Source organism: Exiguobacterium sp. BMC-KP, from assembly GCF_001275385.1.
Lineage (GTDB): Bacteria > Bacillota > Bacilli > Exiguobacteriales > Exiguobacteriaceae > Exiguobacterium_A.
This window is the reverse complement of sequence record NZ_LGIW01000012.1, coordinates 1-57671: the sequence shown is the minus strand read 5'-3', so window position 1 is coordinate 57671 and position 57671 is coordinate 1. Positions and strand designations below refer to the sequence as shown.

Annotated in this window: 54 protein-coding genes and 1 riboswitch (1 of these 55 running past the window's edge); of the genes, 15 read left to right on the top strand and 39 right to left on the bottom strand. The window is 46.7% G+C overall.

What is annotated here, in order from left to right; genetic code table 11:
• Positions 1 to 1299, top strand: partial view of a cryptochrome/photolyase family protein gene (locus tag ADM98_RS01845; RefSeq protein ID WP_053451996.1) — the 3' portion only. The gene continues 231 nt to the left of window position 1, outside the view; the window shows 1299 of its 1530 coding nt (coding positions 232–1530); the start codon falls outside the window, past its left edge; the stop codon is at positions 1297 to 1299.
• 40 nt (positions 1300 to 1339) lie between these two features.
• Here ADM98_RS01845 and ADM98_RS01840 read toward each other — a convergent pair whose 3' ends face one another.
• Positions 1340 to 2707 carry an amino acid permease gene (locus ADM98_RS01840; RefSeq protein ID WP_053451995.1) on the bottom strand — a complete coding sequence of 456 codons (1368 nt, stop codon included), beginning with the start codon at positions 2705 to 2707 and terminating at the stop codon, positions 1340 to 1342.
• A gap of 160 nt (positions 2708 to 2867) precedes the next feature.
• Positions 2868 to 2945: riboswitch (glycine riboswitch) on the bottom strand.
• 209 nt (positions 2946 to 3154) lie between these two features.
• On the opposite strand from ADM98_RS01840, the gene ADM98_RS01835 reads away from it, so the two are divergent.
• Positions 3155 to 3694 (top strand): histidine phosphatase family protein, encoded by a 540-nt coding sequence (locus tag ADM98_RS01835; RefSeq protein WP_053451994.1) that lies wholly within the window; start codon positions 3155 to 3157, stop codon positions 3692 to 3694.
• Here the strand turns inward: ADM98_RS01835 and ADM98_RS01830 are convergent.
• A complete protein-coding gene (locus ADM98_RS01830) occupies positions 3686 to 4657 on the bottom strand; it encodes a PD-(D/E)XK nuclease family protein (protein WP_053451993.1) in 972 nt (323 codons plus the stop codon). The genes ADM98_RS01835 and ADM98_RS01830 overlap by 9 nt on opposite strands.
• 221 nt (positions 4658 to 4878) lie before the next feature.
• On the opposite strand from ADM98_RS01830, the gene ADM98_RS01825 reads away from it, so the two are divergent.
• Positions 4879 to 6102: an MFS transporter gene (locus tag ADM98_RS01825; RefSeq protein WP_053451992.1), complete on the top strand. Its 1224-nt coding sequence runs from the start codon at positions 4879 to 4881 to the stop codon at positions 6100 to 6102.
• A 42-nt stretch (positions 6103 to 6144) separates the two neighbouring features.
• On the opposite strand, the gene ADM98_RS01820 is transcribed toward ADM98_RS01825, so the two are convergent.
• Both ADM98_RS01820 and ADM98_RS01815 read right to left on the bottom strand, forming a co-directional pair.
• Entirely contained in the window at positions 6145 to 6666 is a 522-nt protein-coding gene (locus ADM98_RS01820) for an NUDIX hydrolase (RefSeq protein WP_053451991.1), read from the bottom strand.
• 18 nt (positions 6667 to 6684) lie between these two features.
• On the bottom strand, positions 6685 to 7179 hold the full coding sequence (locus tag ADM98_RS01815) for an LURP-one-related/scramblase family protein (protein ID WP_053451990.1): 495 nt from the start codon (positions 7177 to 7179) through the stop codon (positions 6685 to 6687).
• Positions 7180 to 7321: 142 nt separating this feature from the next.
• On the opposite strand from ADM98_RS01815, the gene ADM98_RS01810 reads away from it, so the two are divergent.
• Positions 7322 to 8929 (top strand): FMN-binding glutamate synthase family protein, encoded by a 1608-nt coding sequence (locus tag ADM98_RS01810; protein WP_053451989.1) that lies wholly within the window; start codon positions 7322 to 7324, stop codon positions 8927 to 8929.
• Between the two features lie 107 nt (positions 8930 to 9036).
• Entirely contained in the window at positions 9037 to 10032 is a 996-nt protein-coding gene (locus ADM98_RS01805; RefSeq protein ID WP_053451988.1) for a tRNA dihydrouridine synthase, read from the top strand.
• Between the two features lie 45 nt (positions 10033 to 10077).
• Here the strand turns inward: ADM98_RS01805 and ADM98_RS01800 are convergent, their stop codons facing one another.
• The 5 genes from ADM98_RS01800 to ADM98_RS01780 all read right to left on the bottom strand — a co-directional run bounded on the left by ADM98_RS01800 (position 10078) and on the right by ADM98_RS01780 (position 16129).
• Positions 10078 to 10599, bottom strand: coding sequence for an SF0329 family protein (locus tag ADM98_RS01800; RefSeq protein ID WP_053451987.1), 522 nt, complete (start codon positions 10597 to 10599; stop codon positions 10078 to 10080).
• Positions 10600 to 10630: 31 nt separating this feature from the next.
• Positions 10631 to 13390 carry a glycoside hydrolase family 3 protein gene (locus ADM98_RS01795; protein ID WP_053451986.1) on the bottom strand — a complete coding sequence of 920 codons (2760 nt, stop codon included), beginning with the start codon at positions 13388 to 13390 and terminating at the stop codon, positions 10631 to 10633.
• 15 nt (positions 13391 to 13405) lie between these two features.
• Positions 13406 to 14470 carry an alpha/beta hydrolase gene (locus ADM98_RS01790; RefSeq protein WP_053452171.1) on the bottom strand — a complete coding sequence of 355 codons (1065 nt, stop codon included), beginning with the start codon at positions 14468 to 14470 and terminating at the stop codon, positions 13406 to 13408.
• Between the two features lie 191 nt (positions 14471 to 14661).
• On the bottom strand, positions 14662 to 15849 hold the full coding sequence (locus ADM98_RS01785) for a DUF4317 domain-containing protein (RefSeq protein WP_053451985.1): 1188 nt from the start codon (positions 15847 to 15849) through the stop codon (positions 14662 to 14664).
• Between the two features lie 82 nt (positions 15850 to 15931).
• Positions 15932 to 16129 carry a hypothetical protein gene (locus ADM98_RS01780; protein WP_053451984.1) on the bottom strand — a complete coding sequence of 66 codons (198 nt, stop codon included), beginning with the start codon at positions 16127 to 16129 and terminating at the stop codon, positions 15932 to 15934.
• Between the two features lie 192 nt (positions 16130 to 16321).
• Here ADM98_RS01780 and ADM98_RS01775 point away from each other — a divergent pair, with 192 nt between their 5' ends.
• Together ADM98_RS01775 and ADM98_RS01770 are read left to right on the top strand one after the other, a co-directional pair.
• Complete coding sequence (locus ADM98_RS01775) at positions 16322 to 16942, top strand: HNH endonuclease family protein (RefSeq protein WP_442855411.1); 621 nt, start codon at positions 16322 to 16324, stop codon at positions 16940 to 16942.
• 15 nt (positions 16943 to 16957) lie between these two features.
• The gene (locus tag ADM98_RS01770; RefSeq protein ID WP_053451982.1) at positions 16958 to 17197 is read left to right on the top strand and encodes a hypothetical protein; all 240 of its coding nucleotides are present in this window, start codon (positions 16958 to 16960) and stop codon (positions 17195 to 17197) included.
• A gap of 119 nt (positions 17198 to 17316) precedes the next feature.
• Here ADM98_RS01770 and ADM98_RS01765 read toward each other — a convergent pair whose 3' ends face one another.
• From ADM98_RS01765 to ADM98_RS01665, 22 genes are all read right to left on the bottom strand, one after another.
• On the bottom strand, positions 17317 to 19263 hold the full coding sequence (locus ADM98_RS01765; protein WP_053451981.1) for an AAA family ATPase: 1947 nt from the start codon (positions 19261 to 19263) through the stop codon (positions 17317 to 17319).
• A 64-nt stretch (positions 19264 to 19327) separates the two neighbouring features.
• Positions 19328 to 19774, bottom strand: coding sequence for a hypothetical protein (locus ADM98_RS01760; protein WP_053451980.1), 447 nt, complete (start codon positions 19772 to 19774; stop codon positions 19328 to 19330).
• A gap of 25 nt (positions 19775 to 19799) precedes the next feature.
• Positions 19800 to 20084, bottom strand: a complete 285-nt coding sequence (locus ADM98_RS01755; RefSeq protein WP_053451979.1) for a hypothetical protein — start codon at positions 20082 to 20084, stop codon at positions 19800 to 19802.
• Positions 20074 to 21237, bottom strand: a complete 1164-nt coding sequence (locus tag ADM98_RS01750; protein WP_053451978.1) for a hypothetical protein — start codon at positions 21235 to 21237, stop codon at positions 20074 to 20076. Before ADM98_RS01750 ends, ADM98_RS01755 begins: the two co-directional genes overlap by 11 nt.
• A gap of 52 nt (positions 21238 to 21289) precedes the next feature.
• Positions 21290 to 21769, bottom strand: coding sequence for a 23S rRNA (pseudouridine(1915)-N(3))-methyltransferase RlmH (rlmH, locus tag ADM98_RS01745; RefSeq protein ID WP_023469837.1), 480 nt, complete (start codon positions 21767 to 21769; stop codon positions 21290 to 21292).
• A gap of 72 nt (positions 21770 to 21841) precedes the next feature.
• Complete coding sequence (locus ADM98_RS17090) at positions 21842 to 22003, bottom strand: CxxH/CxxC protein (protein ID WP_082318468.1); 162 nt, start codon at positions 22001 to 22003, stop codon at positions 21842 to 21844.
• 145 nt (positions 22004 to 22148) lie between these two features.
• Positions 22149 to 23438 carry a S1C family serine protease gene (locus tag ADM98_RS01740; RefSeq protein ID WP_053451977.1) on the bottom strand — a complete coding sequence of 430 codons (1290 nt, stop codon included), beginning with the start codon at positions 23436 to 23438 and terminating at the stop codon, positions 22149 to 22151.
• Positions 23439 to 23544: 106 nt separating this feature from the next.
• The gene (locus tag ADM98_RS01735) at positions 23545 to 24336 is read right to left on the bottom strand and encodes an MBL fold metallo-hydrolase (RefSeq protein WP_053451976.1); all 792 of its coding nucleotides are present in this window, start codon (positions 24334 to 24336) and stop codon (positions 23545 to 23547) included.
• A 10-nt stretch (positions 24337 to 24346) separates the two neighbouring features.
• Positions 24347 to 25183 carry a two-component system regulatory protein YycI gene (locus ADM98_RS01730; protein ID WP_053451975.1) on the bottom strand — a complete coding sequence of 279 codons (837 nt, stop codon included), beginning with the start codon at positions 25181 to 25183 and terminating at the stop codon, positions 24347 to 24349.
• 6 nt (positions 25184 to 25189) lie between these two features.
• Positions 25190 to 26506, bottom strand: a complete 1317-nt coding sequence (gene yycH / locus ADM98_RS01725) for a two-component system activity regulator YycH (RefSeq protein ID WP_053451974.1) — start codon at positions 26504 to 26506, stop codon at positions 25190 to 25192.
• Positions 26503 to 28353 carry a cell wall metabolism sensor histidine kinase WalK gene (walK, locus tag ADM98_RS01720; RefSeq protein ID WP_029343019.1) on the bottom strand — a complete coding sequence of 617 codons (1851 nt, stop codon included), beginning with the start codon at positions 28351 to 28353 and terminating at the stop codon, positions 26503 to 26505. Before walK ends, yycH begins: the two co-directional genes overlap by 4 nt.
• A 2-nt stretch (positions 28354 to 28355) precedes the next feature.
• Positions 28356 to 29063 (bottom strand): response regulator YycF, encoded by a 708-nt coding sequence (yycF, locus tag ADM98_RS01715; RefSeq protein ID WP_053451973.1) that lies wholly within the window; start codon positions 29061 to 29063, stop codon positions 28356 to 28358.
• A 228-nt stretch (positions 29064 to 29291) separates the two neighbouring features.
• On the bottom strand, positions 29292 to 30584 hold the full coding sequence (locus ADM98_RS01710; protein ID WP_053451972.1) for an adenylosuccinate synthase: 1293 nt from the start codon (positions 30582 to 30584) through the stop codon (positions 29292 to 29294).
• Between the two features lie 211 nt (positions 30585 to 30795).
• Positions 30796 to 32148, bottom strand: a complete 1353-nt coding sequence (dnaB, locus tag ADM98_RS01705; RefSeq protein ID WP_023469846.1) for a replicative DNA helicase — start codon at positions 32146 to 32148, stop codon at positions 30796 to 30798.
• A 19-nt stretch (positions 32149 to 32167) separates the two neighbouring features.
• Complete coding sequence (gene rplI / locus ADM98_RS01700; RefSeq protein WP_023469847.1) at positions 32168 to 32611, bottom strand: 50S ribosomal protein L9; 444 nt, start codon at positions 32609 to 32611, stop codon at positions 32168 to 32170.
• A complete protein-coding gene (locus ADM98_RS01695; protein ID WP_053451971.1) occupies positions 32608 to 34593 on the bottom strand; it encodes a DHH family phosphoesterase in 1986 nt (661 codons plus the stop codon). The genes rplI and ADM98_RS01695 overlap by 4 nt, the downstream gene beginning before the upstream one ends.
• Before the next feature lie 134 nt (positions 34594 to 34727).
• Positions 34728 to 34958, bottom strand: coding sequence for a 30S ribosomal protein S18 (gene rpsR, locus ADM98_RS01690; protein WP_023469849.1), 231 nt, complete (start codon positions 34956 to 34958; stop codon positions 34728 to 34730).
• Between the two features lie 44 nt (positions 34959 to 35002).
• On the bottom strand, positions 35003 to 35521 hold the full coding sequence (gene ssb, locus ADM98_RS01685) for a single-stranded DNA-binding protein (RefSeq protein ID WP_023469850.1): 519 nt from the start codon (positions 35519 to 35521) through the stop codon (positions 35003 to 35005).
• 23 nt (positions 35522 to 35544) lie between these two features.
• Positions 35545 to 35832 (bottom strand): 30S ribosomal protein S6, encoded by a 288-nt coding sequence (gene rpsF, locus ADM98_RS01680; protein WP_023469851.1) that lies wholly within the window; start codon positions 35830 to 35832, stop codon positions 35545 to 35547.
• Between the two features lie 120 nt (positions 35833 to 35952).
• A complete protein-coding gene (ychF, locus tag ADM98_RS01675) occupies positions 35953 to 37053 on the bottom strand; it encodes a redox-regulated ATPase YchF (RefSeq protein ID WP_053451970.1) in 1101 nt (366 codons plus the stop codon).
• A 228-nt stretch (positions 37054 to 37281) separates the two neighbouring features.
• The gene (locus ADM98_RS01670) at positions 37282 to 37470 is read right to left on the bottom strand and encodes a DUF951 domain-containing protein (protein ID WP_023469853.1); all 189 of its coding nucleotides are present in this window, start codon (positions 37468 to 37470) and stop codon (positions 37282 to 37284) included.
• Positions 37442 to 38371 (bottom strand): mechanosensitive ion channel family protein, encoded by a 930-nt coding sequence (locus ADM98_RS01665; RefSeq protein ID WP_053451969.1) that lies wholly within the window; start codon positions 38369 to 38371, stop codon positions 37442 to 37444. The genes ADM98_RS01670 and ADM98_RS01665 overlap by 29 nt, the downstream gene beginning before the upstream one ends.
• A 183-nt stretch (positions 38372 to 38554) precedes the next feature.
• Here ADM98_RS01665 and yyaC point away from each other — a divergent pair, with 183 nt between their 5' ends.
• A complete protein-coding gene (gene yyaC, locus ADM98_RS01660) occupies positions 38555 to 39172 on the top strand; it encodes a spore protease YyaC (RefSeq protein ID WP_035412220.1) in 618 nt (205 codons plus the stop codon).
• Positions 39173 to 39208: 36 nt separating this feature from the next.
• On the opposite strand, the gene ADM98_RS01655 is transcribed toward yyaC, so the two are convergent.
• From ADM98_RS01655 to rpmH, 8 genes are all read right to left on the bottom strand, one after another.
• Positions 39209 to 39973 (bottom strand): ParB/RepB/Spo0J family partition protein, encoded by a 765-nt coding sequence (locus ADM98_RS01655; RefSeq protein WP_053451968.1) that lies wholly within the window; start codon positions 39971 to 39973, stop codon positions 39209 to 39211.
• A gap of 38 nt (positions 39974 to 40011) precedes the next feature.
• On the bottom strand, positions 40012 to 40854 hold the full coding sequence (gene noc, locus ADM98_RS01650; protein WP_053451967.1) for a nucleoid occlusion protein: 843 nt from the start codon (positions 40852 to 40854) through the stop codon (positions 40012 to 40014).
• Between the two features lie 48 nt (positions 40855 to 40902).
• Positions 40903 to 41619 (bottom strand): 16S rRNA (guanine(527)-N(7))-methyltransferase RsmG, encoded by a 717-nt coding sequence (gene rsmG / locus ADM98_RS01645; protein ID WP_053451966.1) that lies wholly within the window; start codon positions 41617 to 41619, stop codon positions 40903 to 40905.
• A gap of 5 nt (positions 41620 to 41624) precedes the next feature.
• Positions 41625 to 43514 (bottom strand): tRNA uridine-5-carboxymethylaminomethyl(34) synthesis enzyme MnmG, encoded by a 1890-nt coding sequence (gene mnmG / locus ADM98_RS01640; protein WP_053451965.1) that lies wholly within the window; start codon positions 43512 to 43514, stop codon positions 41625 to 41627.
• Positions 43515 to 43557: 43 nt separating this feature from the next.
• Positions 43558 to 44940 carry a tRNA uridine-5-carboxymethylaminomethyl(34) synthesis GTPase MnmE gene (mnmE, locus tag ADM98_RS01635; RefSeq protein ID WP_053451964.1) on the bottom strand — a complete coding sequence of 461 codons (1383 nt, stop codon included), beginning with the start codon at positions 44938 to 44940 and terminating at the stop codon, positions 43558 to 43560.
• Positions 44941 to 45087: 147 nt separating this feature from the next.
• Positions 45088 to 45942 carry a membrane protein insertase YidC gene (yidC, locus tag ADM98_RS01630; protein WP_053451963.1) on the bottom strand — a complete coding sequence of 285 codons (855 nt, stop codon included), beginning with the start codon at positions 45940 to 45942 and terminating at the stop codon, positions 45088 to 45090.
• A gap of 104 nt (positions 45943 to 46046) precedes the next feature.
• A complete protein-coding gene (gene rnpA / locus ADM98_RS01625; RefSeq protein ID WP_053451962.1) occupies positions 46047 to 46397 on the bottom strand; it encodes a ribonuclease P protein component in 351 nt (116 codons plus the stop codon).
• 166 nt (positions 46398 to 46563) lie between these two features.
• Positions 46564 to 46698, bottom strand: a complete 135-nt coding sequence (gene rpmH / locus ADM98_RS01620) for a 50S ribosomal protein L34 (protein WP_012371910.1) — start codon at positions 46696 to 46698, stop codon at positions 46564 to 46566.
• A 737-nt stretch (positions 46699 to 47435) separates the two neighbouring features.
• Between rpmH and dnaA the strand changes: the two genes are divergently transcribed.
• The 7 genes from dnaA (at position 47436) to ADM98_RS01585 (ending at position 57388) form a co-directional block, all read left to right on the top strand.
• Complete coding sequence (gene dnaA, locus ADM98_RS01615; protein WP_053451961.1) at positions 47436 to 48827, top strand: chromosomal replication initiator protein DnaA; 1392 nt, start codon at positions 47436 to 47438, stop codon at positions 48825 to 48827.
• 191 nt (positions 48828 to 49018) lie between these two features.
• On the top strand, positions 49019 to 50152 hold the full coding sequence (dnaN, locus tag ADM98_RS01610) for a DNA polymerase III subunit beta (RefSeq protein WP_023469864.1): 1134 nt from the start codon (positions 49019 to 49021) through the stop codon (positions 50150 to 50152).
• A 162-nt stretch (positions 50153 to 50314) separates the two neighbouring features.
• Entirely contained in the window at positions 50315 to 50536 is a 222-nt protein-coding gene (gene yaaA / locus ADM98_RS01605) for a S4 domain-containing protein YaaA (RefSeq protein ID WP_023469865.1), read from the top strand.
• Between the two features lies 1 nt (position 50537).
• Positions 50538 to 51692: a DNA replication/repair protein RecF gene (recF, locus tag ADM98_RS01600; protein WP_023469866.1), complete on the top strand. Its 1155-nt coding sequence runs from the start codon at positions 50538 to 50540 to the stop codon at positions 51690 to 51692.
• A gap of 10 nt (positions 51693 to 51702) precedes the next feature.
• Positions 51703 to 53616, top strand: coding sequence for a DNA topoisomerase (ATP-hydrolyzing) subunit B (gene gyrB / locus ADM98_RS01595; RefSeq protein ID WP_200904877.1), 1914 nt, complete (start codon positions 51703 to 51705; stop codon positions 53614 to 53616).
• A 27-nt stretch (positions 53617 to 53643) separates the two neighbouring features.
• Entirely contained in the window at positions 53644 to 56256 is a 2613-nt protein-coding gene (gene gyrA / locus ADM98_RS01590; RefSeq protein WP_053451959.1) for a DNA gyrase subunit A, read from the top strand.
• Between the two features lie 88 nt (positions 56257 to 56344).
• Complete coding sequence (locus tag ADM98_RS01585) at positions 56345 to 57388, top strand: HD-GYP domain-containing protein (protein ID WP_053451958.1); 1044 nt, start codon at positions 56345 to 56347, stop codon at positions 57386 to 57388.
• The last annotated feature ends 283 nt before the right edge of the window (positions 57389 to 57671 follow it).

Here is a 57671-nt window from a genome sequence, read left to right as displayed (position 1 = left end):
CAGGCATTCAAGGCGCATCGTAAAGAGCATGATCCAAATCATGTACTCTATACGGCGATCACGGATGAACCGATGCGCAAGGCGATGCACAAGTGGCAAGACAGTTTACCGAAGAAAATCACGGTCGAGGTTTGTTCCGACGTGCCGTTGTTTTTACTGACGCAGGAAGAAGCGATTGAAGCAATCGGTGACAAGCCATACAAGATGGATCGTTTTTATCGCAAACTGCGCAAGGAACGAAACGTTCTCATGAACGGCTCCAAGCCGATCGGTGGAAAATGGTCGTTTGACGCCGATAATCGAAAACCAGCGAAGTCCGGTACGACGTTTAAGGATCCAATTCAGTTTCGTCCGGATCGCATCACAAAGGACGTCATTGAAAAGGTCGAACGGGATTTTTCTGATCACCCGGGAGCACTTGACGCGTTTCATTGGCCGGTCACGCGGAAGGAAGCGATGCGTGCCCTTCATCGCTTCATCGAAGAGCGGCTCGAGACGTTCGGGACGTATCAGGACGCCATGCTGACTGGTGAAGATACGCTATCGCACTCGCTTTTATCGGCAGCAATCAATCTCGGCTTACTGAGACCGGAAGAGGTCATTCGCCAAGTCGAGGCAGCACTCGAAGAACAAGATGCTCCGCTCAATGCGGTCGAGGGTTTCATTCGTCAAATCTTAGGGTGGCGCGAATACATGCGCGCTGTATACCTAGCCGAGATGCCGGACTATGCTTCCGTCAATGTGCTGCATCACGAAGCGGATCTACCGGACTTTTTCTGGACCGGAAAAACGAACATGCACTGTGTCGCTGAATCGTTACGTCCTGTCGTCGAGCATGCGCACAATCACCACATCCAGCGCTTGATGGTGCTCGGGAACTTCGCTAATTTGTTTGCGATCTCACCACAACAGACGGCAGATTGGTTCAATGAAATGTACATCGATGCCTACGACTGGGTCGTCTTACCGAACGTCCTTGGGATGGCGCTTCATGCCGATGGGGGAACGTTATCGACCAAACCGTACATTGCCTCGGCGAATTACATCAATAAGATGAGTGATTATTGCAAGGGATGTCCATTCCATCAGAAAGACATGCTTGGCGAAGACGCCTGTCCATTTAACGCCTTGTACTGGGATTTCATCGATCGGCACGAAAAGCGCTTCGCTGATAATCCACGGATGTCGATGATGTATCGACAATGGGAAAAACGGGATGCCGACAGCAAACGCGATATTCGCAAGAAAGCCAAAGCACTTCGGAAACAACTACAGGACGGAGCTTTCGATACACCATGAAAAATGCCGGACGGATTAGATCCGACCGGCTTGTTTTAGATTATGCACTTTTTTGATTAACTGCTTGTTGTTTCTTTTTTCGGAGATGATATAGTCCGAATAGTCCAAGGAACCAGACCGGTGTCAGCAACAAGGCAGGACGTGTATCTTCCGCAAATAGCATGACGACGAGAATGACTGCAAACAATCCTAGCACGAGATAGTTGACGAGTGGTGTCAATGGTGCTTTGAATGTCGACGACGCATGTAATTCCGGATTCTGCTTCTTATACCGGAGATGACAAACGAGGATGACACCCCAGACCCAGATGAAACAGATTGCACTAATTGTCGTGACGATACTGAACGCTTGACCTGGTAACAGTTTACTGAGTAAGGCACCGACTGAGACGACGATCGTCGAGACGAATAAGGCGTTTGCTGGGACATGGTTCTTGTTCAACTTCGAGAACTTTTTCGACGCTTGCTGTTGATTTCCCAGGTTATATAGAATCCGGCTCGTCGAGAACATCCCGCTGTTACACGCCGAAGCAGCGGACGTCAGTACGACGAAGTTGATGATTCCTGCTGCAAGCGGAATCCCGATCAAACTGAATGTCTTGACGAACGGGCTCTCTGTCGCATTTAATCCTGTCCATGGGTTGATCATCAAGAGAATGAGTAAGGCACCGACATAGAAGAATAAGATCCGAAGTGGAATCTTATTGATCGCGGATGGAATGTTCTTCTTCGGATCCGCTGTTTCTGCTGCGGATACCCCAACGAGCTCAACACCGACATAGGCGAAGACGACCATTTGGAACGATAGCAAGAATCCTGTAATTCCGTTTGGCATCCAGCCACCATGTGACCAGAGATTCGAGACGGTCACGGGACCCGCGTCTGTTTTAAACCCGATCGCGAGCAAGACGATTCCGACACCAATCAAAGCAAGGATTGTCACGACCTTAATCAACGCGAACCAAAATTCGAGTTCACCGAACAATTTAACGGTCAACAAGTTAAAGCCCAGTAAAATCAAGAGCGCAAGAACGGCTGGAATCCATTGCGGGATATCAAACCAATACTTAACGTAGACACCGACGGCGATGATGTCTGCCATCGCGGTCATGATCCAACAGAACCAATACGTCCAACCCGTCACGAACGCGGCACGTGGTCCGAGATAATCTTCTGCGATATCCGTAAGTGACTGATAACCTGCTTTTGACAATAACAATTCTCCAAGTGCCCGCATGACGAAGAAGATCGCGATCCCGACGAGTAAATAGGCAAAAACAATCGATGGTCCGGCGAGTTGAATCGCTTTTCCTGATCCTAAAAATAAACCTGTTCCGATCGTTCCACCAATGGCAATCAACTGTACATGACGATTCGATAAATCCCGCTTTAATCCTTGCTGTTCCAAACCTGAACTCCTCCTTGTGATGATTTCTCTACACTTCAGACCGTTCTGTCGGTCCTGAAAAAGAAAAAAAGAGACTGGACGAATGTCCAATCTCAACAAAATCAAAGGAATAACCCATACACGCCACTACGACATTCTATGAATGCCCGTCGCTGCATGTGATTACTCTTCTGTCCGTTTGCCTGAGATTGTGAACCCTTCGGCGCCGTTTCAACACGGTCTCTCCAGAAGCTGCTCCTGCCATAGTGTGACCCATGACAATCATAGCTTTCTCTTTATTTGATTATCCGATGCGTCGCTGCATCGATGAATTGTTTCTAATTCTAGTAATCTCGACAGCTTTTGTCAACGCCTTTTTCAAAATGATTTTTCAATTCATGAAAAGGACTTTACCATCTTTTCCAGAAATCATACAGCACTACTTGATCACGAAAGGAAAGATGATATATGTCGACGATTTATTTGATTCGCCACTGCGAAACGACCGGTCAAGCACCTGATGCCCCATTAACACCTCGCGGAGAAGAACAGGCGCAACGACTGTGTACAAAGCTACTCGAGCTTCCGATCACGCATATCGTATCGAGTCCGTATCGTCGTGCCCTTGACTCGATTCATCCACTTGCGACTGCTCTGAAATTTCCTATCACACGAGAAAATGATCTGAAGGAACGACGATTAAGTGCCGTCCCACTTGAGAATTGGCAGGATCATCTTCGTCAAACATTCAATAATCCGGACTATACGTGTCCCGGTGGCGAATCCAGTCGGGTAGCGACGGGGCGTATCACACGCGTCGTTGAAGAAGCGTTGCAACAACAGGATGGATCCATTCTCATAACACATGGGAACTTGCTATCTTTATATCTACATTCGATCGATCCAACGTTCGGATTCGAAGAAAGTTTACAGCTGAAGAATCCGGATGTTTTTAAGGTGACACAAATCGATGGTGTCATATCCTTTCAACAAATCGATCTATACTAACGGAGTCTGACTTAAATGTGCATAACGCTTCAATTCGAATACGGTTTGGTCAAAATCAATTTTTTGATCATCAAAGACTTGTATGTAATCGGAGCGTTGTGCAATCGTCATCGTTTTTCCGCTACGAACACTTTTCGGTCGACTTAAATTCAACTCATTCGTTTGAGAATACTCTAATAACGCCTGCATGCACTGATCTCGGTACGCTCTCATATTTTGACTATCAGTAGCCTCTACCTTTGCTTTTAACGTTGATTCTTCTAACTGCCAATAGTGCTGACTGCATTTCCCTTTCCACCAAAATGCCCAAAATCCACCGCGGGCATTTTCCACGCGCCCCCAGTTTCCGTTCTGCAATTCTTTTTGCAGATCTCTAAAGAATCCTTGCCAAGAGAAATTGCTCCATTCCGTGAGAGGTAGTGATTTATAGGATTCGATTGAGGTGTCGATCTGCTTGAGATACTGAAGATAATCATTCAAAATCTCATTGGTCGTCGAAGGATGAAAGCCGCTCAGTACTTCGATCATCTTCGTTCGTGTGAATACTTGATATCCTGCTCCTGTCACACCGGAGTAATCGCCTTGTTCTACGATTTTGTAATAAATCGGTATCGGCTTCAAATGCCATGTCTCGGGATGCGTTTTGACCATGTCAAGATATCGCTTTAATTGGTTCGAATGATGTTTCGTAAAGACTTTATCCTCGATCAGAATGGCATATGTCTCATTGATGACCGCTAATATATCTAGACTATTGAACTGTCTTCTAATACGGACACTGTGAATGGGTTCCCGCAATGGGCAATCATGAAGGTGGAACATTTCACGTACAAACTCATTCGCCATCGCATGGAGTTGTGGATCGTGACTTCGTACTCCTTCTTCCGCCCACTTCAATAACCAACATAGAAAGGCATCTTGCGATAACTCACTGGTGGCATAATCAAAAATATTAGGTTTCAAGCGAATACCTCCTTTTATTACAATTATAACCATTTAACTTTCTATTATTATTCCTTTGAAGAATAATAACGAACTCCACTCATTCAATTTGCTTATAGATTTCATAAGAACTATCTATTTTACTTCCCTTCAAAACGGCTTTATATTAAACGAATTGATAACAAAGTTAAGTAGTTTTCGATTCATGTATGAAGCGGAACTTCAGAAAAGAAGGGATTTTTATGTCTACCACAAAAAAAGGCTATTTCATGATGATCGTCCTCTGGTTCGCCTATGCGACCTTCGCCATGAACTGGGTCGCCGGTTCGTCGTTGACGCCACAAATCACGGCGCATTTCTTCGGTAATCAGACCGTTGACCCTCTCATCTCACAACTCGTCAACTATTCGATCACGACGGCACGTGTCTTCGCCAACATTCTTGCTGCGCTTATCTTGATGAAGCTCGGTCCGAAAAAAGCACCGCTACTCGCACTGTTGTTCCTGATGATGTCGATTGTCGCCATCTATCTGCCGAACTACTGGGCGTATACGGTCGCTCGCATGGTCATGGGACTCGGTGGTTCAATGGTCATCGTTTACATGAACCCAGTCGTGACACGTTACGTCCAGGATCCAGCTGAAAAATTACGGATCAATGCCTTCAACACCGTCTCCTATAACGTCGGTGCATTCGTCGTTTCGCTCTTGTTCACGTTGTTCGCCGATCAATTCGTCAGTGACTGGAAACTGACGTTGACGATCTTCGCGAGTCTGACAGCGATTCTCTTCTTCGCGTGGTGGATCGGTAGTGAGTCGTTCGAGTTGAACGATGCTTCGGACGCGGACGAAACGCCTTACGGTTATGGAGACGCTGTCCGCGATTCGTTCCTCTGGAAATATGCAATCGCCTTCGGTGGTTTCTTGACGCTCTATATCTTATCGCTCGTCGGCTTGAAACCCGTTTTCGATACGTATACGCAGTTGAACGGTTCGCTCGTTAACCTGTTGGTTTCAGGTGCTGGAATCATCGGTACGTTCGTCGGTCTACGGATTGGTAACAAGGGCACACCTCGTAAACCGATTCTATTAATCAGCGGGACGGTCATGATTGCGAGCTTCCTTGTCACTGTCTTGTTCGGAAACATCTCGCCACTCGTTTCGTATGTCTTTGCGTTCATTTCCGGATTTGCGATGTACATCCAGTATCCGATTTTCATGAACTTGGCACACGAACGAAAAGGCATGACGCCGCAAAAAATCACTGTCTTGTTCGGTCTCTTCTGGGCGATCGCCTATGCGACGCAGACGATCTTTACGATCATTTGGAGTTACGCACTCGGACATGCTGGATATACGGTCTCGATGATCGTCTTCTTCCTCTGCTGTTCCGTTTACCTGTTCTTCACGTTCTTCTTACCAGAAACGAAACCAAAACGGACGAATGCAGTTCGAAAATCCGCTTAATCAAGCAACAAGCCCTTCCGGAATCACAGGAAGGGCTTATTTTTATGCTTCGTTATGCGCGCCGTAGCTATGACGAAGAGCAAATAACAGTCGAATCAATGATTCATGATAACCGATGAACCAGCCTTCTTCGATTCCATTAACGATCGCTTCTTCTGTCATCCAGGCGACGCGCTGGACTTCTTCTTCCTGTAACGTTAGCGTCGTCAAATCCACTTCCTGCTCGACGAGATAATAATCGTCAAAACCGATTTCAAAAGGAATCGTCAGATGGGGACGGACACCCGTGAAATCGATATCGAGTCCTAGTTCTTCCGACAGTTCACGTTGCGCTGCCATCTGACTCGTATCCCCGCTGATCGCACTACCCCCGACCGTCAAATCCCACATGTTCGGCCAGCCGGATTTAAACGGTTGCCGTTGCTGGACGAGCATCTCTCCCTTGGCGTTAAAGACACAGACGTGAATCGTCATGTGATAATCGCCCGCTGTATGCGGTGTTCCCCGTGTCCAGAGCCGTCCTGTTTTCTTGCGGTCCGCTGTGTATACATCCCATTGCTCCATCTTGCATCGTTCCCCTTTTTAATTGATGAAAGACGAGTTGTTTGAACTTTCCTCCGCCTTGACGCAATCAATCGCGACGACGAGGGCAATCAACAACTCTTCCATCGCTTCATCTTCAACTTCAATCATGTACTGATCGGTCCAAGAAATCCATTTCTTCTGAACGCGACCAATCCGTTGTCCTTGTTGTAGGACTTCAAAATCAACATCCCACCAGTCGCCCGTCACTTCGAACTGATCCGAGTTGATCGTATAACGGTCCTTGAAGAAGGTAAGTTCTTTAATGATTTCAAATGATTGTCCTGCTGCTTCGACATAAAAGACAGGGCGGAAACTAAACGTTTTCTTCTCGATTTCGGCGACGACTTCTCCGTTTCGGTTCGTTACGGAAAAAGTCTTCGGTAATTTCATAAAACTCCCCTCGATGTGATACGCATCGTGTCCCGCTTCGTCCTGAATCGCAAATCGTCCGCGTAAACTGAAGGCTTTTTGTTTCATATAGAGTGTATGCATATCGGTCTCCTCCTTTAATGTATAGTCTCATTTACGCTACCAGCGCTCGAAAAGATTCAATATCTGGAAATTATCGTTTGTGTCCGGACTTTCAGTGGTATCAACTTACATACCACGAATCTACGGGAAAGAAGGAATTCTGATGTCCATCGATACGATTGTTCTCTTCATTCTGCTCGCCATCGCCCTGTTGATCATCCTTGTCCCGTCCCTTCTCTTTTGGCACGTCTGGCGCGCCGATCGTCGCCAGCAAGAACACGCGGTCCTGCGCAATTTTCCCGTTCTCGGAAAGATGCGCTACATCCTCGAGAACATGGGACCGGAACTCCGCCAATACTTATTTCTCAACAATAACGAAGGCAAACCCTTCTCCCGCAATGAATACAAGACAGCCGTCCTTTCCGGCAAATACCAAAGTCGGATTCTCGGTTTTGGATCGGAACGTGACTTTGAAGAAGCCGGTTTTTATGTACAAAATGCCCTCTTTCCAACGAATCGTCAGGAATTACGCATCGATCAGACGAAACGTGTCGATACACACATCTATCAGATCGATCGCGATGAACTATTTACGCGTAAGGAACATCTCGTTGCCAAGCAAATCTCACCCTATCTCTTGAAAGTGGAGGATGCACCAGTCATTGGTGCGACAACATGTCGGCACCCTTATCAAATCCAAGGGCTGATCGGTCAATCGGCGATGAGCTTCGGAGCACTCGGTGACCGGGCCATCACTGCGCTCTCGATCGGACTCGGTCGCGCTAAGGGCAGCTGGATGAATACTGGTGAAGGTGGTTTGTCCGATTTTCATCTCAAAGGTGACGTCGACATCATCTGTCAGATCGGTCCCGGTCTGTTCGGTGTCCGGACGGAGGACGGTGATTTTTCATTTGACGAATTCCAGAAAAAAAGTGAGTTACCGCAAGTCAAAGCCTTCGAACTCAAGCTCGCCCAAGGCGCTAAAACGCGCGGCGGACATTTAGAAGGTGCAAAGGTCACAGAAGAGATTGCTGCTGTCCGGAAGGTCAAAGTTGGTGTTGGCATCGATAGTCCGAACCGGTTCAATGAGTTCACGACACCAGAGACGATGCTCGACTGGGTCGAACATCTACGTGAGATCGGCGGGAAACCGGTTGGGATTAAAGTTGTCGTCGGTAATCTCGAAGACATGCGGCAGTTGATTGCTTATATGAAAGAATCTGGACGTCATCCGGACTTCATGACGATCGACGGGGGCGAAGGCGGTACCGGTGCGACGTTCCAGGAACTCGCCGATGCGGCCGGTTTACCACTCTTTTCCGCCTTACCGTTCGTCCATCAACTCCTGACGGAAGCTGGTTTACGCGATCAGGTCAAAGTGTTCGCGTCCGGTAAGCTGATCAGTGCTGATAAGATTGCGATCGCTCTCGCCCTCGGCGCCGATTTCGTCAACATCGCGCGTGGTTTGATGTTTAATGTCGGTTGTATCCAAGCCCAAGTCTGTCATACGAATCATTGTCCGGTCGGTGTCGCGACGACCGATCCAAAACTACAAAAGGCGCTGATTGTCGACGAAAAGAGTTTCCGCGTGACGAACTACATCATTTCGTTACGAGAAGGTCTCTATAACTTGACGGCGGCAGCAGGACTCGTCTCACCGACGGAACTTCGCCCGGAGCACGTCATCTACAAGGATGAAGCCGGACACCTGATTCCGGGACCAGACTGGATGGCACGGCATATGATGGATCGCTCTCTTTCCTCACGGTAACGAATAGCACTCACTTGCACTTTTTAGCGAGAGCGCTTAAAGTGTATAGTTGATGAAATTCTTTAACCACACATGTGCATTACCTTAAGGAAAGGGTTTAATATACTATGAAAAAGAACTTTTGGCAGGACCTACCACGACCATTTTTCGTCTTAGCACCGATGGAAGACGTCACCGATGTCGTCTTCCGTCACGTCGTCGCAAAAGCGGCGCGTCCGGACGTGTTCTTCACGGAATTTACGAATACAGAAAGCTATTGTCATCCGAAAGGCAAACAGAGCGTCCGCGGACGTCTCGAGTTCACGGAGGATGAACAACCAATGGTTGCTCACATTTGGGGCGACAGACCAGAATATTTCCGCGAAATGAGTATCGGTATGGCAGAGATGGGCTTTAGCGGAATCGACATCAACATGGGCTGTCCCGTTCATAACGTTGCTGTTAACGGAAAAGGCTCTGGCTTGATCAATCGTCCGGAAGTGGCGGCTGAATTAATCCAAGCTGCAAAAGCAGGCGGCCTCCCAGTCAGCGTCAAAACGCGTCTCGGGTACACGAAGGTCGAAGAGTGGCACGACTGGTTGCGCCACATCCTCGAGCAGGATATCGCGAACCTCTCGATTCACCTCCGGACACGTAAAGAGATGAGTGCCGTTCCAGCGCACTTCGAATTGATTCCGGAAATCAAGAAGTTACGTGATGAAATCGCACCACAAACGTTATTGACGATCAATGGTGATATCAACGATCGCCAACACGGTCTTGAACTCGTCGAGAAGTATGGTGTCGACGGCGTCATGATCGGTCGTGGGATCTTCCACAACCCGTTCGCGTTCGAAGTCGAGAAAAAAGAACATTCGAGCCAAGAACTCCTCGATTTGTTACGTCTACAACTTGATCTACACGATCACTATTCGGCTCAATTCGAGCCACGTCTTTTCAAACCATTACGCCGGTTCTTCAAGATTTACGTCCGCGGATTCCGCGGTGCGAGTGAACTACGTGTCAAATTGATGGAGACGAACTCAACGGACGAAGTGCGTGCTTTACTCGACGCTTTCGTTGAAGAAGAAGGTATTCACGAGGTCAACTCGTTTTCGATTTAATAACGAAGCACGCCTCCTCTTTTTGAGGAAGCGTGCTTTTTGGTGTTACCACTGTTCGACGGTTTGACGTGTGCGCGCACACCACTGTTCAAAGTCTGAAGCATGTGTCAGTAACAAGAAACGTCGTTTCCCGAGTCGTCGATCGAGCCGCGCGATGCCACGGATGAAAGGATGCGGATGAACGAGCGCTTGTTCAAACGCGAGATTCGGGTACTGTAACAAATCTTGCTGCATCTCATAGTTCGCTAGATACCCGTCTTGTTTGACCTGTCGTTCGATCTCATCTGATAACGCATGTGACTGCTTCAACCAGTCGGATTGCCATAGTTCTGGAAACGATTCATTTGGTCTTTCCGGTAACTGTGCAGCCCGTAACGCGTAGCGTCGATCGACTTCTCGTTCGAAGCGAAAATCGTCTGCTCCGAGAATCTCTTCCCCGTCAAACGTCACCCAGACGCGACTAGGACTGTCTTGAATCCGGTAGACGGCGGCGTGAAAAGCGATTCGTCCTTGTAACGACGGGGCGAGCAGTTGCTCGACCCGTTTTTTGATGATGGAAAACTGCAAGCGATCCGTCCTTTCCGTCCAGCTAATGCAATTAGCCGTTCTTCATATGAAACGATTCCGCAAGCGTGAACGTCAACTCTTTTAACTCCAGACCACCGAGTGCAAAGTAGAGTTTTAAATAGTTGTGCGGGTTGAAGACGAAGACGTCCTTCGTCTGGCTGACCCACTCGCCGTTCGTTCCGTTGAAGGTGAAGGTCGCGACCGGCATATTGTTCGCAAACAGTGTCACCGGCATTTGCGCCAATTCGCCGGCGTTCGAACGTGCCGTCAACGTGACCTGATACATCCCTGTCTCTTCTGCTGTGACGGCGAAGACGTGACTACTGCCCGTCGTCGTCGCAACATCCGTTAACGGGAACGCATCTCCACTGACGAGACGCTGGTGCGAGACGGCTTGCTCTTCGAGTGTCTCTTCTTCGACCGGTGCCCCGAGGACATCAATCGATGTCGCGGTTCCCATCACCCGTTCCATGACCGGTGACCGTAGCAGGAACTGACAGATGTTCGCCGCACTCTGCAGTAACTCCGAACGTCGAAGTGTTCCGTCGGCTAGAGCCGTCAACGTATCATCCTCGAACGGGTTCGTTCCCGGTTCCCCGACGACCATGTAGAGATCGTTTTGTGAACGGACCATCGTCGCTGTTTGCTGACGATTTGCTTCTAACCCTTCCGCATTGATTTTCGCCCACCAGTCGGTCATGACGATTCCGTCAAAGCCCCACTCATCACGGAGGATCCGCGTGTTCTGATCGTACAGGCCAGCAGTCCAGATGCCATTGACGGCACCATACGTCGTCATGATTGAGTATGCTTGCCCTTCCTTGACTGCCATCTCGAATCCTTTCAGGTACAACTCACGTAACGCCCGTTCTGACACGATCGAATCCAGATCATGCCGGTGGAACTCTTGGTTGTTGGCACTGAAGTGCTTCAACGTTCCTGTCACACCCACACGGTGCATCCCGTCGAGCTGTGCCACTGCCATTTTTCCAGTCAGATATGAATCTTCTGAGAAATACTCGAAGTTCCGTCCGTTGAGTGGATGACGGTGAAGGTTCATCCCTGGTCCAAGCAACGTATCAATCTCATTCTTCCGTAACTCAAGACCTGTCATCTCAAATAAATCCGCAATCAACGTCGTGTTGAACGTCGAAGCCAGCAACGTTCCGTTCGGTAACGAGAAGGCTTTTGTCCCAATATCCATCCGGATTCCAGACGGACCATCCGCGCAACAGCCTGCCGGAATACCGAGTGCTTCGAGTTCTGTCGTCACGCCACCGAAGGCGCCCGCCGTTCCTGGTGTGACACGCGGTGAGTTCATCCCTTCCCCTCGGACGATCGCTGCAAGATCTTCATCCGTCAATTGATCGAGGAACGTCTCAAGCGTGACCCGGTCTTCTTTAACGTCGCGTAACTTCCAACCAGCGTCTTCCGTCTGCGTCCGTTCAACGGGACGCTCCTGTTGACGACGCTGTTCCGGATCGATCGTCCGCAGTGGTGTCGCTTCATACGTCACCGTATATCCCGTTTCGGTCGCTTGCGGTTTGATGCGTTCAAACGCCGTCACCGGTGCCATGTTCTCCGTTAAGACATCCGTGACGTCAAGCGTCTCGACGGAATGGCTTGCGACTAGAACAGCCGACCGGACGTCCGTTCCGAGATAGAGCTGATACGTCCCGGGTTCAATGACATAAGACGACTTATGTCCAGTAACGCCACTATCGTCATAACTCGCAAACGAAGCGAACGGTACGACGAGTGTGAGAGATTCTTGCTCGCCTGGTGCGAGTTCTTTTGTCTTTCCGAACGTCACGAGTTGACGCGTTGGGTTCCCGAGTTGTCCTTGTGGTTTCTCAAGGTATCCTTGTACAACTTCCTTCCCGCTCGTCTGCCCGGTATTCGTCACCGTCGCCGTCACCGTCCAAGCATCAGCTGACGTCGTCACGTCTGTCGTCAGGTTGAACGACGTATACGATAATCCATACCCGAACGGATACAAGACTGCTTCCGGTGCGAACGTCTCGAAGTAACGGTACCCGACATAGATGTCTTCTTGATACAACGCGCGATCAGCGTGACCGAAGTGTGGTGTCGACGGATAATCATCGAGTGAACGAACGATCGTATCCGGTAGTTTCCCAGACGGTGAGACGCGGCCGAGCAAAAGATCACTCAGGCCGGTTCCCCCTTCCATTCCTCCTTGCCATGCGTAAAGGACAGCACTTGGCGCCGTCTCTTCAACCCAGCGCATATCGATGATGTTCCCGACATTCAACACGACGACAGTCTGCTTGAAGTGTGTCGTTACGAGACGAAGCATCTCCTGTTCCGTCTCCGTCAGGAAGTAACTTCCTGGATCCGCTGTATTGTCACGGTCTTCCCCAGCCGTACGACCGATCATGATCAAGGCAACATCGGAATCAAGCGCTGCTTGCTGAACGAGCGTCGCATCAAGCGGCATCTCTTCTTGCGACCATGGCTCGGCTGCCCAGCCTTCACCTTGATCAAACGGATGGTCTTCAAGCCATGTCTCGTACGTCGCAAGGACGTCCGTGTTCAGTGTCACGTCTTCGCGTAGCATGTCGAGCGGACTGACGACGTTTGTGACGTTGACCATCCCGCCTGATCCTGTGCCACTTTTATAGTAGTTGAACTGATTACGTCCAAAGACTGCGACCGTCGATGCGGGTTGTAACGGGAGTACACCATCGTTTCGTAAGAGCACCGCTCCTTCCGCAACGGTTTGTCGTGCGAGCTTTGTATAGGCTTGCCAATCGAGTGTATATGTCATGAGTCATCCACCTTTTTAGTTAGTTTGAGGGAAAAGTCGTTTTAAATCCTTCGCGATTTCATCTAAGCTATCTTCGGCTTGCGGATAAAGACCGAGTTTATCGAGAAAAGCATGTTCCATCCCCCGGTAATGGAGATAGCGGGTTTTGACGCCGGCACGCACGAGCTTTTTCGCATACGCTTCTCCTTCAAGACGTAAGTAATCAAACTCTCCCGTAATGACGAGTGCCTCTGGTAAATCGTTGAGCGTCGTGAACAACGGCGAGATCCGCGGATCCGTCGAATCACTTGCTTGAACGTACCATTGCTCGAGGACACCTTCTTCATCTTGAAGCGACAAAATGATTCGTTCGAGTAGCTCCGATTCCGTTTGTCGGTCATACGCTTCAAGCGTCCAGTCATATTCCAAATTCGGATGTTCACCGACATTGACGACCGGATAATACAAGACTTGATAGCGGATATACGGTGTCGGACGCTCGCGGTCGAGCAAACAACAGACCGTCGCCAAGTTCCCACCGGCACTATCACCGGCGACAGCGATCGCACCTGGATCAATCCCAAGTCGATCAGCGTGTTCGACTGCCCAATCGATCGCTGCATGACAATCCTCAAGTCCTGTTGGAAACGGATGCTCGGGTGCCAATCGATAACCGACCGACAAGACGGCGACGTTCCCTTTATCGGCTAATGCTTTACATGGATTCTCGACCGTCTCGAGCGTGCCACCGAAAAAACCACCTCCATGGAAATAGACGACGAGCGGGAGCGGACGCGCCGCTTCCGGACGATACAGCCGTGCTTCGATCGTGGTACCGGGTCTTGGGATCGCGAGGACGTCCGTTGAAATCTGCCGTGTCGACACGTCTTCGTTGTCCCACCCCATGCCGGCACGCGCCAGTTCAACTGGCGACGCCCCTTCTGGAATCGAGACCGATGGATGCTGCGTGAGAACAACCTCACGGACACGCGGATCGAGTGTCCCTGGAGTCGAGACGTCAGGAATCGGCTTATCGACGATTTCGAGTCCGTCTTGATGAATCGATGAACAATTTCGTAACGTTCGTAGCAAATCTTGCATCGATGCGGTAGACAAGTGGATCGCTTCCTTTCTGTTCAAACAGTTATCGAAAGCGCTTTCGATAACCACTAAAAAAATTTCGAATGCCTCTTTTCCAAAAAAGAGACCGCTTACGTCACAATATACCTGTCTTTGAAAGCAGAAGCAAATGTTTCACCTAAAAAAATCAGCGCAGTCGCCTGCGCTGATCCTCATCGTAATTGTTCTTGTGAAACGATCGTAAAGCCATCAATGACCGTGTCTTCCTCGACCTCAATCAACAGGCATCGTTTCCCTTGGTAGTTGACTTGTTTGACGTACTTCAAGTCTTGCGGACTGATCGCAATGTTTGCGACCTTCGTATTGATTTTAATCGATTTCGCTTCATAGTTCGGGACGATATTACTCGCTTTCATCTCGTATGTTGGATCGTCAACGACCGTCTTGAACGCCCGTTCGACCTGCTCTGTGCTGACGTCTTCGACACCGCTTGCCTTGAGGACACGCTCGACTTCCTGAACGTCGAGCATCGGTACTTCTTCTTCATCCTGATCCTCTTCGACGACGATCAACTGATTGATGTTTTCATAGACACCGGCTAGCGTCTTCGTATCCATCGATTCACCAACGACCGATTTAACGATTTCCTCGAAGATCGCTTTATCCTCATCTGCCGTGACGATCGGTTGACCGTTCAAGACGTGTTCAAGGAAGCCAAAATCCGGTTTGTTCGGTTTGCCCGCCGCATACAAGACATGATTGACGTCTGCTGCATTGTCGGTAAAGGTCGGGAAGAGAAATCCACCAATCGGCGACGCCAGTTTGATGACCGGATTGATGAATAAGTTCGACTTGAACTCGCGTTCGACAAAATCAAAGACGAGCGATTGTTTCGGTAACTCCGTTAAGTTAAGGCTACCGAGGATGAACGGCGTCGTATAGACGTCGTCATTCGGATCGATCTCTGTCTCATCCGCTTGGCGCTTCGTCGTTTTATAGTATTGTCCGCGAATGAACGTGACGACGAGGTCATTCTCGTACTGAACGTCCTGGACCATCTTCAACGCCATCATCTGCATCTGTTCGACCCAGTCCTCCGGCTCTTCCGCATACAGTCCTTCATAAAGGAGCTGTTGCGTATGACCCGTCTCTCCTTCTTCCGGATGGGTGAACTTGACCTCGAACAGCTTGACGTCGAGTTTTCCACCTAGTACCTTCTTGAAGTTCGCGAGGAACAGTTCCTGTTGCTCCGGATCAAGCAACGGAAACGGTCGGGCTTCCTCATGATAGATTTCGCTCGTCTCTTTTCGAATATAGACGTTGTAGATTTCATGGATTTTTAGTAAATCGGCATCCATCTTGAAGTGACGACGGATGTCGGCGATGTCTTTTTTATTCATGCATACCAGCTCCTCGAATCATTAAAATCCTGCTTCCTGAAAAGCGTACCATATGCGAGATGACCCGACATCTTTTAGAAAATCAATGCGCATGGAACGAATACGCACGTGTGACAGGATTAACGATCTCATATTCATATTCTTGGTGGGCAGCGCGAGCTTGCGCGATACAATTATCTAGTTCTTTTGTGTTGAAATAACGTTGCGCTTCCGTCAACGTGCCACTTACGACTAAAAATACGCCGAACACGATCAACCATCCTCTAATTCGTTCGTTCATTATGTAGTCTCCTTTCTTCTCCACCTAAATCCTAACATCAGACCCTTCTATATAATGACAAAAATTTAATTTTAGTAACATTTACACGATATTTATTTTTTCCTAAATAAGTGATGCCATACTAAAAAATGTGAAGGGTGTCTTCACATCATCTCGTCTCATACATAGGAGGAATGACACGTGTTCAAAGCCATCAAGTCCATCGTCATCACTGCACTCGTCTGCCTGACCGCTTTCCAATTTGATACGACATCCGTTTCCGCACTACCTTCGGGCATCTCGTCGAAAGCGACGGCTCAGTCTCAACTCGATGCCTTAATTGTTAAAACAGAAGGCAGCATGACTGGTTATTCGCGTGACTTGTTCCCGCACTGGAGCAGTCAAGGAGGCGGCTGCGATACACGACAAGTCGTCTTAAAACGTGATGCTGATTCATATGTCGGAACGTGCCCCGTTACATCCGGTTCTTGGTATAGTTACTATGACGGACTGACATTTACGAATCCATCTGACCTCGACATCGATCACGTCGTACCGCTTGCTGAAGCATGGCGCTCAGGCGCAAGCAGTTGGACGACGACGACACGTCAAGCATTCGCAAACGATTTAACAGGTCCGCAATTGATCGCTGTCTCTGCAAGCTCAAACCGTTCAAAAGGAGATCAGGATCCGTCGACATGGAAGCCGACACGGACAGGTGCGAGCTGCGCTTACTCGAAGATGTGGATTAATACGAAGAGTCGTTGGAACCTCAGCTTACAGTCGAGTGAAAAAACAGCTCTACAAACGATGTTGAACACATGTACATACTAAAAAGGAGTCGATTCGATGGAAACGAAAACCTCTACCTTTACCGCCACACATGGTGTCATGACGCAAGAAGTCGGTGTCATCAGCGGTGAACTCGAACTCCGGACGACCTGTCAGGAGGACGGAACATTGGAACTGAAGATTGCTTACGTCGGAGCGATAGACGTCTATACGTTACCTGGTAATTATCGTGTCCATGACGTCCGGGATCATGACGTCATACACGAAATTTTGAGAATTATACTAACACGTGCATAATATAAAATGCCTAAATCCGATAGTAAATACACTCGGATTTAGGCATTTTATATTAGATTTACTACAAAATAATTACATACAAAAAAAAAGATTATATGCTTGCGGTATACACTATGGATTCAAATAAAAAATTCTTGAATCAGTTTAAACAATCCAGGTAAATCTCCTCTACTTCTCTGACTATAGTTTTTTGCAATTAAAAATTTATTATGATGATCATCTAAGTAATCATATATATTTTTTTTCTCTTCAAATTTAACTAATTCTTTAGGTTCCAATATTGAAAATTTTTCACTTTTAACTCTAGACGATTTAGCATCTGTATTAAATTTGAATTTATTATATATATTGATTAAATCAATATTATTTGTTTTAAGTATTTCTTCTTTTATAGACTCATAGTACTTTCTTGGATTCAAACAATCTTCCATTTCTGTTGGATTATGATAACCAGATTTAGAAACTGACTGAAGATTTATATTTTCATCTTTATCTGGTTGAATTCTAACTATTTTTAGCTTCTCCTTTGCATCACTTTTAATTTGTAAGTCGTGAACTATTTCATCTGTATCAATTAAGCAGAGAACTTTGCTTTCGATACTTTTCTTTTCTTCTTTCTCCATAAATGGAGTAAAAAGATATTTATAAATTTTAATTACATTTCCACAACCACCTACACTTAAAATTTTCAAATTATCTACGTCTTTTAAATAATGTGATAAATACAGTTTATCATCACTACCCTCACAAATAATCCAGTTCGTTTTTTCTGATCGAATCGAGCTTAGAATTGAGGAAGTTAAATCAAAGTAGCTTTTCATTTGGATGTCCTCTGGCAAAGAACCTCTTTTTTCAAAATAGTTATTTAAATCATAAGTTTTGATTTGAACTTTATTTTCTGATTTAAGCTCAACATAGTGAACATTCCCTACATCGGTTACTGGTAGTGAACCGTACCAGTGAGTCGTAATTAGTAATTGAGCTTTACCTACTAAATTCTTCAATCTTTCAAACTGTCCAAATGCTTTGGTTAGATGTAATGAATTTTCAGGCTCATCAATAGCTAAAATTATTTTTTTATGTCTATCATTGTTTTCATTCTCTAAAAATGCTGTGGCTATATCAATTAAAGCAATTCTTTGCTCGCCTGAACTAAGTTCAAAAATTTCTTTTTTATCTTTTTTCAAAGTTCTAATCGAAAAATAAGCTTCTAAAATTCTACTTCGGACATCAAGTGAAGTTAATTTTCGTTTAAAGTTTCTTTCAGATTTATATGCGTAACTATTATCGATATCCTTAATCGTATCGTTTATTTTATTCATATAATCGTCTAAATTATTATTTAAATAAGTTATTAAATTAATTTTAAGACCTTTACCATCACCATCTGTTACATTTTTTTGGAGTAATATTTTATCTATACCCTCCAATATATCTGTACTCATCAATTCCTGCATCTCTCTATTCTCTAGTTTAGTAACTTCACTAGTTAAGGCTTCTGAAGGAATATATATATAAGAAAAATAGTTTTTAATAGCTGATAATAATTTATTATCTCGAAATTCAACACCTTTACCTCTCATTTTGGTTTCTAGATCATTATCGAAACTACTATAATAAATTTGTAATCTACTTTCGAATTTCATTCCTATTAAAAAGAATAAGTATTCTTCAGGATTATATCTTTGTTTTAATTCATCTCGAAACTTTAAAAAGTTTTGAATAGCTTCACTACCGAAGGAAGAAATGTTTGAAGTTTTATCTATATTCCAAAAATAATTACTTAATGCGTTTAATGAATCCAAAACTCCTCCATCATTTAAGTTGAAATCGCTTTTTTTTAAAAGAAATATTGGAGCAATAAAAGCTTCAGCTGATTTAGTATTTTTAGTTCTATTCCAATGTGAATTATTAAAAAAAGTGTTAATACTTTCCAATACAGAACTTTTACCCACAGCATTATTACCAATGAAAATAGACAATGGACTTTGATGATCGTTACACAAAGGAATAAAATTTAATCCTTGATAAATTTTATAATGTCTACACAATAAACCTGCAATCAAAACTAACACTCCAATCAAAATTCGTATTAAAAATTGAGTTATTCATTATTAATTACATATAGTATTATTTTGTACCTAAAAATTTATTATTTATTGTTTTATAGATTTTCATTAATTTTATTTTTACATTTTCATAAAATTCAGAATGTTCTTCCGAAGAAAGTTTCTTGTTAGATTTATTTATTAAATAATCTTCTAAATCTTGTAAATCTGACTTTAGTTTTTCGAAAAATTTTGAATCATTGTAATGATAGTATAATGAATCTTGTCTAATAGTATTTAGTTCTTCAATCATTTTCTCGATTCCAATCACACTTCCATCATTTTTTACATGAATGTATTTACGTGCTTCAGGTATTTTTTTTATTAGAAACTCTTTGTATATGTCGTTAAAATAAATAGATTCTAAATTTGTTTGGTTTATTTTTTTTTCCCTTATATGTTGAATTATTCCTACATACATAGAAATAGCAGCTGAAATTATTGCTACAGTTATTGAAATCTTATCCAAAAAAAGCACTCCTAACTTCATTAGTTCATATAAGATTTTTTACGATTAAATCTTTAATATCCGGTATTGAAGATTTTATAGTTACTTGACTAACTATCCCATTAACACCTATTTTGCTTACCATGTCTTCAAAAAAACCTTGAATAAATGAAGAAGCGATTGTATCAATTCTGTCAGGAAAAACAATCATAATTTCCTTTTCATAATCAATTTCTTTTAATACTTGTGATTGATATATTTTTTTTCCCAATGGATTACCTGCTAATTTTGTTACTGTATTATCAATTTCTAATTCAAAATTATTTTTCATACAAAATCTCCTCAGATTTCAAAATAAAATTTAAGTTATATGCTGTACCAGGCATATTAATTTTACTTGTACCTAGTATGTCTTCATTCGGAATATTATTTAAAAAATCATTTTCTTCATTAAATCCTATCCATTCTTCTTCATTATAAGAAAGGTATTCGTGTAAAAAAAAGATTGCCCTATCGCCAGTAATTACATAACAAAAATATGCATCTGAGTACTTTTCTAATCGATTAATTAACTTTGTCAATCCAGTACCACCAGTACTTTCATTCGACATTCTCCCAGAAATTTTGTGTTGAAAAGATGCTATATTATAAAAATCTTCTTTTAGATAATTTTTACTAAAGCTTTTTCGATGAACTTTATATGCATCAAGAAGTTTTAAATGTTTTTTATTAAGTATTTCTGTAGTAGTTATCTTTTCAGAAATTGAATCTCCTAAAAGGCGATCAGAAAAATTAATAATTGTGATATTTATTCCATAATAGCTCTCATCCCCACTTCCTTTTTTATAACCTTCAGCAATATCTAAATCGATTAAGCATTCAGTTTGAGCATGTTCTAAAACATTACCCACTAATTCTGCAATAACTTCTGCAATTGCGTCTCTTTGTCTTTTTCCAAGGTTAAAATATTTTAGAAAACTATCAACTTCTGTCATTATTTTAGAAGGAAGCATTAAATTTTCTAATTCTGAATCTGTTACACCCACTACTCTTCTATAATGCGTTTTTAATATCTTTTTTTTGAACATTTTCATAAACTCTTTATCATTATCTTTATGTCTTACTCTAAGAATATTCAATGGTGATAAGAGTATTCCCTCTGTATAAATTTTTTCACGACAATCAAACGAAACTATTACATTATATTTTTTTGTCTCAATTAAATAGTTACATATACATTCAAATATAATATAAGTTAATTTATCCTCAACAACTATCTCACCTAGATTAAAATGAACAGGATGCTTTTTAGTAAGAAATTTATACTTTTTCTCAAGCATGTTAACAAAAATTAAAATTTCTTTTATTGTAAATCCATTGAATTTAGAACTATTCAACTTAAATTCAATTTTTCCGTCTCTAAACTTAATTTTACTATTACTCTCTTTGTAATTATTTTTTATAAGTAGATAATCATTTCTCATTAGTTCACCTCACCTTTTATTTCTACAATTTTCTTATTAACCCCAAATAAAATTATTTATGATACGGTTCATTCCGATTAATCCGATACGCCCGATAAATCTGTTCACAGAGGATCATCTTCATCAATTGATGCGGGAATGTCATCTTTGAAAACGAGATCGTATCATTCGCACGCTGCATCACTTCTGGTGCGAGACCAAGCGAGCCGCCGATGACGAAAGCAATTTTGCTCTTGCCGTACGTCGCGAGTTGATCGAGTTCTTTTGCGAACTGTTCACTCGTCCGTTGTTTTCCTTCGATAGCAAGTGCAAGGACATGAACGTCCGGTCCGATCTTTGCTAAAATCCGTTCGCCCTCTTTTTTCTTTACTTGTGCCATCTCCGCTTCACTCAACTGCTCCGGTGCCTTTTCGTCCGCGACCTCGATTTCTTGGATCGAACAGTACGCGCCGAGACGCTTCGTATATTCGGCGATGCCTTGCTTCAAATACTTCTCTTTTAACTTTCCGACCGTAATAATGGTAATTTGCATCTTTTTTCTCGCTTTCTGACAGAAAATTCAGGAGTTATCCACAGAGTTATCCACAAATCCACATGTTGATATTTATTTTTTGCTTGACACAAGATATGTTGCCGTTGCCTCGCAGTATTCACAGGTGATGTTTTTTTCTGGATTTAGCTGATCGAGAATCGGGTATTGTTCTGTTTCATCCACGATTTCGTCAAGTGCAAGCTCAACATGTTCTAAACAAACGTACTTATCCACAGGTAATCTCCTCCTTTCACTTATCCACATTTATCCGCTTCCAGTATAACAAATATCAACCTTCCTGACCGGAAAAGCCGTAGGTTTCTTCACTCAAAAAAACCATCCACAGGTCGGACCTGTGGATGGTTTTTCAGGTTATACCTTACTGAACAGTTTGTGACTGAGCCGACAACTTCACATCTGCTGTCTGTTTTTCGCCGCCCCGGTAAAACGTGACTTTGACCGTTTCACCGACTTTTGCATCCCGGTAGAGGACACTTTTCAGATCAGCGAAGGACGCGATTTCTTTACCATTGATTTCAACGATGACATCGTTCGCTTTCATTCCCGCTTTTTCGGCTCCGCTATTACGCGTCAGACCGACGACGACGATTCCTTTCGTGACATCATTCGGCAATTTCAACCGATCTTCGCGGTATCCGCTTGGGAATTCCTGCACGTCGCGAATCTGAATTCCAAGCTGTGGACGAACAACTTCACCGTTTTGCTCGAGATCACGCATGATCGGTAACGCTTCGTTGATTGGAATCGCAAATCCGACTCCTTCGACGCTCGCTTCCGCAATCTTCATCGAGTTGATTCCAATCAATTGACCAGCTGTGTTGATGAGCGCTCCACCCGAGTTACCTGGGTTGATTGCTGCATCGGTTTGGATGACTTCCGTATTGAAGTCTTGCTGTCCATCCTTGTTCGTATCGACTGGAACCGTCCGTTCCTGCGCACTGATGACACCTCGTGTGACTGAGTTTGCAAAGATTCCGAGTGGATTTCCGATCGCAAGCACCGTTTCGCCGGCACGTAATGTATCCGAATCCCCAAGTTTTACGACTTGTGTCACTTTCGATGAATCGATCGACAGGACCGCTAAATCATACGTCGGATCTTCCCCGAGGACTTTTGCCTCGAGTGCTGTTCCGTCGGATAACGTGACAGACAAGCGGCTTGCGCCTTCAACGACGTGGTAGTTCGTAACGACGTAGGCTTTATTCCCGTCTTTTTTATAGATGACGCCGGACCCCGCACCCGTTTCCTGATCCGTTCCTTGAAACGAGCTCTGAAGGTTCGTTACGCTCACGACGGCTTCCTTCGTCTTACCGACAGCACCGACGATGTCGGCTTCATCTTCTGTCGTCTGTGTCGCAGTCTGTTCCGCTGTCGTCGACGAAACGGGAGTCGGACTCGTCATCTCATCACGGACGAACGGCCACGCGACGAGCGCAATCAACAAGGCTCCGACGATTCCGCCGATTAGACCAACGAAAAAGGCTTTTCCGGCACCGCGACGACGCGGTGGTTCTGGTTGTTCTTCATATGGTTCACGATAAGGGCTGACCGGTTCGCTCGTTGCCGGCTGACGGGGCGGGAAGCCGCTCTCATCGGATGATGATTCATGCTGTTCGGATTCGTTCCGTGGTTCTTCCGGTCGATCCATCGACATACGCCTCCTTTATGACTCTCTTTACACAAGTATACCCCCATCACGTGGCAAGTGAGCCAAATGTGGGGGTCTTTTGAGCATATTCAGTAATTTCCCATAATCAAAGCTTCAGGAGTGGCGTTGGAATGACCGGGTCCGTGTCGAGGAGCTGAATCTTACTCAGATCGACGTCACGGCTTGCGAGCGTCTGGGAGACGCTCATCCGGGCGAGTTCCTTCATGTTATTATCCTTGCTCAAGTGGGCCATGTGGATCCGTTTCGTCCGGTCATCAAGGACCTCGCTCATCGCGATCGCCGCGTCCTCGTTCGAGACGTGTCCGTAATCGCCGAGGATCCGCCGTTTGACGCTCCACGGATAATGTCCCATCTGAAGCATGCCGATATCATGGTTCGCTTCAAAAATATAGGCATCGGCGCCGCGAATGACACCTTTCATCCGGTCCGAGACGTACCCGGTATCCGTAATGTGTGCCAATCGTTTTCCTTCATGGGCGAACTGGAAGAACATCGGGTCCGCCGCATCGTGACTGACGTTGAACGATTCAACTTCGATGTCACCGAACTGCTTGATCTCTCCGACTTCCCAGAGGAACTTAAGCGCCGGATCGATTTTGCCGATCTTCGCTTCCATCGCCGCCCACGTCTTTTCATTGGCATAGAGCGGAATATTGTACTTGCGTGCCATGATGCCGACGCCTTTGATATGGTCGGAGTGCTCATGGGTGACGAACAGACCATCGATGCCATGCGGTGACCGATCGATCTGGTCGAACAAGGCGAGCATCGCCTTGCCGGTCAGTCCCGCGTCGACGAGCAAACGGGTCTGTTCACTTTCGATATAGAGGGCGTTCCCCGTCGAGCCACTGGCCATGACGCTGTAGTGTAGGCTCATCGTGCATTCCTCATTTCTTTGAGACTGTATCCAATCGTTCGACGGTCTGGACACCGCCGTCAATCGCATTGACGAAGTAGACTTCTTCATTATCGAGTTCGATTTGCCACGTCGGCGGTAGGATTTGGACTGATTCCGTTCCTTCCGTGACGAGACAGAAATACCCGAGCTTGTGACTCGTTAACCGCTTCGATGCCGGGAACAAGCCTTGTTCCGACAACTGGACGATGGCTTCACTTGCCGATAATAACGTCACGTCCTGTGCTTGACGGACGACCTTGTTCAAGTGGCGTTGTTTGTAGCTGACGATTTCCTTCGCATCATTCAGCTGCAAGACAAGTAAGGACGGTCCAATCATCGCGTCATCTTCACGCGATTGTTGTGGTGTCGAATAGAGCGGTTGTCCTTTATACGTCTGAACGAATGTCATCTCCTGATACTTACTATCATACTTCCAAAATGTATATTCGGCGCCGTACCGGACTGATGCTTGCACGAATGATGAGGCGGAATCCCGCATCGTCTTCGCTTCGAGTTGATACGGTTTCGTTAGACGAACCGACCACTCGACATCATTTTTGACGGAGGCGACCGCGTCACGAATCGGTGAACTCGCAAGTGGTGCCAGCGTCCGCGCGTCGACTTCGGCTGTTAAATAACCGATGTCACGCGTGACCGGCTGCAGTTTCTTCTCATCGATTTGGCGATCCTTCAAGATTGATTTACCGGTCGCGCTCGTTGCGACGATCCGCGGCTCGACCATCCGGTCCATCAATTGAATGGCGAGGTAGACGTTCAGGATCAAAAAGGTCAGCATCAATAAGGTCTTCGCTTTACTCCAGTCCATTCATCCTCACCCCTCATTCCCGACAGCTTGATTGATCGATTGCCAGACACCATCAATCTTAATGAACCATGTTGGCTCAAAAACGGCGTAGCGACTCGTTGAAATCTTATACGTCATCTCATATCCGATCCGGATTCCACTGATCTCTGTCAGGAGATCGGCGCGCTTGAGACGTTCGAGGACCGTTTCAACAGCCGGTACCGTCTCTTCCCGAAGGATGAGCTTCCGCTTCGCCCGAAGCATGCTACGACTGAGTGACCGGACTTGATTTTCCTCATACATGATCTTAAGTGTCGCAAGATCGAACTTCGTCTGTTCGAGTAGCGGACCGCTCTCTCCGAACACCGGATAGCGGTTCAAGTACAACCGGAACGTTGCTGTCTGTTCATCATCCTTCTTACTCATCTGATCGAAGTAATAGCGGAAGCCACTGCGTTGCGTATCTTGATCAAGCCAGCCCCCATGAATATTGACATAGCTAACGAGGGTGCTGTAATCGACGGTCGAGCTTTGGGTGTTCGGCGATAACGTATTGAAGCGGTACACATTGTAGTTTCGGTCATACGTCGAAACACTGACGCCGTCCGTCAAAACATCGAGATCGTCCCGACTCTTGATTTGCTGGACGTTCGAATTCTCCGCAAAAAAGGCACTGCGGATGCGGTCGAGTGGTTTGGGCGATTGCCCGACCTCGTCGTAGACGAAGACTTGCTCCAGACGTGTCGTACCGCTCGCGACATACGTATAATCGCCACCTTTGAACTCGACGCGTGTCATCGGTTTTTTCTTATCATGCGCGAACAGTCGCTTCAGAACCGTCTCATCGCCGACGAGCTTGAAGTCTTTCAGGCGACCGGTCGCCGACTCGAGACGGAGGATTGGTCCATCATAATCGAGTAAATAGAGCCGTTTGATCGGTTCCGAAAAGGCGATTTGTTTTTCTCCGAGTAACTCTTCAAGAATCGTCGCACTGATTGGCGTCGGAAAAATCATCTCGACGCTTCGGTCACCGACTGGAATATTATTTGCTTTATCGGTCAGGACAAGGACACCGATGTTAAACGACGCACCGATTCGGTTGAGGAAGGTCCGACCGATGATTTGCGTCTGATAGATCCCTTCCTGATCCGTATAGACGAGTAGTTCTGGATTAATCAGTTGGTTGCTTTCAATCGTCTTCGAGGCATCAATCTCGTTGAACGAGACCTGTTCCCGCTCGATCGATTCACTGCTTGGATGATAGGTCCAGAGCATCGCTGTCTGAGCGATCGAACCGGCAACGAGCAGAACGAGTAACAGCGAACTCCAGTGTTGTTTCTTCATCCGGCATCCACCTCTTCGATCACCTCATACGGAAGCGTGAAGTAAATCGTCGTGCCGCGTCCCCATTCACTTTCTGCCCAGATGTCGCCACCATGTGCCGAAACGACGTCTTTCGCAATCGACAGACCAAGACCGGTTCCGCCGATTTTACGGGCACGGGCTTTATCAACACGATAGAAGCGTTCAAAGATTTTTTGGAGATTCGCTTTCGGAATCCCGACACCCTCATCCTTGATGCTGATGACGATCCGTTTTGCTCGGAGCATCGTCCGAACGGTGATCGTGCCGCCTTCCGGTGAGTACTTGATCGCGTTCGTCAGAATGTTGTCTGCGACTTGGATCAGTTTATCCTGATCGCCACGGATGTAGACTTTCCGCTTCATGATCTTACGACGGAAACGAATCCGTTCCGGTTTCGTCATGTCATGGCGATCGAGAATCTCATTCAAGAACTGAATGTAATCGAAGCGGACCTTGTTCATCTTGTATTCCTTACTGTCCATCTTCGACAGTTGTAAGAGATCGGTGACGAGGCGAATCATCCGTTCCGTCTCATTTTGTGTCGTCTCAAGGAAACGTGGTGCGAGTTCCTCGTCTTGATACGCTCCTTCTGCTAAGGCTTCGAGGTAGCTGCGCATCGTCGTCAGCGGTGTCCGGAGCTCGTGACTGACGTTCGCGACGAATTCGCGACGATCTTGTTCGACTTGCTCCTGTTCCGTGACGTCATGTAAGACGACGATCATACCGGTAATCGGACCACTGTGTTTCTTGACGGGCGAGAAGAATGCCCGAACGAGGAACAGTTCATCTTCACTACTGAAATCAAGTAGACGCGGTGGCATCGTGCCGTCTTCCGGGATCATGAAATCGTCACCAAGTGCCAGTAAGTCCTTCAAGTTCGTTCCGACGACGCTCGCATCATCTGCACCGACGATATCCTTCGCTTGATCGTTCATTAAAATGACGCGCAGCGTCCGGTCCGTCGCGATGACGCCGTCCGTCATGTTCTCGAGGACGCTCGTCAACTTTCGTCGTTCGGCTTCCGTCGTCGCGTTCGCTTCGAGTAGTTCATCTGTTAATTCGTTGAAGGAACGAGCAAGTTGCCCGATCTCATCGTCCGAATAGACCTTAACCTTCCGCGAGAAGTTCCCGCGTCGCATTTCGATTGCTTGACGCCGCATATCGGAAATCGGACGCGTGATCGTCCGTGACAGCAAGACACCGAGAATCGACGTGATGACGAGAGCGATGACCGTTCCGGTCGCAAGAATCCGCGTGACCTGTTGCATCTGCGAATAGATCGACTCCATCGAAGCACGGACGTAAATCATCCCGGTCGTCACACCATCTCGTTCCGAGGTGACCGGTACAGCAAAGATCCGAATCTTATCCTCTGATTCCGGATCAAGCACGGTGTCCGTCCGGGTCGAGCTCGTTGCCTGCGCTTTTTTAATCAGTGAATTCGTCGCTCGTTGTCCGACCGCTGATTGGTTCTCGTTATCCGATGTCGCTTGGATGATCGAGTCCTGGTCAATGATCTGGACTTCGAGGATGTCGTTCCTTGAGGTGGAGCCATTACTAAACTCAGACAGCAGTTGCCCTAGTGATTGGGACAACTGCCGCTTGGAGGCGTCATCATCGCCTGTTTTATCGAATTCCTTCCCGACGTTATAGGCGACAAGACCTGCCCGGTCTTCGACCGACTTCGAGAAGTTCGTAATGTACTGCTTTTCAAGGGAACGAACGAAATAGACGCCAATGACCTGCATCGCCACTAAAATCAATAAGGCATAGATAACGACGAGTTTCCATTGGATGGACTTAAAGAAGTTCGTTCCTTTTAACATCGTTATTCATTCTCCCCGTCTTGGAGATAGTAGCCAACACCACGACGCGTCATGATATAGACTGGCGTACTTGGGTTGTCTTCGACTTTCTCACGGAGACGACGCACCGTGACGTCAACCGTCCGGACATCACCGAAGTAGTCATAGCCCCAGACCGTTTGCAGCAAATGCTCACGTGTCATGACTTGACCGATGTTTTTCGCGAGGTAGTGCAACAATTCGAACTCACGTTGCGTCAGCTCGATTTTTTGATCCTTGCGTGTCACTGTATGCGAATTCGTATCGATATACAGTTCTCCAACCTTGAGTGGACCTGGACCAGCAGGTTGTGGTGTCGCTTCCGGACTCGTGTTACGGAGGTGGACTTTGACACGGGCAAGTAATTCACGCGAGCTAAATGGCTTCGTCACGTAATCGTTCGCGCCAAGCTCAAGACCAAGCACCGTATCAATCTCAGAATCCTTCGCTGTCAACATGATGATTGGAATCTTCGACGTCTTCCGGACTTCCCGGCAGACCTCCATCCCGTCCATTAATGGAAGCATGATGTCAAGTAACATCAAATCGGGTTTGAACTCTTCGAATTTTTCTAATGCCTCCACGCCGTCGTTTGCAATTGCGACCTGGTAGCCTTCTTTTTCTAATTTAAACTTGAGTATATCTGCAATCGGTAACTCGTCATCGACGACTAGAATTTTACGTTCCGTCACTGGGTGTGCCCCCTTAAAAATTTCTGTTCAATCTATTTTACCTGTTTTTTCGGCATATAGAAAGGTGGCGACGGAAACTCCCGGCGCCACTCTCTCTGCTGTTCGTCGTCTCACGGGAGAGGTTCCACGTGAAACACTGTATCTAGTATACCTGTTTTTGCTTCCGTTTGTGAACCATTCTGCACAAAAAACAGCCTCTTGCAGGGTGCAAGAGACTGTCGAAACGACTTATGCTTCTTCGTAGAGATCACGTAAGACGACTGTCTGTTCACGACCTGGTCCGACCGAGAATGTGACGAGTGAGATCCCTGTGAGATCTGCAATCCGCTTAACGTAGTTCTGTGCGTTTAATGGTAGATCTTCAAAGCGACGGACACCTGTGATGTCCTCTTTCCAGCCCGGCAGTTCTTCGTAGACTGGCACACATGCTTCAAGATCACGGAAGCTTGCTGGGTACTCATCGATCTGTTTACCGTTGAATTCGTATGATGTACAGATCTTCAACGTTTCAAGTCCTGTCAAAACGTCGATCGAGTTAAGCGCAAGGTCCGTCAAACCACTTGTACGACGTGAGTGGCGAACGACGACTGAGTCGAACCAACCGACACGACGCGGACGTCCTGTTGTCGTACCGTATTCACGACCGACTTCACGGATTTGATGACCGATATCATCAAACAATTCAGTTGGGAACGGACCATCACCGACACGTGACGTGTATGCTTTACAGACACCGACGACGTGGTCGATCCGGGCTGGACCGACACCGACACCTGATGCGACACCACCGGCAGATGCGTTCGATGATGTAACGAACGGGTACGTTCCGTGGTCAAGGTCGAGTAAGACACCTTGCGCACCTTCAAACAACACTTTTTCGCCGTGATCAAGGCTATCGTTGACGACGACGGATGTATCGCAGACGTATTTCGCGAACTCTTGTCCATACGCGTAGTACTCTTCGAAGATCTCGTCGAACGCGATAGGTTCAGCGTCATACATCTTCGTGAACATCCGGTTCTTTTGATCGAGAACGATCTTCAACTTCTCAGCGAACGTTTCTTTGTCGAGCAAGTCTGCCATCCGGATGCCGATTCGTGCTGCTTTATCCATGTAACACGGTCCGATTCCTTTTAGCGTCGTTCCGACTTTCGCGTCGCCTTTCGCTTCTTCTTCTAACTGATCCTGCAACTGATGATACGGCAAGATGACATGCGCCCGATTCGAAATTAACAAGTTATCCGTTGAGACACCACGATCGTGTAGATACTTCAATTCCTTGACGAGTGATTTCGGGTTAACGACAAGACCGTTCCCGATGACACATTTCTTATCCGAGTAAAAAATACCTGATGGGATCAAGTGCAATTTGTACGTCTCGTTATTGAATACGATCGTATGTCCTGCATTGTCTCCACCTTGATAACGTGCTACGACATCGGCTTGTTTTGAAAGAAAATCGGTAATTTTCCCTTTTCCTTCGTCGCCCCACTGTGTTCCGACTACTACTACTGATGACATCTTATCATCCACCTCCACGTACGATTCAAAACCACGACTAAGTGTAACGCGATAAAAAAAAGAAGTCAACCAAATACCGAACAATTAATTGTTACAATTCTCTTTCGTTCGTTTAATTATCGTTTTTGATGAATAAACTGAGAATCTTTAGGTGAAAACAAAAAAAGCTACGTTTTGTCTCCGATCAATCGAAGACAAGACGTAGCTTAGATTAAGCTGGTGGCGCGTACGAGTTGCTTGGCTCGAGATCCACGAACTTGTTGAATTCTTTTCGGAAGGCAAGTTTGACGGTACCGGTTGGACCATTCCGCTGTTTCGCAATGATGATCTCAATCGTATTCGCATCTTCCGTTTCTTTATTGTAGTAATCGTCACGGTACAAGAAGGCGACGATATCGGCATCTTGCTCAATCGCTCCCGATTCCCGGATATCCGACATCATCGGTCGCTTATCTTGACGACTCTCAACACCACGAGAGAGCTGAGATAGGGCGATGACAGGGACTTCGAGTTCCCGCGCGAGCGATTTCAAGGAACGGGAAATTTCCGAAACCTCTTGTTGGCGGTTGTCGCTTGAGCGACCATTCCCTTGAATCAACTGCAAGTAATCGATCATGATCATGCCAAGACCATGCTCCTGCTTCAAACGACGGCATTTTGCCCGGATGTCGTTGACACGAATACCAGGTGTATCGTCGATGTAGATACCGGCTTGAGAGAGATTACTCATCGCAAGCGATAACTTACCCCAGTCCTCTTCTTCAAGTTGACCGGTCCGCAGACGCTGGGCGTCGACGTTTCCTTCGGCACAGAGCATCCGCATGACGAGCTGCTCGGCACCCATCTCAAGACTAAAGATGGCGACATTCTCGTCAGCACGTGTTGCGACGTTTTGCGAGATATTCAAGGCGAAGGCGGTCTTCCCGACCGATGGACGTGCTGCAACGATGATTAAATCGTTACGCTGGAACCCAGCCGTCATCTTATCGAGATCTTGGAAACCTGTCGGAATACCCGTCGTCTCGCCGCTTTGCTTATGCAATTTATCAATCGTTGCATAGGCACTCGTCAAGACGTCCGAGATCGGAATGAAGCTCGCACTTCCTTTTCCTTGTGATACTTCGAGAATCTTCCGCTCTGCTTCATTCAGCAGGACATCGACCTCATTTTGTCGCTCATATCCGTCAGTGACGATTTCGCCTGCCGTCCGAATCAGACGTCGAAGCGTCGACTTCTGATCAACGACATTGACGTAGTAATTGATGTTGGCTGCGGTTGGTACACCTTCGGCTAGTTCCGCTAGATACGGTAGACCACCGATCTCATCTAAGATCCCAAGCGTGCTTAGCTCGGCTGTCACTGTGACGAGGTCGATTGCTTCGCCTCGGTCGGACAACACGAGCATCGCTTCGAAGATCCGTTGGTGAGAGGCACGGTAAAAGTCCTGCGGTAACAAACGTTCCGATGCACTGATCAAACGATCCGCATCAATCATGATCGCCCCTAGGACGGCTTGTTCTGCCTCGATACTTTGGGGAGGCATATTTTGCATGACTTCACTCATCACCGATCCCCTTTTCTACTCACGCCTCTTTGACCTGAACGTTCAGCGTCGCTGTCACTTCGTTGTGTAACTTCAATGGTACTTTCGTAAAGCCGAGTGCCTTGATCGGATGCTCGAGCTCGATTTTGCGTTTATCGATCTTGTAGCCCATGCTCTTGAGTGCTTCAGCAATCTGTTTGCTTGTGACCGAACCAAAGACGCGACCGCCTTCTCCGGCTTTCGTCGAAACGACGATCGTCTCTTTTTCGATCTTTTCTTTTAACGCTTGCGCGTCAAGTAAGTTCTGTTTTGCTTCTTCTGCTGCTTTACGTTCGTGCGCTTCATGTTGTTTCAAGTTGCCAGTCGTCGCAGGACGCGCCAACTTTTTCTTGAAGAGTACGTTATTTGCATAAGCATCGGCGACGTCTTTGACGTCTCCTGCTTTACCTTGTCCTTTTACATCTTGTAAGAAAATAACCTTCATTCTGATTCCTCTCCTTTTGTCTCATCTTCTAGATATTGATCGATTGCTTTGCGCAAGGCATCTGCAACCGTGATGACCGATTCTGACATCTGCGTCGCCGCATTCGTCAAATGACCACCGCCACCGAGCGTCTCCATGATTAACTGGACATTGACCTCACCAAGTGAACGAGCACTGATCGCTGTCCGTCCATCTTGGAGTTCCGCGATGACGAAAGCGGCACGGATGCCTTGAAGCGACAGCAGTTGATCGGCTGCTTGTGCAATCAAGACCTGGTCGTGAATGACACCAGGTTCTGCTGTCGCAATCGCCATCCCTTCCGTGTAGACCTCAGATCGCTCGAGAATATGCGACTGCTCAACGTACGTTTCAAGGTCCTGACTGAGGAACTCTTGCACGAGTACCGTATCAGCGCCTTGTGAACGCAAGTAGGATGCAGCATCGAACGTCCGGGAGCCGGTCCGAAGGGCGAAGCCTTTCGTATCGACGATGATTCCGGCAAGTAACGCCGTCGCCTCAAGCATCGATAGCTTTTGATTCGTCGGTTGATACTCGATCAGCTCAGTCACGAGTTCTGACGTCGACGACGCGTATGGCTCGAGATAGACGAGGACCGCATCTTCGATGAAATCCTCACCACGCCGGTGATGGTCAATGACGACCATGTGCTCGAATCGATCGAGTAACGTCGGCACAACGACGAGCGACGGTTTGTGTGTATCGACGACGACGAGTAACGTCTGATCGTCAATCAATTGATCGGCTTGAAACGCATTGACGAAACGTGTCTCGAGTTGCGGTACCTCAGCGATCTCATCCATCATCCGGCGGATCCCACGCCCGATTTCTTCTGGCGGTAAGACGATATGAGCTTCCTTATCGTTCATTTCCGCAAGCTTCAAGATTCCGATTGATGATCCAAGTGAGTCCATGTCCGGGTTCCGGTGACCCATGATTAGGACACGACTCGATTCCTGCATCAAGTCGCGAAGTGAGTTAGCGATGACACGTGCCCGGACACGCGTCCGTTTTTCTGTCGGATTTGTCTTCCCGCCATAAAAGCGGACTTTCCCATCCCGTTTGATGACGACTTGGTCGCCTCCCCGTCCTAACGCAAGATCAAGACTCGACTGGGCCATCAGACCAAGTGCTGGAATCGGGTCACTTCCGCAACCTATTCCGATCGATAATGTCAACTGGACACCCCGTTGACTCGTCTCTTCCCGAACCGTATCAAGAATCGTGAACTTCGATCGTTCGAGGATCCGCAGATTCTCTTCTGTCGTGACGATGAAATACCGATCAGACGCTGTCCGTTTGATATACGTTCCGTGTTCGGCTGCCCAGTGATTCAACAGTTGGGTAACCCGACTGTTCAGCTCACTGCGCAACTGATCTTCGATACCTTGTGTCATCTCATCGTAGTTATCAAGATAGATGACACCGATGACCGTTTGATTATCGACGAGTTGTTGTTCGACTTGTGCTTCTTCCGTCATATCGAATAGATAAAAAGTTCGATTCTCATGATTCGAAAAGACGCGATACACGGCATCGCCGATTTCAAGCGTCGCTTGATCCTCATTTGTCGCAACCATCTCGATGAATAGGGGATCGAGCTCATTGAGGGTCTGTCCCATCGAAACATCATCGAAGATTTCCCGCATCGGATCATTAAACCACGTGACGAGCGTTTCCTCATCGTATAACAAAATCCCGATTGGCATGTTCGTTAACGCATCTTGTCCTGTCTCCTCGACTTGCATCGAGATTCCAGCGACGTACATTTCCCATGCTCTGCGTGCACGGCGTTCTTCGAATAGATGCAGTCCGAAGAGGAGGGCAGTCACGACGGCTCCGATGGCAGAGATGATCGGTTCACGTACAGCGACGACGAGAAGCAGACCGACGATTAATAAATATGGAATGAAGCGAACGATGCGCCGTTCTCGTTCCGGTGATACTTGTTGACCTGACTCCATCGTGTCCTCCTTCTATGCTCTATAGGGTTCATTTAAATTTTTAGTAACTTGTTTATTATAACCGAAAAGCAGGAGGGGATGAAAGAGAAGCGAAAAAAAGCACCACCCTCACGTATGAGGATGGTGCTACGAAATCAGTCAGCCACGTATGGGATTAAAGCCATTTGACGTGCGCGTTTGATTGCGATTGTAAGTGGACGTTGGTATTTCGCTGAAGTACCAGTCACACGACGTGGAAGAATCTTACCGCGTTCCGAAATGAAACGTTTGAGAAGTTCTACGTCTTTATAATCGATATGAGTGATGTGGTTCGACGTGAAGTAACATACTTTACGACGACGTTTTCCACCTGGACGACGTGCCATGTGATTAACCTCCTTTTTAAGTTAAATTTTTCAGGAAGATTTCCTTAGAACGGGAGATCGTCATCTGAAAGGTCGATCGAACTACCGCCGCTGAACGGATCAGCGCCGAAGCCCGAATTCGATGAAGCGGGTGCTGGCGAGGAAGAGTTGTTCTGCTGTTGCTGTGAACCCCATCCTGCAGCATTCCCGTTTCCACCAGTAGATGAAGCGTAGCCTTCGCTACCATCCGATGAACGGCTCGCGTTACGTGACTCAAGGAAGCGGACGCTATCAGCGACGACTTCCGCACGGTAACGGCGTTGCCCTTCTTTATCGTCGTAGCTGCTAATCTGGAGGCGACCCTCTACACCAGCAAGACTACCCTTCTTCAAATACTGAGCAACGTTCTCTGCTTGCTTGCGCCAAACGACGCAATCGATGAAATCAGCTTCTCGCTTCCCATCTTGCCCTGTGAAAGGACGGTCACATGCGAGTGTGAATCGCGTTACCGCAATCCCGCTCTGCGTATAACGCATTTCCGGGTCACGAGTTAACCGACCGACTAAAACGACGCGGTTAATCATCAGAATCACTCTCCTGTTTCAGCTTATTTCTCGTCTTTTGTGATCATTAAGCGAACGATATCGTCACTGATCTTCATGAGACGGTCAAGTTCTTTTGTAGCTGCTGGTTCAGCAGAAACGTTAAGAAGAACGTAGAACCCTTCACGCATATCATTGATTTCGTAAGCGAAACGACGTTTACCCATTTCAGTTGTTTTATCAACTGTACCACCGTTATCAGTGAGGACTTTGTTAAAACGCTCCACTGTTGCTTTGCGTGCTTCCTCATCAAGTTCCGGACGGATGATGTAAAGTACTTCGTATTTACGCATATCTGTCACCTCCTCTTGGACTGGCGGCTCGAATGTTCGAGCAAGGAGCAATAATTCATTACTCACATTCATTAATACTACCAAAGTATTTTGCTTTATGCAATAACGATTCGTTTTCGATTAGACGTTGAAGCGGAATGTGACGACATCGCCGTCTTGGAAGACATATTCCTTACCTTCTGAACGGTAACGTCCTTGTTCCTTGACTGTCGTCATGTTACCTGCAGCTGCTAAATCGTCATACGCGACGACTTCTGCACGGATGAATCCACGTTCGAAGTCCGAGTGGATGACACCCGCACATTGTGGAGCCTTCATGCCTTTTTTGAATGTCCAAGCGCGTACTTCTTTTTCCCCTGCTGTGAAGTATGTCGCAAGACCAAGCGTGCTGTAAGCAGTATGGATCAATTGATCAAGACCTGACTCTTCGATTCCGAGATCGACGAGGAACTCTTGACGTTCTTCTGGCTCAAGCTCCGCAATCTCTTCTTCGATGCGTGCACAGATGACGATGACTTCTGCACCTTCTTTAGCTGCGAACTCACGAACAAGACGAACGTTCTCGTTACTGTCCGCATCTGCGACTTCATCTTCGCCGACGTTTGCGACGTAAAGCATCGGTTTCATCGTCAACAACTGGAAGTGTTTGACGATTGCTGCTTGATCTTCGTTCAATTCAGCGAGACGTGCTGGTTTCTCGTCTTCGAGCAATGCCAACACGATTTCAAGTGCTTCGAGTTCAGCCGCTGCGTTTTTATCGCGCGACTTAACTTGTTTTTGAACGCGCTGGATCCGTTTTTCAACCTGCTCGAGGTCAGCAAGGATCAATTCGAGGTTGATCGTCTCGATATCATCGATCGGTGAGACTTTTCCTGAAACGTGTGTGATGTTTTCGTCAATGAAACAACGGACGACCTGACAGATCGCATCTACTTCACGAATGTTCGCGAGGAATTTATTTCCGAGCCCTTCCCCTTTTGATGCTCCTTTTACGATACCAGCGATATCCGTGAATTCGAATGCTGTCGGGATCGTCTTTTTCGGGTTGACGAGTTCCGTCAATTTCCGAAGACGTGCATCTGGTACTTCAACGACACCGACGTTCGGGTCAATTGTTGCGAACGGGTAGTTCGCCGCCTCTACACCTGCTTGTGTGATGGCGTTAAAAAGTGTTGATTTTCCTACGTTTGGTAAGCCAACGATTCCTGCTGTTAATCCCACTTGGAATTCCTCCTTTTCGGTATTTCCTAGGAAATCCGTGCTAGCGGCCGCAGTGGGTAGAATGATTACACCACGTCAGCACATCTTTCACAATTATAGATAGTTCAATTTTTTTAAGCAAGGAGCTCGACCGTCTTTTTTAATCACACCTTAAACGAAAGCAACTGCTCGACTTACAAAAGACAATCAAAAAGCGAATCTGATCACAAAGATCAGATCCGCTTTTCGTCACTCTGGTAAGACTTTTTTCAACCGTTTATCAAAATCACGTCGCGGCATCAAGATGCTCGCCCCACAACCTTGACATTTGATTCGGATATCCATGCCGACCCGGATGATTTGCCATCGGTTCGTACCACATGGATGCTGCTTCTTCATCTCAACATAATCATGGAGTTGATACGTTTTTGGAATCATCAGTCTGTCCACCATTCTTTTGTTCTGGATTCATCATGACCATCCGTGGATACGGGATCTTGATGTTCTCTTCTTCTAGTCCTTGCTTCAATTCCTTACGAATGAGACGACCCGCTTGGAAATGCTGCATCGGTGGTACTTCTGCCATCAAACGATAGACAACTTCAGAAGGACCAAGCGTCTGGACGCCGAGCATTTGAATCGGTTCGACGAACATATCGATATACTTCTTCGTCGTCCGGTCCGCAATCTCATGCAAGACTTGTTCGACACGTTCGAGATCTTCGTCATATGAGACTTGAACATCAACGAGCGCAAAGCTGTTGTCGACCGAATAGTTCGTGACTTGCAAAATCTGACCGTTCGGGATGATGTGGATCTCACCATTGAGTCCTTTTAATTTCGTCGTCCGAATCCCGAGTTCCGTTACGACACCTTCGATCACACCGACGCGTACATAATCTCCGACTTTAAACTGCCGTTCGAAGATGATGAACGCTCCGGTAATGATATCTTGCACTAAGTTCTTCGCACCGAACGAAATCGCAAGACCGGCGATTCCGGCACTGGCGACAAGACCGGTGATATTGATTCCGAATTGACTGAGTACCGTCAACAACATGACGATTCCAAGCACATAACGGATTGCATTTTGGAGCAGCTTCAGCAGGGTCTCGTTCTGACGTTGCGCCAAATAGTCCTGTTCATTGATTTTCCTAATCGTAAAGAGACGTGAGACTGCCCCAGTCAAAACGCGCGTTAATACATAGAACGCCGCGATGATGATGAGCGCAATCAGTAGTTTCATCCCAAAACGAATCCACATATCCGCATCCATTACTTGATTGATTAGTTTATCGACTTGGGCGACGGATTCTTGTACATCTTGATTGGTAGCCATTCTCTCCATCCTTTCTTGTTCTCTCTATTACGACAGTATACGTGATTTTAGTTGAGTTTCAACCAAAGAGCCGATTTTGACGTTAGATTTTTGGAAAAACCGGGAAAGGAAAATCATCTAAGAACCCTTCACTCTTGCCAACCCACCACGACACCGACACCAAGAGAAGAAAGGATGATTTCGATGAATTTCCGCTTTCATTCGCACGAGCCCAAGCCCTATTCTTTCTTTTTAGAATATACGGAACCGTTCGCGAAAGAACGCTTAGCCGAACAACTATTCGAACAAGTCTCCGCTGTCCAAGAAAAACGTCCGATCGTACTCGTCTGTATTGGTTCTGATCGTTCGACGGGCGACTCGCTCGGTCCACTCGTCGGGACATTTCTTGAAAAACAAGCACCTGCTCATCTCCACGTCTACGGCACACTCGCTAAACCTGTCCATGCACTCAATCTCGCTGAAACGATTCACTCGATCCAAACGACACATTACCGGCCACTCGTCATTGCGATCGATGCGTGTCTCGGTCGACTTTCAAGCGTCGGACATGTCTTCTTCTCAGAAGGTCCACTTGCACCAGGAGCTGGCGTCCAAAAAGAATTACCCGCGGTCGGTGATTTCAACATTAAGGCTGTCGTCAACGTCAGTGGGTTCATGGAGATGATGATTCTCCAGAATACACGCCTACATCTCGTTTATGAATTAGCAGAACTTGTCGCGAACAGTTTCCACTTACTTGATGCGAAACTATCCGCTGAATCCACACGGACGACGATTTCCTTTACACCGCGTTCGATGTAATCAAAAAGAAGCGAACCGTCACCGGATCGCTTCTTTTTATTGATCTAATTCGGGCAATAACAAGTCGAGCAATCGGTTGAGATCGTCTTCATCTACAAAATCGATCTCCAGTTTCCCTGACTGTTTCCCTTGTTTAATCCGGACCGTCGCACCGTACTTTTCTCGAAGTGATTCTTCGACGAATTGAACGGCCGTCGCCTGCTGCGGACGGACCGATTCCTTCCGCTCCCGAAGTGCCTGCTCCAACCGACGGACATTCCAGTTCTCAGCCATGACACGTTCCGCCATCTGCTCGATCTTCTTCGGATGCTTTAATGACAGGAGCGCGCGGGCGTGCCCCATCGATAACCGTTCGTCCATCACAGCTTGTTGAACGAGGAGCGGTAATTGCAGTAACCGAAGACTGTTCGTAATGTGCGAACGACTTTTGCCGACACGCTCCGCAAGCTGTGCTTGCGTGATGCCGAATTCCTCGATCATCTCTGCATAGGCCATCGCCTCTTCAATCGCCGATAAATCCGCCCGCTGGATATTTTCAATCAGTGCGAGTTCCATCATGCGTGTCTCGTCTGCTTCGATCACAAGAACCGGTACACGTTTAAGTCCTGCGCGACTCGCCGCCTGATAACGCCGTTCGCCGGCGATGATCTCATAGTAACCATCACGCGGTCGGACAACGATCGGTTGAATCATCCCGTGCCGGACTAGCGATTGGGCTAACTCTTCTAATGCTTTTTCATTGAATCGTTTCCGAGGTTGAGTCGGATTCGGGCGAATCGCCCGAATAGGTAATTCGTTCACTTGCCTTCTCTCCTAAACGTAGCGGAAGGCACGACCGCTTATTCCGGACGTGCCTTCACGATGCGAATTCGCACCTCTACATATTCTTCGCAATCGACTTCTTCTTTTTCGATCGTCAATCCAGTCTGCTCAATCATATCAACGGAATCACGAAGTGTGTTTAAGGCAATTCGTGTATCCCGCGCAAAACTCTTATGACGTTTTTTCTTCGGTGGCTGTGGTGTCATCAATCGTTCCACGCGACGCTCCGTCTCTTTGACGTTCCACTCCCGTTCGAGAATTTCAGCGAGTACCGTTACTTGTAACGCTTCATCTTTGAGCGGTAACAGCGCACGGGCATGACGTTCCGTGATCGTCCGTTGCTTTAATGCTTCACGGACATCCGTTGGCAATCGAAGCAAACGCAACTTGTTGGCAATCGTCGATTGACTACGTCCGAGCTTACGAGCTAACATTTCTTGCGTGATCTCTTGTAACACAAGCAAGCGCTCATAAGCTTCTGCTTCTTCGATTGGTGTCAAATCTTCGCGTTGCAGATTTTCAATCAATGCTAGTGAAGCAGTCGTCTCGTCCGTCATCTCTTTGACGATGGCAGGAATCGTTTCCCAACCAAGCGAGCGCACTGCTCGATACCGTCGTTCTCCAGCAATGATTTCGTATCCTGTTCCTTGTTTTCGAACGACGATCGGCTGGAGTAAACCATGCTCTGCGATCGTAACGGCTAGCTCTTCAATTCGGTCCCCATCAAACACTGTCCGTGGTTGGAACTGGTTCGCGACAAGTTCTGTCAATGGTAATTCCTGAACCGTCTCTTGTGGATCAAGCTCGATCGCAGCAGGTTGTCCTCCCTTACCGAGCAGCTTGGCAAATGCATTTCTCACGTTGGCGCACCTCACCTTTATCAGTCATCGTTTCACGTGAAACGGTGTTTAGCTTAATGGATCTTTTGCAGGCGTTCCCGCTTTACGCGGATATTTCCCGGGTGTTGTTCGTTTTTTATCTACAATAACGATATTACGCTCACTTTCCTCGCCTGGCAATTGGAACTGGAAACTTTCCCGTAAATTCCCACCGAGTACTTTTAAGGCAATTGCACCATCCTCGAGCTCTTCACTGACTTTCGCTGCCTTCAAGGCAACGAATTGTCCACCGACTTTTGCAAGTGGTAAGCAATATTCCGCTAGAACGGACATCCGAGCAACAGCACGTGCTGTCACGACGTCGAACCGTTCTCGGAACTGTTTGTTTTTACCGAACTCCTCGGCGCGTCCATGATGGAATGCCACACCTTCAAGTCCGAGTTCCGTCGCCAAATGATTCAAGAAGCCGATTCGTTTATTGAGTGAATCGACGATCGTTACTTGGAGATGCGGGAACATGATTTTGATCGGCAGACTTGGGAAACCAGCGCCCGCTCCGACATCACACACTGTCGTGACTGTCGTGAAATCAAAATAGAAAGCTGCTGTGATCGAATCATAGAAGTGCTTGAGATACACATCTTCTTCATCCGTGATCGCCGTTAGGTTCATCTTTTCATTCCACTCGACGAGCAGTTCATAATATCGTTTAAATTGCTGCAATTGATGTTCTGAGACCTCAAGTCCCTGTGCTGCCAATGCTGTTACGAATTGCTGTTGGTTCATCTCGTTCACTCCGCAGTCAATGCGTATTGGCCTTGCTCGATATAGACAAGCAGAATCGAGATATCAGACGGGTTAACCCCTGAGATCCGGGATGCTTGTCCGATCGAGAGCGGACGCACTTGGTTTAGTTTTTGTTTCGCTTCAATCGCTAATCCGCTGATCGCATCGTAATCGAGACGATCCGGAATCCGTTTTTGCTCCATCCGCATCATTTTTTCGACTTGATCGAGTTGTTTATCGATGTAGCCGGCATATTTGACTTGGATTTCGACTTGTTCCGCTGCTTCTGCAGACAGAGGTGTTTCCGGTGGCGTCATTTGCGCGATCATCGCGTACGTGATTTCTGGACGTTTCAACAACGTAATGGCATGGAGAGCTTCTTTGAGTGGTGACGCACCAATCGCTTCTAGCTGTGCATTCACATCTGGTGTCGCTTTGATGACGACTTTCTCAAGACGTTTCATCTCAAGACTGATTTGCTCCTGTTTATCAAGCAACTTCGCTTGGCGCTCGTCCGAAATCAATCCGAGTTCATGTCCGATTTCTGATAGACGAAGATCCGCATTATCATGACGGAGTAACAATCGGTATTCGGCACGTGACGTCAAGAGACGGTATGGTTCGTTCGTACCTTTCGTGACGAGATCGTCAATCATGACGCCGATATAGCCTTGTGAACGTGACAAGATAAGTGGATCTTTGCCTTGGACTTGTAATCCGGCATTGATCCCTGCCATGATTCCTTGTCCCGCAGCTTCCTCATAACCACTTGTTCCGTTGATTTGACCCGCTGTGAACAAACCAGGAACCCGCTTCGTCTCAAGCGTTGGCCAGAGTTGTGTCGGAACGACAGCATCGTATTCAATCGCATAACCAGGACGCATCATTTCTGAATTCTCAAGCCCTGGAATCGAGCGGAGAATATCGTGTTGGACATCTTCCGGCAAGCTTGTTGATAACCCTTGCACGTAGACTTCTTCCGTATCGCGACCTTCTGGCTCAAGGAAGATTTGGTGACGCGGTTTATCGTTGAACCGGACGACCTTATCTTCGATCGATGGGCAATAACGTGGACCTGTCCCTTTGATCATCCCAGAGAACATCGGGGAACGGTGCAGGTTCGCATCGATCAATTGATGCGTATACTCCGTCGTATACGTCAACCAGCATGGGATCTGTTCCGTGATCATCTGAGTCGTTTCATGACTAAATGGAAGTGCTACTTCGTCACCTGGTTGAATCTCCGTCTTCGAGTAATCAATTGTTTTCCCGTCGATTCGCGGTGGTGTACCTGTCTTGAAACGTGCGAGCTCAAATCCGAGTTCTTCAAGATGTTTCGATAGATTAATTGATGGCATTTGATTGTTCGGACCACTCTCGTACGACAATTCACCGATGATGATTTTTCCGCGCATGAACGTTCCTGTTGTAATGATGACCGCTTTTGCTCGGTACTCTGCCCCTGTGTTCGTGACAACACCAACACAGCGTCCTTCTTCATCAATCAATAACCGCTCGACGAGTGCTTGACGCAAAAGAAGATTCGGTTCATCTTCGAGCGCTTTTTTCATTCGATTTTGGTATTCGAATTTATCTGCCTGGGCCCGGAGTGCACGCACCGCAGGACCTTTAGACGTGTTCAACATTTTCATTTGAATATACGTTGCATCGATCGCACGTGCCATTTCCCCACCGAGCGCATCGATTTCCCGGACGACGATCCCTTTTGCAGGACCACCGATCGACGGGTTGCAATACATGAATCCGACCATATCGGGATTCATTGTCAACATGACCGTTTTCGAGCCCATTCGTGCCGCAGCAAGAGAGGCTTCGATGCCGGCATGTCCGGCTCCGACGACGATAACGTCGAATTCACCTGCTTGATAAGCCATAGTACTGGTTCCTCCTTCTTATTCCACACGCAGTTGTCTTGGATTATTTCCCGAGACAGAACTGCGAAAACAACTGATCCAATAAACTATCCTGTGCTGTATCACCATTGATCTCGCCAAGCGTATCCCACGCTCGTCGTAAATCAATCTGTACCATATCAATCGGCATCGCCGCTTCTGCTGCCCCGAGAGCATCTTCAATCATTTGACTCGCTCGTTTGATCAGCTGGATGTGTCGTGCATTCGAGACGTATGTCATATCCTGACTCTCGACACCCTGTTCAAAGAATAAACTCGCAATCGCGGCTTCAAGATCGTTGACTCCTGCTTCTTCGAGCAAGGATGTCGTAACGATTGGTCGACCATCAGCAAGCTCCGTGACACGCGCCAAATCAATCTGTTGCGTCAGGTCACTCTTGTTGACGATAATGATCGCGTTCATTCCTTTGATCGCTTCAAACAGCAAGACATCCTCATCCGTCAGAACATCGTTTCCGTTTAAGACGAGTAAGATCAAATCGGCCGTCTTTAAAGCCTGACGTGACTTTTCAACACCCATCCGTTCGACGATATCTTCCGTTTCACGAATCCCTGCCGTATCAATCAACTTCAGCGGTACACCGCGAACATTGACGTACTCCTCAATCGTATCGCGCGTCGTTCCGGCGATATCGGTGACGATGGCCTTTGCTTCTTGCACCAATGTGTTGAGCAAAGACGATTTTCCGACGTTCGGACGACCAATAATCGCTGTGGATAACCCTTCGCGCAAGATTTTTCCTTGGCGTGCCGTTGTTAATAACTCTGCCAGAATCGCACGGACAGCACCAGCATCGCGTTCAACGATCTGTTGTGTCATCTCTTCTGCATCATATTCAGGGTAATCGATGTTAACTTCAATCGCAGCAATCGTTTGTAGCAATTGTTGACGTAAGTCTTGGACGAGTTTTGAAAGACGCCCTTCAATCTGACTAACGGCGACATGCATCGCTCGGTCCGTCTTCGCCCGGATGAGATCCATGACGGCTTCCGCCTGCGATAAGTCGATTCGTCCGTTTAGAAAAGCACGTTTCGTAAATTCACCAGGTTCCGCTAACCGGACTTCCGGTTGCGCAAGGATGAGTTCGAGGACACGATTGACCGCGACAACTCCCCCATGACAATTCAATTCGATGACATCTTCACGTGTAAACGTCTTTGGTGCGCGCATGACACTCACCATTACTTCATCGACGACACGATCCGCCTCGTGGTCGACCAATTTCCCATAATGAATCGTATGGGTTGGTACTTCCGTCAAGCGGTTATTCCCTTTATAGACACGGTCGGCTACAGCGACTGCATCAGGACCTGATAAGCGCACGATCGCAATCGCCCCTTCTCCCATCGGCGTCGAAATCGCGGCAATCGTATCAAATTCCATCATCCGTTTTTCCACCTCGTTTTTCTTCTGTCTTTTTATGAGTATTCAATCCTTAATCGTTGCAATGGGTATAACGAAACAACTATACACGAAATGACGCAAAAGAAAAAGAGCGACACTCTGTCAAAACAAAGCGTCGCTCTTCAAATATTAGCGTTTCTTTTTCGGCTTTTTAGGAGCCGGTGCTGCTTGTACCGTTTCCTTGTCACGTTTCGCTGCAAGTGTTGCTTCTGTCTGCAACTTAATCTTTTCACGCATTGGTTTCATGATGACGATCGTGACGACGATCGAGAAGATGTAACCGACGACCCAGTAAAGAGAAAGGGCAGATGGGAGTGTAACACCCATGACGAAGATCATGATCGGGAAAACATAGAGCATGATTTTCATTTGTGGATTGTCTTCTTGACCAGCCATCGAAATCTTTTGTTGCAGATACGTCAATACCGCAGACATGATTGGCAAAATGAAGAATGGATCCGGTTTCCCAAGGTCGAACCAGAGGAATGTGTGTTGGAAAATAGCCGGTGTATAGATGATCGCGTTGTAGAATGCAATCAAAATCGGCATTTGGATCAAGATTGGTAAACAGCCTGCAAGTGGATTGACATTATGCTCTTGATAGAGCTTCATCATTTCCTGTTGCAACTTCTGTTGTGTCTCTTGGTCTTTTGAGCTGTATTTTTCACGAAGCTTCATCATTTCAGGCTGAATGACTTGCATCCCACCCATACTCTTCGTTTGTTTAATCATCAATGGAAGGATGACAAGACGAACGAGAAGTGTTGTGATGATGATTCCAATTCCGTAATCACCGCTAAAGAACTGTGAAATCTCACGAATCAACCACGCCATTGGCCAAACGAAGTAATGTTTCCAAAAACCTTCTGTATCTGCTGTGATCGGTTCACCAGTTCCGTATGTGCTAGGTGTACAACCGGATAATACGATTGCGAGCACGGACATGAGTCCGAGAGTTAACCAAATCTTAGTTCTCTTGTTCATAATTCCTCCTAGAAATTGTTTACGCTTTGTCGAACGCCATCTTCTTCTATAGTAAGGCAAGGAAAGGGAGCGCCGTACAAATCAACAGGATGCATTGCTACGATTCATTTTTTTGATCGCATCCAGACACCGGAACGTTTAAGGACGTGACGGAGACTGTCAGCCACTTCTTGCGCGGTCATCTTAGCGGCCGGATTGCGCGCGATGATCACCAAATCATAATTCGGGGCAATCGAGGCCTCATGCTGCTGGCATGCTTCCCGAAGATACCGTTTCACCTGATTCCGGACGACGGCATTCCCGATTTTCTTGCTGACGGATAAACCAACCCGAAAGTGAGCCTGTTGCTCCTTTTTCAAGGCATACACGACAAATTGCCGATTTGCGACAGAGGCTCCTTTAGTAAACACCGCTTGGAACTCCTTGTCTTTCTTAACGCGGTATTCCTTCTTCACCTTATTCACACTCCATCCTGACACTACGAAAATTCGTCGTCTCTCATCATATCATAGAATAAACATGCGGCGCGATAGGGCGCATGTGACAAAAGCACGAACACACGAAAAAACATAAAAAAAAATCACCTCGGATCATGCCCGAAGTGATGGATGCATCAATGCATTAGACAGTCAAGGCTTTGCGGCCCTTAAGACGGCGAGCAGCCAAGATACGGCGGCCACTCTTCGTAGCCATACGCGCACGGAATCCGTGAACTTTTTTACGCTTACGGTTGTTTGGGTTGAAAGTTGGTTTCATTCGTCTGCACCTCCTTTAAAAGATCTTTATAACCAATTGTTATTTTCTACTTTAAGGCAGTCTTGTACATTATATAAACTGATTGTGGCATTGTCAATGAAAGTTGAGAAGATTTCTTGTCCTGCTCAAGGGAGGATTGATTCAAAAACAGGCGATAGGATTCCACTGCGTAAACTTTATTACGCGATAGAATGCAATTGGATCATGAAAGGGTAACTTGTAGACTTATCCACCTATCCACAGACTTATCCACATTATCCACACTTTCCGTGGATAACTCTTCACTTTGTCTACAATAGTATTTTTTAAAATCAACGTCAATCCTCGATTTTGGATTCCCTTTTTCGACTTCTTTTGCATTTTGTGAATAACTCTTTTTCAACGCTTCCTCTTTCGAAAAGTTATCCACCTCTTATCCACAATTTATCCACACTATCCACAGCTTGTGGGTAACTACCTGTGGACGGTTTAATTTACTTGTGGATAAATCATTCCAACCATTGCCAGGGCTCATTTCTTTTGATACACTAATTGTGCATAACATGATCCTGATCGTTCAGGACAAAACAAGTTATACACACCCTGTGGATAACTTTATACACAGATTCAACTGCCTGTGGATAACGTTATCCACAGTTTTTACGTTATGGGGATAAGTCGAGTTTCTTCATTAACCTTGTCTGTGTATAAGCCTGTGTACAAAAATTTTCTATCTTGATAAAAAAAGGGGGGTATTTATGAAAAACGCTGCCGAACTTTGGCATAATGTCTTATCTGTGATCGAGGAAGAGGAACGAACACCGAAAGCTAGTTATGATATGTGGTTGAAATCCACAGAAGGCGTCACGCTAAATGGCACGACACTACTCGTTTCAGCACCAGCTGCATTCACGGTGACATGGCTCGAGCGCCAGTACTTATCTTTACTCGAAGACACAGTTGAGGAAGTAACAGGAAGCCGACTCGATATTCAGTTCATTGAAGAGGGACAAGCGAAGAAAATGCTTGATCGACAAGAAGAGGAACGGATTGAGGCAACACCGGCTCCAAAATCGCGTCCATCGAACATGCGCAGACCAACAGATGAGCTGACGATGAGTGAACTCGGACAATTAAATGAGAAGTACACGTTCGATACATTCGTCATCGGATCGGGTAATCGTTTTGCACATGCCGCTTCACTGGCTGTTGCAGAAGCACCTGCTAAAGCATATAATCCGCTTTTCATCTATGGTGGCGTTGGTCTTGGCAAAACCCATTTGATGCATGCCATCGGACAGTACGTTCAAGATCAAAATCTAGGGACACGAATTGCCTATGTCTCTTCTGAACGCTTTACGAATGACTTCATTAACTCAATCCGCGATAATAAGACGGTTGAGTTTCGAAATAAATACCGTAACATCGATGTCCTCTTAATTGATGACATCCAGTTCCTTGCGGGCAAAGAACAGACGCAAGAAGAATTTTTCCACACATTCAATGCACTGCATAACGACCAAAAACAAATCATCATTTCAAGCGATCGACCACCAAAAGAGATTCCAACGCTTGAAGATCGGCTTCGGTCACGTTTTGAGTGGGGACTGATCACAGATATCACGCCACCGGATCTCGAGACGCGAATCGCGATTTTACGTAAAAAGGCGAATGCTGAGCAACTTGATGTCTCAAATGAAGTCATGCTTTACATCGCGAGTCAGATTGATACGAATATTCGTGAGCTTGAAGGGGCATTGACCCGCGTCATTGCCTATGCGAATCTCGTCGGACGACCAATCGACCCAAATGTCGCTGCGGAAGCCTTGCATAACATCATGCCAGTCGCTGAACCGCGTAAAGTCACGATTCGCGACATCCAGGAATCGGTCAGTAAGCACTTTAATTTGCCCTTTGATGACCTTAAGGCGAAAAAACGGACAAAATCGATTGCTTTTCCTCGTCAAATTGCAATGTATCTCTCGCGTGAGATGACAGAGAGCTCTTTACCGAAGATTGGGGAAGAATTCGGGGGGCGAGATCATACGACGGTCATCCATGCCCATGAAAAGATTAGTATGTTGATCAAATCGGACGGGGAAACGGGAAAAGTCATCGAACAAATCAAACATGAATTGAAGCATTCGTAAAACTGTGGATAAACATGTGGATAAAGTAGGGTAGTTATCCACAACTTATCCACACCTTTTTTGGCTTTATATCAAGTTATCCACCGACTTATCCACACTATCCACAGCCCCTAAGACTATTATTAAAAAAATATATTATTATGTTATGATGGGCGCATGCCCATTATTTTCGAGAGGAGTCTAACGACGATATGCATATCACCATTCAACGCGAAGCTTTAATTCAAGCAGTACAAGATGTAGCCAAAGCGGTCTCATCCCGCACAACGATTCCGATTCTGACAGGGATCAAACTTGAAGCTCATGGAGATGGCATGACGCTGACAGGAAGCGATACAGAAATCTCGATTGAACGGACAATCTATGCAGAAGAGAACGGAACGTCTTACGTCACGGTCCACCGTGCTGGTAGTGTCGTCTTGAATGCTCGCTTCTTCGGCGATATCGTCAAAAAGATGCCAAAAGACGAAGTGACACTCGAAGTCTCACCAAACTTCATGACACGGATTCAGTCAGGAACTGCAGAATTCCATTTAAACGGTCTTGATCCAGATGAATTCCCACGTCTTCCACAAGTAGATGGGGGACAACGTTTCCGTTTACCGGCTGATCTCTTACGTTCGATGATCCGCCAAACGAGTTTTGCCGTCGCTGTTCAAGAAACACGTCCTGTTCTAACAGGTGTGAACTTCTCAGCCGATAAAGGCATCTTGACGTGTGTTTCAACAGATAGCCACCGTCTCGCCCTCCGTCGTGCTCAGTTCGAGACAGATACGGACATCTCGTTCCAGAACGTCATCGTTCCAGGAAAGAGCCTAAACGAATTATCGAAGTTGCTTGGGGATGGTCATGTGGATATCACGATCACGAACCAACAGATTCTGTTTAAGATGAAGCATGTTCTATTCTTCTCGCGTCTACTTGACGGAAATTATCCAGATACATCACGTTTGATTCCAGAAGAGTACCGGACAGCCGTCCGGATGAACGCAAAAGAATTGCTCCAAGCAATTGATCGTGCGTCACTTCTTGCACGCGAGGACCGTAACAACGTCATCAAGTTCGCTGCTGAAGGAACGACAGCTGTCGAGATCTCTTCCCATTCACCAGAGGTCGGGAAAGTCTCGGAGCAAGTCAGCATCCTTTCACTTGAAGGAGAAGAGCTCAAAATCTCGTTCAACTCGAAGTACATGATGGACGCCTTGAAAGCACTTGACGCAACTGATATCGAAATCCAGTTTACGGGTTCGATTCGTCCGTTCATCTTGCACCCAGTCGATCAAGACAACGTTCTGCAACTGATTCTTCCAGTCCGAACAGCGTAAGCATCAACATAAAACACACGACAAGACGGGTTCGATTGTTTCGACATCGGATCCGTCTTTTTCGTATACCGTATATACGTTCGGGGATTTTGCTAAATCGTCCAATGTTTAGTACAATAAAGAGTACGTCATTTATAATATGTAGGTAGGAGGAGTCAATCCATGCAAGAAATCAGAATTACAACGGAATATGTCACGTTAGGGCAGTTCTTGAAGCTATCGGATATCATCTCAAGCGGAGGACAAGCCAAACCATTTTTAGCAGAGGTGCCAATTCTAGTCAACGGCGAAGTCGATCAGCGACGTGGTCGTAAATTACGGGATGGAGATATCATTGATGTAGAAGACTACGGTCAGTTCATCATCAAGAACGAGGGCAACTAACGTGCGGCTGGATTCAGTCCGACTCAGTCATTATCGCAACTATGACGCACTCGAACTGTCATTCTCCGAAAAAACGAATGTCCTGATTGGTGAAAATGCACAAGGGAAGACGAACTTATTGGAAGCGATCTATGTTCTCGCTCTCGCGAAGTCGCATCGGACGACGCATGATAAGGAACTGATTGGTTGGGATCAGGAAACGGCGCGCGTCGAAGGACGTGTCGTCAAACGGACGGGTTCCCATGTCCAAGAAATCGTCATCTCGGGTCGCGGGAAAAAAGCAAAGCTGAATCATCTAGAGCAACGGCGCTTAAGTGATTACGTCGGGGCACTGAACATCGTTTTATTCGCCCCGGAAGATTTGCATATCGTCAAAGGCAGTCCACAAGTCCGCCGACGATTTCTCGATATGGAGATCGGTCAAGTCAGTCCGGTCTATCTGCATGAATTGAGCCAGTATCTAAAAGTGTTGAAGCAGCGGAATGCGCTACTGAAACAACTGTCCATGAAGGGAGGAGACGAGACCTTTCTTGATATCTTGACGGAGCAGATGATTACGCTAGCCGTTAAAATCGTTCAGCGCCGCCATCATTTCATGGCCCAGCTCGAAAAGTGGGCACGACCGATTCATGACGGAATCAGTCGGGGACAGGAAGAACTCGCGCTCATCTATCGTTCGGACACATTCGGCGACGAATTACTCGATGTCGAAGGAATGACTGCGTCCTACACGCGGAAGTTTGGTAAAATAAAAGAAAATGAAATCCGAAGAGGGGTTACGTTGTTTGGACCACATCGCGATGACTTTGAGATGGAAGTCAATGGACGAAACGTCCAAACGTATGGTTCACAAGGACAACAACGAACAGCAGCCCTGTCTTTAAAGCTTGCGGAGATCGAATTGATTCATGAGGAAGTGGGGGAATATCCGCTTCTTCTACTCGACGATGTCTTATCCGAGCTTGATGATCATCGTCAGACACATTTGCTCGATACGATGCAACAAAAGGTCCAGACGATTCTAACGACGACAAGCGTCGATGGGATTGCGCATGAAACGATCAACCAAGCGAAGTTGTTCCACGTGAAACAAGGGACGGTCGATTTGGAAGAGACATCATATAAAGAAACAGTAGGTGAGAAAACCGATGAGTAATCATGAAGATATGGAATTGGAACAAGGGTACGGTGCCGATCAGATTCAAGTACTTGAAGGATTAGAAGCAGTACGTAAACGTCCAGGGATGTATATCGGTTCGACGGCATCAAAAGGTCTCCACCACCTCGTATGGGAGATTGTTGATAACTCGATCGATGAGGCGCTCGCTGGTTACTGTGACACGATTAAGGTCACGATCGAACCAGGGAACTCGATCTTAGTCGAAGATAACGGACGCGGTATTCCAGTCGACATTCAAGAAAAGATGGGGCGTCCAGCCGTTGAGGTCATCCTGACAGTCCTTCACGCCGGTGGTAAGTTCGGTGGCGGTGGATATAAAGTATCGGGTGGACTACACGGTGTTGGGGCTTCGGTCGTTAACGCATTGTCGACGAAACTCGAAGTATTCGTCAAACGGAATGAAAAGCTGTATTACCAAGCGTATCATCGCGGTGTACCAGCGCAAGACCTCGAAGTGATTGGAACATCAGAAGAGACAGGAACGACGATTCGTTTCTTCCCAGACGCTGAAATTTTCCAAGAGACGCTCGAGTATGACTATGATTTACTCGCGACACGTCTTCGTGAACTTGCTTTCTTGAACAAAGGCTTGAAGATCATCATCGCAGACGATCGTGCGGATGAGCCGATGACGCGTAGTTTCCACTACGAAGGTGGGATTAAATCTTACGTCGAACATTTGAACCGTTCGAAAGAAGTCGTTCACGCGGAACCAGTCTATGTACACGGAACAAAAGATGGCATTGAAGTCGAAGTCGCATTGCAGTATAACGACGGATTTGCGTCAAACATCTACTCGTTCACGAACAACATCCCGACGCATGAGGGTGGTACGCACGAGACAGGCTTCAAGACGGCTCTGACACGCGTCATCAATGACTATGCGAAGAAGTTTGGTCTGATGAAGGATGCAGACGGTACGTTATCTGGTGAAGACGTGCGTGAAGGAATGACCGCAATCGTTTCCGTCAAACACCCGAACCCACAGTTCGAAGGACAGACAAAAACGAAACTCGGTAACTCTGACGCACGTACAGTGACGGATTCACTCTTCTCTGGTGCGTTTGAACAGTTCATGCTTGAAAATCCGACGAACGCACGAGCAATCGTCGAAAAAGGAATGATGGCGTCGCGCGCTCGTATGGCAGCAAAACGAGCACGTGAACTAACACGGCGTAAAGGTGTTCTTGAAGTCAGCTCACTACCAGGTAAACTTGCGGACTGTTCGTCACGTGATGCGTCGATTTCTGAACTGTACATTGTTGAGGGTGACTCAGCGGGTGGTTCTGCAAAATCCGGACGTGATCGTCATTTCCAAGCCATCTTACCGATTCGCGGTAAAATCTTGAACGTTGAGAAAGCACGTCTTGATAAGATTCTCGGAAGCAATGAGATCCGAACGATCATTACAGCACTCGGAACAAGTATTGGTTCTGAGTTCAACATCGAAAAAGCGCGCTATCATAAAGTCATCATCATGACCGATGCCGACGTCGATGGTGCCCACATCCGGACACTCTTGTTGACGTTCTTCTACCGTTACATGCGTCCGCTTGTCGAGCATGGCTATGTCTATATCGCTCAGCCACCGCTATACGGTATCAAGCAAGGGAAAAACATCACGTATGTGCATAACGAACGCGAATTGACAGAGGCGCTTGCAGCACTTCCTGAAAACGCACGGTACGACATTCAGCGCTATAAAGGTCTTGGAGAGATGGATCCAGAGCAACTCTGGGAAACAACGATGGATCCAAGTGGTCGTCAAATGTTGCGTGTCGAGCTTCAAGATGCAATCGAAGCAGATGAAGTCTTTGATATCTTGATGGGAGATCAAGTCGAACCACGACGCGACTTCATTCAATCACACGCACATTACGTCAAGAACCTGGATATTTAACGCTGAACAGAGAGGGTGGCCAGAAGCATGTCCGAACAAAATCACGGAATCATCAAGGATATTAATATCAGTCAAGAGATGCGTACGTCCTTCATGGACTACGCGATGAGCGTCATCGTCGCACGTGCTCTTCCGGACGTACGGGACGGCTTAAAACCCGGACACCGCCGGATTCTCTATGCGATGAACGATCTCGGTATTCGTGCCGATAAACCACATAAAAAGTCTGCCCGTATCGTCGGGGAAGTCATCGGTAAGTATCACCCACACGGGGATTCTGCTGTGTATGACACGATGGTCCGTATGGCGCAAGACTTCAGTTACCGCTATGAACTTGTCGATGGACACGGAAACTTTGGTTCTGTCGATGGTGACTCAGCGGCTGCAATGCGATATACGGAAGCCCGTATGTCAAAAATCGCAATGGAAATCGTCCGCGATATCAATAAAAACACAGTTGATTTCAAAGATAACTACGATGGTTCGGAAAGAGAACCAGAAGTCTTACCGTCACGTTTCCCGAACTTACTCGTCAACGGTTCGAGCGGGATCGCGGTCGGGATGGCAACGAACATTCCACCGCATCAGCTTGGTGAAGTGATCGATGGTGTTCTAGCACTGTCTCACGATCCAGAAATCACGATTCAAGAATTAATGCAGCACATTCCGGGACCCGATTTCCCGACAGCTGGTGAGATTCTTGGACGAAGCGGAATTCGCCGTGCCTACGAAACTGGACGTGGTTCGATCATCGTTCGTGCGAAAGCTGAAATCGAACAGACGAAAAAAGATCGCGAACGAATCATCGTGACGGAGCTGCCTTACCAAGTCAACAAAGCGCGTCTCGTTGAAAAGATTGCCGATCTCGTCCGTGAGAAAAAGATCGAAGGGATCACGGATTTACGCGATGAGTCAGATCGCCGTGGTATGCGAGTTGTCATGGAAATTCGTCGTGATGCGAATGCAAGTGTTATTTTAAACAACTTGTACAAGCAGACATCGATGCAAACGACATTTGGTGTCAACATGCTAGCGATCGTTGGCGGACGTCCGAAAACATTGACGCTCAAGGAAATGCTCTATCATTACCTCGAGCATCAAAAAGAAATCGTCCGTCGTCGGACACAGTTCGATCTCGAAAAAGCTGAAGCACGTGAGCATTTACTCGCTGGTCTACGGATTGCACTCGATCATTTGGATGAAGTCATTCAAATCATCCGCGGTAACCGAACAGCGGACGCAGCACGGGAACAGTTGATGGAGCGTTTTGCATTATCTGAGAAACAATCACAAGCGATTCTCGATATGCGTCTACAACGCCTGACAGGTCTTGAACGTGAGAAGATTGAAGCAGAATATGACGAAATCATGCAATTGATCGCGGAACTCAACCGCATCCTTGCGAGTGAGGAAGTTTTGCTTGATTTGATCCGGACAGAACTTGAGGAGTTGAAGGAACGTTTCAACGACGAACGTCGGACAGAAATCCGGATGGATCATATCGAATTCGAAGATGAAGACTTGATTCCGGAACAGGATATCATCATCACGTTGACAAGCAGTGGCTACATCAAACGGATGACGACGGATTCGTACCGGACACAACGTCGCGGTGGACGTGGCGTTCAAGGGATCGGAACGAACGATGAGGATTACGTCACGCGTCTCTTGTCTTGTTCGACACACGATACGATCCTATTCTTTACGAACCGTGGGAAAGTCTACCGGATTCGTGGATATGAAGTACCAGAGATGAGCCGGACATCAAAAGGTGTACCGATCATCAACCTCATCCAAATTGAACGCGATGAAAAGGTCGAGACGATGATTCCGGTCAACTTCAAGCGTTACCTCGAAGAGCAACAAGCTGCTGAAGCACCTGTCGAGGTGATTGAAGGGGAAATTGAAGAGACGGAAGAAGCGCTCGAAACGGAAGAAGTCGTTCAAGATGAGCAAAAATCATTGATCTTCATGACACGTAAAGGACGTGTAAAACGTTCACCGTTGTCTGCTTACGCACGGATCAATAAAAATGGTTTGATTGCGATTCGGTTGTTTGAAGACGACGAGTTGACATCGGTTCGTCTTGCATCGACGGATGATGAAGTCTTTGCTGTTTCGACAAGCGGGAAAGCGATTCGTTTCCCAATCACGAATGTCCGCTCGATGGGACGTGGAGCTCGTGGTGTCAAAGCGATGACGTTACGCCCAGACGATTTTGTCGTCGGGATGGAACTCGCACGTGATGCACAAGATGTTCTTGTCATTACCGAAAAAGGATTCGGTAAACGAACTCCGATGACAGAGTTCCGTAGCCAGTCTCGTGGTGGTAAAGGATTGATCGCGAGTAAGGTGACGGAGCGTGTCGGTCAAATCGTTGCCATGCGAATCGTTGATGTCGACGATGATATCATGATCATGACAGAGAGCGGTATCGTCATTCGGACAGACTCGCAATACATTTCACGTGTCGGTCGGAATACCCAAGGGGTGAAGGTCATTCGAATTGAAGAAGGTGACCGTGTGGCAACGGTTGCAAAACTAAAACGAGAAGAGACCGATGAGATGGAAGACGATGCAGACATCGTATCAGAAGAGAACGAAGTCGTATCGGATGCTTCAGAAGAGACTGAAGAGTAAGCAAGATGTTAGTACTGTAACAGCAGAGTGATGCCACTCTGCTGTTTTTATCTACATATATAGAAAGAAGAGAAAGGAACGAAGCGATATGCGAGTAGCGAGTAACCAGTTACGCATCGGGGATCGTTTGACTGAATCCATCTATTTACATACGGATCATCCGATCGTAGAAGCAGGAAAGAAAATAGGAAACGATGAGTTACGACGCATTCAACGTTTTTTGATCAAGGAAGTCGTCATTGAGGATCGACCAGATCTTGTAGAAGGTGAAGAGGTGCAGGTAGAAACAGTTGAAGCCCACACGGAACACCCTTTTGAAGAATTCATTCGCTCTTACAATAAAGTCTTCATGTCATGGGAACAAGGAATGAAGCCGAATGTGTATGACGCGTTGAGCTGGGTCAAACAATCTGTTCCAGAACGAATTACGAGAAAGGATGTCTTACCATTCTTCCTCGAGCGTGGAACAGAAGCTTATACAGTTCGACATGCCATTTATCGAGGGGCCGTTGCACAAATGCTTGCTGAAGCAGTCGGAAAAGACCGGAAAATGATTCATGAGCTATGGACGGCATCCTATTTTGCCGATTACGGACTAGCGCGGATCATGGAGTGGCGTCACACGAAACGATATGAAGCAATGCAACAAGAAATTTTTCAACGTCACCCGGCAATGGCATATCAAGCATTGCAAAAGGAGACGATCATCTCCGATACGGTTAATCGTTTGATTGTTCAACATCATGAACGTTTAGATGGGACCGGTTATCCTTTAAAGGTAAAAGGAGATAAGATTACGGATCATAGTCGACTTTTTATTGTCGCAGATGTTTTTGCTGCGATGACGAGCTGGCGTCCGTACCGAGAAGCTTATACACCGTTTGACGCATACCGTCACTTAAAAGCACGACCGATGCAATATTGTTCGAAGTATGTCTTATTGCTCGGGCAGTTACTTCTACCAATAGAAGTCGGAGATCGTGTGTTAATGAGTAATGGGAAGATTGCAACAATCGTTCGAAAGAATCCGATTTTTGATCGACCTGTTATTTCCTACGAAGAACAAGGACGGATGACGATTATTGATTTAATGGAAGAACGGCAACATAGTATTATTCAGTTAATGGATTGATGGTAAAAATGAGCAGCCTCTTAAGACGTTGTTATAGGGTTTAAGAGGCTTACTCATGATTTTAAAAATAATTTAAAATAAGTGTTGCGCAATAATAAAACGCATGATATATTATTACATGTCCTTAACAACGACAAGCGTTTGAAACAAACGAAAAAAAACAATTTCAAAAAAGTTGTTGACTTCTTGTTTCAGACTTGGTATTCTAATTGAGTCGCCAAAACAGGCGCGGACGAACTTTGAAAACTGAACGATGAGGCAAAAACGTATTCTACGGAATACA

Bases quoted from the DNA above. Each gene is read 5' to 3' on its own strand.
- ADM98_RS01835 (WP_053451994.1), top strand. From the start codon at position 3,155: ATGTCGACGATTTATTTGATTCGCCACTGCGAAACGACCGGTCAAGCA.
- ADM98_RS01825 (WP_053451992.1), top strand. From the start codon at position 4,879: ATGTCTACCACAAAAAAAGGCTATTTCATGATGATCGTCCTCTGGTTC.
- ADM98_RS01820 (WP_053451991.1), bottom strand. From the start codon at position 6,666: ATGGAGCAATGGGATGTATACACAGCGGACCGCAAGAAAACAGGACGG.
- ADM98_RS01815 (WP_053451990.1), bottom strand. From the start codon at position 7,179: ATGCATACACTCTATATGAAACAAAAAGCCTTCAGTTTACGCGGACGA.
- ADM98_RS01810 (WP_053451989.1), top strand. From the start codon at position 7,322: ATGTCCATCGATACGATTGTTCTCTTCATTCTGCTCGCCATCGCCCTG.
- ADM98_RS01805 (WP_053451988.1), top strand. From the start codon at position 9,037: ATGAAAAAGAACTTTTGGCAGGACCTACCACGACCATTTTTCGTCTTA.
- ADM98_RS01795 (WP_053451986.1), bottom strand. From the start codon at position 13,390: ATGACATATACACTCGATTGGCAAGCCTATACAAAGCTCGCACGACAA.
- ADM98_RS01790 (WP_053452171.1), bottom strand. From the start codon at position 14,470: ATGCAAGATTTGCTACGAACGTTACGAAATTGTTCATCGATTCATCAA.
- ADM98_RS01785 (WP_053451985.1), bottom strand. From the start codon at position 15,849: ATGAATAAAAAAGACATCGCCGACATCCGTCGTCACTTCAAGATGGAT.
- ADM98_RS01780 (WP_053451984.1), bottom strand. From the start codon at position 16,129: ATGAACGAACGAATTAGAGGATGGTTGATCGTGTTCGGCGTATTTTTA.
- ADM98_RS01770 (WP_053451982.1), top strand. From the start codon at position 16,958: ATGGAAACGAAAACCTCTACCTTTACCGCCACACATGGTGTCATGACG.
- ADM98_RS01755 (WP_053451979.1), bottom strand. From the start codon at position 20,084: ATGAAAAATAATTTTGAATTAGAAATTGATAATACAGTAACAAAATTA.
- ADM98_RS01750 (WP_053451978.1), bottom strand. From the start codon at position 21,237: ATGAGAAATGATTATCTACTTATAAAAAATAATTACAAAGAGAGTAAT.
- rlmH (WP_023469837.1), bottom strand. From the start codon at position 21,769: ATGCAAATTACCATTATTACGGTCGGAAAGTTAAAAGAGAAGTATTTG.
- ADM98_RS01740 (WP_053451977.1), bottom strand. From the start codon at position 23,438: ATGGATCGACCGGAAGAACCACGGAACGAATCCGAACAGCATGAATCA.
- ADM98_RS01735 (WP_053451976.1), bottom strand. From the start codon at position 24,336: ATGAGCCTACACTACAGCGTCATGGCCAGTGGCTCGACGGGGAACGCC.
- ADM98_RS01730 (WP_053451975.1), bottom strand. From the start codon at position 25,183: ATGGACTGGAGTAAAGCGAAGACCTTATTGATGCTGACCTTTTTGATC.
- yycH (WP_053451974.1), bottom strand. From the start codon at position 26,506: ATGAAGAAACAACACTGGAGTTCGCTGTTACTCGTTCTGCTCGTTGCC.
- walK (WP_029343019.1), bottom strand. From the start codon at position 28,353: ATGTTAAAAGGAACGAACTTCTTTAAGTCCATCCAATGGAAACTCGTC.
- ADM98_RS01710 (WP_053451972.1), bottom strand. From the start codon at position 30,584: ATGTCATCAGTAGTAGTAGTCGGAACACAGTGGGGCGACGAAGGAAAA.
- dnaB (WP_023469846.1), bottom strand. From the start codon at position 32,148: ATGAGTGAAGTCATGCAAAATATGCCTCCCCAAAGTATCGAGGCAGAA.
- rplI (WP_023469847.1), bottom strand. From the start codon at position 32,611: ATGAAGGTTATTTTCTTACAAGATGTAAAAGGACAAGGTAAAGCAGGA.
- ADM98_RS01695 (WP_053451971.1), bottom strand. From the start codon at position 34,593: ATGGAGTCAGGTCAACAAGTATCACCGGAACGAGAACGGCGCATCGTT.
- rpsR (WP_023469849.1), bottom strand. From the start codon at position 34,958: ATGGCACGTCGTCCAGGTGGAAAACGTCGTCGTAAAGTATGTTACTTC.
- ssb (WP_023469850.1), bottom strand. From the start codon at position 35,521: ATGATTAACCGCGTCGTTTTAGTCGGTCGGTTAACTCGTGACCCGGAA.
- rpsF (WP_023469851.1), bottom strand. From the start codon at position 35,832: ATGCGTAAATACGAAGTACTTTACATCATCCGTCCGGAACTTGATGAG.
- ADM98_RS01670 (WP_023469853.1), bottom strand. From the start codon at position 37,470: ATGATTCCAAAAACGTATCAACTCCATGATTATGTTGAGATGAAGAAG.
- ADM98_RS01665 (WP_053451969.1), bottom strand. From the start codon at position 38,371: ATGGCTACCAATCAAGATGTACAAGAATCCGTCGCCCAAGTCGATAAA.
- yyaC (WP_035412220.1), top strand. From the start codon at position 38,555: ATGAATTTCCGCTTTCATTCGCACGAGCCCAAGCCCTATTCTTTCTTT.
- rsmG (WP_053451966.1), bottom strand. From the start codon at position 41,619: ATGAACCAACAGCAATTCGTAACAGCATTGGCAGCACAGGGACTTGAG.
- mnmG (WP_053451965.1), bottom strand. From the start codon at position 43,514: ATGGCTTATCAAGCAGGTGAATTCGACGTTATCGTCGTCGGAGCCGGA.
- mnmE (WP_053451964.1), bottom strand. From the start codon at position 44,940: ATGATGGAATTTGATACGATTGCCGCGATTTCGACGCCGATGGGAGAA.
- yidC (WP_053451963.1), bottom strand. From the start codon at position 45,942: ATGAACAAGAGAACTAAGATTTGGTTAACTCTCGGACTCATGTCCGTG.
- rpmH (WP_012371910.1), bottom strand. From the start codon at position 46,698: ATGAAACCAACTTTCAACCCAAACAACCGTAAGCGTAAAAAAGTTCAC.
- dnaA (WP_053451961.1), top strand. From the start codon at position 47,436: ATGAAAAACGCTGCCGAACTTTGGCATAATGTCTTATCTGTGATCGAG.
- dnaN (WP_023469864.1), top strand. From the start codon at position 49,019: ATGCATATCACCATTCAACGCGAAGCTTTAATTCAAGCAGTACAAGAT.
- yaaA (WP_023469865.1), top strand. From the start codon at position 50,315: ATGCAAGAAATCAGAATTACAACGGAATATGTCACGTTAGGGCAGTTC.
- gyrB (WP_200904877.1), top strand. From the start codon at position 51,703: ATGGAATTGGAACAAGGGTACGGTGCCGATCAGATTCAAGTACTTGAA.
- gyrA (WP_053451959.1), top strand. From the start codon at position 53,644: ATGTCCGAACAAAATCACGGAATCATCAAGGATATTAATATCAGTCAA.
- ADM98_RS01585 (WP_053451958.1), top strand. From the start codon at position 56,345: ATGCGAGTAGCGAGTAACCAGTTACGCATCGGGGATCGTTTGACTGAA.